Source organism: Mucilaginibacter sp., from assembly GCF_041660805.1.
GTDB lineage: Bacteria > Bacteroidota > Bacteroidia > Sphingobacteriales > Sphingobacteriaceae > Mucilaginibacter.
This window is the reverse complement of record NZ_JBAZVP010000004.1, coordinates 1-57671: the sequence shown is the minus strand read 5'-3', so window position 1 is coordinate 57671 and position 57671 is coordinate 1. Positions and strand designations below refer to the sequence as shown.

At 41.7% G+C, this 57671-nt stretch carries 57 protein-coding genes (1 of these 57 running past the window's edge); 26 read left to right on the top strand and 31 right to left on the bottom strand.

The window, feature by feature from the left end:
* The 4 genes from recN to WC743_RS07450 form a co-directional block, all read left to right on the top strand.
* Positions 1 to 1307 carry the 3' portion of a DNA repair protein RecN gene (recN, locus tag WC743_RS07465; RefSeq protein ID WP_373011266.1) on the top strand. Its footprint begins 349 nt before the window's first position, so 1307 of the gene's 1656 nt are visible here — the last part of the coding sequence; its start codon lies beyond the left edge, outside the window; the stop codon is at positions 1305 to 1307.
* 420 nt (positions 1308 to 1727) lie between these two features.
* A complete protein-coding gene (locus tag WC743_RS07460) occupies positions 1728 to 2540 on the top strand; it encodes an enoyl-ACP reductase (protein WP_373011265.1) in 813 nt (270 codons plus the stop codon).
* 229 nt (positions 2541 to 2769) lie between these two features.
* On the top strand, positions 2770 to 2994 hold the full coding sequence (locus WC743_RS07455) for an MEDS domain-containing protein (RefSeq protein WP_373011264.1): 225 nt from the start codon (positions 2770 to 2772) through the stop codon (positions 2992 to 2994).
* A 144-nt stretch (positions 2995 to 3138) separates the two neighbouring features.
* Positions 3139 to 4530, top strand: coding sequence for an FAD-binding oxidoreductase (locus tag WC743_RS07450; RefSeq protein WP_373011263.1), 1392 nt, complete (start codon positions 3139 to 3141; stop codon positions 4528 to 4530).
* A gap of 216 nt (positions 4531 to 4746) precedes the next feature.
* Here WC743_RS07450 and WC743_RS07445 read toward each other — a convergent pair whose 3' ends face one another.
* Positions 4747 to 5148 carry a hypothetical protein gene (locus tag WC743_RS07445; protein WP_373011262.1) on the bottom strand — a complete coding sequence of 134 codons (402 nt, stop codon included), beginning with the start codon at positions 5146 to 5148 and terminating at the stop codon, positions 4747 to 4749.
* A gap of 332 nt (positions 5149 to 5480) precedes the next feature.
* Here WC743_RS07445 and WC743_RS07440 point away from each other — a divergent pair, with 332 nt between their 5' ends.
* Complete coding sequence (locus WC743_RS07440) at positions 5481 to 6614, top strand: carboxypeptidase-like regulatory domain-containing protein (protein WP_373011261.1); 1134 nt, start codon at positions 5481 to 5483, stop codon at positions 6612 to 6614.
* Positions 6615 to 6680: 66 nt separating this feature from the next.
* Here the strand turns inward: WC743_RS07440 and WC743_RS07435 are convergent, their stop codons facing one another.
* A complete protein-coding gene (locus WC743_RS07435) occupies positions 6681 to 9215 on the bottom strand; it encodes an ATP-dependent Clp protease ATP-binding subunit (protein ID WP_373011260.1) in 2535 nt (844 codons plus the stop codon).
* A gap of 560 nt (positions 9216 to 9775) precedes the next feature.
* Here WC743_RS07435 and ettA point away from each other — a divergent pair.
* Positions 9776 to 11458 (top strand): energy-dependent translational throttle protein EttA, encoded by a 1683-nt coding sequence (gene ettA / locus WC743_RS07430; protein WP_373011259.1) that lies wholly within the window; start codon positions 9776 to 9778, stop codon positions 11456 to 11458.
* Positions 11459 to 11663: 205 nt separating this feature from the next.
* Here the strand turns inward: ettA and WC743_RS07425 are convergent, their stop codons facing one another.
* The 5 genes from WC743_RS07425 to WC743_RS07405 all read right to left on the bottom strand — a co-directional run bounded on the left by WC743_RS07425 (position 11664) and on the right by WC743_RS07405 (position 17345).
* Positions 11664 to 12527, bottom strand: a complete 864-nt coding sequence (locus WC743_RS07425) for a DUF4349 domain-containing protein (RefSeq protein WP_373011258.1) — start codon at positions 12525 to 12527, stop codon at positions 11664 to 11666.
* Between the two features lie 364 nt (positions 12528 to 12891).
* Positions 12892 to 13347, bottom strand: coding sequence for a hypothetical protein (locus WC743_RS07420; RefSeq protein WP_373011257.1), 456 nt, complete (start codon positions 13345 to 13347; stop codon positions 12892 to 12894).
* A 186-nt stretch (positions 13348 to 13533) separates the two neighbouring features.
* Positions 13534 to 14958 carry a chromosomal replication initiator protein DnaA gene (gene dnaA / locus WC743_RS07415; protein WP_373011256.1) on the bottom strand — a complete coding sequence of 475 codons (1425 nt, stop codon included), beginning with the start codon at positions 14956 to 14958 and terminating at the stop codon, positions 13534 to 13536.
* A gap of 309 nt (positions 14959 to 15267) precedes the next feature.
* On the bottom strand, positions 15268 to 16815 hold the full coding sequence (locus tag WC743_RS07410; protein ID WP_373011255.1) for a methylmalonyl-CoA mutase: 1548 nt from the start codon (positions 16813 to 16815) through the stop codon (positions 15268 to 15270).
* Positions 16815 to 17345 carry a hypothetical protein gene (locus WC743_RS07405; protein WP_373011254.1) on the bottom strand — a complete coding sequence of 177 codons (531 nt, stop codon included), beginning with the start codon at positions 17343 to 17345 and terminating at the stop codon, positions 16815 to 16817. The genes WC743_RS07410 and WC743_RS07405 overlap by 1 nt, the downstream gene beginning before the upstream one ends.
* Positions 17346 to 17435: 90 nt before the next feature.
* Between WC743_RS07405 and WC743_RS07400 the strand changes: the two genes are divergently transcribed.
* On the top strand, positions 17436 to 17789 hold the full coding sequence (locus WC743_RS07400) for a HesB/IscA family protein (RefSeq protein ID WP_373011253.1): 354 nt from the start codon (positions 17436 to 17438) through the stop codon (positions 17787 to 17789).
* A gap of 56 nt (positions 17790 to 17845) precedes the next feature.
* Here the strand turns inward: WC743_RS07400 and WC743_RS07395 are convergent, their stop codons facing one another.
* Positions 17846 to 18583 carry a TlpA family protein disulfide reductase gene (locus tag WC743_RS07395; RefSeq protein ID WP_373011252.1) on the bottom strand — a complete coding sequence of 246 codons (738 nt, stop codon included), beginning with the start codon at positions 18581 to 18583 and terminating at the stop codon, positions 17846 to 17848.
* A 104-nt stretch (positions 18584 to 18687) separates the two neighbouring features.
* Between WC743_RS07395 and WC743_RS07390 the strand changes: the two genes are divergently transcribed.
* The gene (locus WC743_RS07390) at positions 18688 to 19968 is read left to right on the top strand and encodes an ABC transporter permease (protein ID WP_373011251.1); all 1281 of its coding nucleotides are present in this window, start codon (positions 18688 to 18690) and stop codon (positions 19966 to 19968) included.
* Positions 19969 to 20152: 184 nt separating this feature from the next.
* On the opposite strand, the gene WC743_RS07385 is transcribed toward WC743_RS07390, so the two are convergent.
* The 5 genes from WC743_RS07385 to WC743_RS07365 all read right to left on the bottom strand — a co-directional run bounded on the left by WC743_RS07385 (position 20153) and on the right by WC743_RS07365 (position 25353).
* The gene (locus WC743_RS07385) at positions 20153 to 20893 is read right to left on the bottom strand and encodes a tyrosine-protein phosphatase (RefSeq protein WP_373011250.1); all 741 of its coding nucleotides are present in this window, start codon (positions 20891 to 20893) and stop codon (positions 20153 to 20155) included.
* 2 nt (positions 20894 to 20895) lie between these two features.
* Positions 20896 to 21948 (bottom strand): dTDP-glucose 4,6-dehydratase, encoded by a 1053-nt coding sequence (gene rfbB, locus WC743_RS07380; protein ID WP_373011565.1) that lies wholly within the window; start codon positions 21946 to 21948, stop codon positions 20896 to 20898.
* Positions 21949 to 21961: 13 nt separating this feature from the next.
* Positions 21962 to 22981: a UDP-glucose 4-epimerase GalE gene (gene galE, locus WC743_RS07375; RefSeq protein WP_373011249.1), complete on the bottom strand. Its 1020-nt coding sequence runs from the start codon at positions 22979 to 22981 to the stop codon at positions 21962 to 21964.
* Between the two features lie 75 nt (positions 22982 to 23056).
* Complete coding sequence (locus WC743_RS07370) at positions 23057 to 24043, bottom strand: UDP-glucuronic acid decarboxylase family protein (protein ID WP_373011248.1); 987 nt, start codon at positions 24041 to 24043, stop codon at positions 23057 to 23059.
* Positions 24043 to 25353: a UDP-glucose/GDP-mannose dehydrogenase family protein gene (locus tag WC743_RS07365; protein WP_373011247.1), complete on the bottom strand. Its 1311-nt coding sequence runs from the start codon at positions 25351 to 25353 to the stop codon at positions 24043 to 24045. The genes WC743_RS07370 and WC743_RS07365 overlap by 1 nt, the downstream gene beginning before the upstream one ends.
* A gap of 67 nt (positions 25354 to 25420) precedes the next feature.
* Here WC743_RS07365 and WC743_RS07360 point away from each other — a divergent pair, with 67 nt between their 5' ends.
* From WC743_RS07360 to hemH, 9 genes are all read left to right on the top strand, one after another.
* The gene (locus WC743_RS07360; RefSeq protein WP_373011246.1) at positions 25421 to 26635 is read left to right on the top strand and encodes a 3-deoxy-D-manno-octulosonic acid transferase; all 1215 of its coding nucleotides are present in this window, start codon (positions 25421 to 25423) and stop codon (positions 26633 to 26635) included.
* Between the two features lie 91 nt (positions 26636 to 26726).
* Entirely contained in the window at positions 26727 to 27545 is an 819-nt protein-coding gene (locus WC743_RS07355; RefSeq protein ID WP_373011245.1) for an alpha/beta fold hydrolase, read from the top strand.
* The gene (locus WC743_RS07350) at positions 27542 to 28165 is read left to right on the top strand and encodes a lysophospholipid acyltransferase family protein (RefSeq protein WP_373011244.1); all 624 of its coding nucleotides are present in this window, start codon (positions 27542 to 27544) and stop codon (positions 28163 to 28165) included. The genes WC743_RS07355 and WC743_RS07350 overlap by 4 nt, the downstream gene beginning before the upstream one ends.
* A gap of 2 nt (positions 28166 to 28167) precedes the next feature.
* Positions 28168 to 28794 carry a lysophospholipid acyltransferase family protein gene (locus tag WC743_RS07345; RefSeq protein ID WP_373011243.1) on the top strand — a complete coding sequence of 209 codons (627 nt, stop codon included), beginning with the start codon at positions 28168 to 28170 and terminating at the stop codon, positions 28792 to 28794.
* Between the two features lie 93 nt (positions 28795 to 28887).
* On the top strand, positions 28888 to 29883 hold the full coding sequence (locus tag WC743_RS07340) for a glycosyltransferase family 2 protein (protein ID WP_373011242.1): 996 nt from the start codon (positions 28888 to 28890) through the stop codon (positions 29881 to 29883).
* Positions 29862 to 30518, top strand: coding sequence for a carotenoid biosynthesis protein (locus WC743_RS07335; protein WP_373011241.1), 657 nt, complete (start codon positions 29862 to 29864; stop codon positions 30516 to 30518). Before WC743_RS07340 ends, WC743_RS07335 begins: the two co-directional genes overlap by 22 nt.
* 475 nt (positions 30519 to 30993) lie before the next feature.
* Positions 30994 to 31845: a 4-hydroxy-3-methylbut-2-enyl diphosphate reductase gene (locus WC743_RS07330; protein ID WP_373011240.1), complete on the top strand. Its 852-nt coding sequence runs from the start codon at positions 30994 to 30996 to the stop codon at positions 31843 to 31845.
* A 28-nt stretch (positions 31846 to 31873) separates the two neighbouring features.
* A complete protein-coding gene (locus WC743_RS07325) occupies positions 31874 to 32569 on the top strand; it encodes a fatty acid desaturase (protein WP_373011238.1) in 696 nt (231 codons plus the stop codon).
* A gap of 89 nt (positions 32570 to 32658) precedes the next feature.
* Complete coding sequence (gene hemH, locus WC743_RS07320) at positions 32659 to 33678, top strand: ferrochelatase (protein WP_373011237.1); 1020 nt, start codon at positions 32659 to 32661, stop codon at positions 33676 to 33678.
* Between the two features lie 113 nt (positions 33679 to 33791).
* Here the strand turns inward: hemH and crtD are convergent, their stop codons facing one another.
* The 4 genes from crtD to WC743_RS07300 all read right to left on the bottom strand — a co-directional run bounded on the left by crtD (position 33792) and on the right by WC743_RS07300 (position 38256).
* Entirely contained in the window at positions 33792 to 35291 is a 1500-nt protein-coding gene (gene crtD, locus WC743_RS07315) for a 1-hydroxycarotenoid 3,4-desaturase CrtD (protein ID WP_373011235.1), read from the bottom strand.
* Positions 35292 to 35485: 194 nt separating this feature from the next.
* Positions 35486 to 36034, bottom strand: coding sequence for a type 1 glutamine amidotransferase domain-containing protein (locus WC743_RS07310; protein ID WP_373011234.1), 549 nt, complete (start codon positions 36032 to 36034; stop codon positions 35486 to 35488).
* An 82-nt stretch (positions 36035 to 36116) separates the two neighbouring features.
* Positions 36117 to 37022 (bottom strand): LysR substrate-binding domain-containing protein, encoded by a 906-nt coding sequence (locus tag WC743_RS07305; RefSeq protein WP_373011233.1) that lies wholly within the window; start codon positions 37020 to 37022, stop codon positions 36117 to 36119.
* 226 nt (positions 37023 to 37248) lie between these two features.
* Positions 37249 to 38256, bottom strand: a complete 1008-nt coding sequence (locus WC743_RS07300) for an aspartate-semialdehyde dehydrogenase (RefSeq protein ID WP_373011231.1) — start codon at positions 38254 to 38256, stop codon at positions 37249 to 37251.
* 245 nt (positions 38257 to 38501) lie between these two features.
* On the opposite strand from WC743_RS07300, the gene WC743_RS07295 reads away from it, so the two are divergent.
* The 8 genes from WC743_RS07295 to WC743_RS07260 all read left to right on the top strand — a co-directional run bounded on the left by WC743_RS07295 (position 38502) and on the right by WC743_RS07260 (position 43179).
* Positions 38502 to 39452: an NAD-dependent epimerase/dehydratase family protein gene (locus WC743_RS07295; RefSeq protein ID WP_373011230.1), complete on the top strand. Its 951-nt coding sequence runs from the start codon at positions 38502 to 38504 to the stop codon at positions 39450 to 39452.
* A gap of 95 nt (positions 39453 to 39547) precedes the next feature.
* Positions 39548 to 40273, top strand: coding sequence for a YebC/PmpR family DNA-binding transcriptional regulator (locus WC743_RS07290; protein WP_373011229.1), 726 nt, complete (start codon positions 39548 to 39550; stop codon positions 40271 to 40273).
* A gap of 266 nt (positions 40274 to 40539) precedes the next feature.
* A complete protein-coding gene (locus tag WC743_RS07285) occupies positions 40540 to 40755 on the top strand; it encodes a DUF2442 domain-containing protein (protein ID WP_373011228.1) in 216 nt (71 codons plus the stop codon).
* A gap of 96 nt (positions 40756 to 40851) precedes the next feature.
* Positions 40852 to 41721, top strand: a complete 870-nt coding sequence (locus WC743_RS07280; protein WP_373011227.1) for a hypothetical protein — start codon at positions 40852 to 40854, stop codon at positions 41719 to 41721.
* Positions 41722 to 41749: 28 nt separating this feature from the next.
* Positions 41750 to 42151, top strand: a complete 402-nt coding sequence (locus WC743_RS07275; RefSeq protein WP_373011226.1) for a hypothetical protein — start codon at positions 41750 to 41752, stop codon at positions 42149 to 42151.
* A gap of 58 nt (positions 42152 to 42209) precedes the next feature.
* Positions 42210 to 42719, top strand: coding sequence for a phosphoribosyltransferase family protein (locus tag WC743_RS07270; protein WP_373011225.1), 510 nt, complete (start codon positions 42210 to 42212; stop codon positions 42717 to 42719).
* An 18-nt stretch (positions 42720 to 42737) separates the two neighbouring features.
* Entirely contained in the window at positions 42738 to 42974 is a 237-nt protein-coding gene (locus tag WC743_RS07265) for a hypothetical protein (protein ID WP_373011224.1), read from the top strand.
* Positions 42967 to 43179, top strand: coding sequence for a hypothetical protein (locus WC743_RS07260; RefSeq protein WP_373011223.1), 213 nt, complete (start codon positions 42967 to 42969; stop codon positions 43177 to 43179). The genes WC743_RS07265 and WC743_RS07260 overlap by 8 nt, the downstream gene beginning before the upstream one ends.
* A 77-nt stretch (positions 43180 to 43256) precedes the next feature.
* Here WC743_RS07260 and WC743_RS07255 read toward each other — a convergent pair whose 3' ends face one another.
* The 3 genes from WC743_RS07255 to WC743_RS07245 are packed head-to-tail and all read right to left on the bottom strand — an operon-like array spanning position 43257 to position 45396.
* Complete coding sequence (locus WC743_RS07255; RefSeq protein WP_373011222.1) at positions 43257 to 43769, bottom strand: shikimate kinase; 513 nt, start codon at positions 43767 to 43769, stop codon at positions 43257 to 43259.
* Positions 43766 to 44917, bottom strand: coding sequence for a BT_3928 family protein (locus WC743_RS07250; protein WP_373011221.1), 1152 nt, complete (start codon positions 44915 to 44917; stop codon positions 43766 to 43768). The genes WC743_RS07255 and WC743_RS07250 overlap by 4 nt, the downstream gene beginning before the upstream one ends.
* Positions 44914 to 45396: a DUF1599 domain-containing protein gene (locus tag WC743_RS07245; protein WP_373011564.1), complete on the bottom strand. Its 483-nt coding sequence runs from the start codon at positions 45394 to 45396 to the stop codon at positions 44914 to 44916. Before WC743_RS07245 ends, WC743_RS07250 begins: the two co-directional genes overlap by 4 nt.
* A gap of 155 nt (positions 45397 to 45551) precedes the next feature.
* Between WC743_RS07245 and folP the strand changes: the two genes are divergently transcribed.
* Complete coding sequence (gene folP, locus WC743_RS07240) at positions 45552 to 46424, top strand: dihydropteroate synthase (RefSeq protein ID WP_373011220.1); 873 nt, start codon at positions 45552 to 45554, stop codon at positions 46422 to 46424.
* Positions 46425 to 46476: 52 nt separating this feature from the next.
* Here the strand turns inward: folP and WC743_RS07235 are convergent, their stop codons facing one another.
* From WC743_RS07235 to WC743_RS07185, 11 genes are all read right to left on the bottom strand, one after another.
* The gene (locus WC743_RS07235; RefSeq protein WP_373011219.1) at positions 46477 to 46875 is read right to left on the bottom strand and encodes a hypothetical protein; all 399 of its coding nucleotides are present in this window, start codon (positions 46873 to 46875) and stop codon (positions 46477 to 46479) included.
* A gap of 243 nt (positions 46876 to 47118) precedes the next feature.
* On the bottom strand, positions 47119 to 47649 hold the full coding sequence (locus tag WC743_RS07230; protein ID WP_373011217.1) for a transposase: 531 nt from the start codon (positions 47647 to 47649) through the stop codon (positions 47119 to 47121).
* Between the two features lie 184 nt (positions 47650 to 47833).
* Entirely contained in the window at positions 47834 to 49354 is a 1521-nt protein-coding gene (locus WC743_RS07225; protein ID WP_373011216.1) for a GH3 auxin-responsive promoter family protein, read from the bottom strand.
* Positions 49355 to 49371: 17 nt separating this feature from the next.
* The gene (gene lptB, locus WC743_RS07220; protein WP_373011215.1) at positions 49372 to 50112 is read right to left on the bottom strand and encodes an LPS export ABC transporter ATP-binding protein; all 741 of its coding nucleotides are present in this window, start codon (positions 50110 to 50112) and stop codon (positions 49372 to 49374) included.
* A 59-nt stretch (positions 50113 to 50171) separates the two neighbouring features.
* Complete coding sequence (recJ, locus tag WC743_RS07215) at positions 50172 to 51881, bottom strand: single-stranded-DNA-specific exonuclease RecJ (RefSeq protein ID WP_373011214.1); 1710 nt, start codon at positions 51879 to 51881, stop codon at positions 50172 to 50174.
* Positions 51882 to 51968: 87 nt separating this feature from the next.
* The gene (locus WC743_RS07210) at positions 51969 to 52814 is read right to left on the bottom strand and encodes a class I SAM-dependent methyltransferase (protein ID WP_373011213.1); all 846 of its coding nucleotides are present in this window, start codon (positions 52812 to 52814) and stop codon (positions 51969 to 51971) included.
* Between the two features lie 99 nt (positions 52815 to 52913).
* On the bottom strand, positions 52914 to 53810 hold the full coding sequence (locus WC743_RS07205) for a DUF4835 family protein (protein WP_373011212.1): 897 nt from the start codon (positions 53808 to 53810) through the stop codon (positions 52914 to 52916).
* On the bottom strand, positions 53807 to 55009 hold the full coding sequence (coaBC, locus tag WC743_RS07200) for a bifunctional phosphopantothenoylcysteine decarboxylase/phosphopantothenate--cysteine ligase CoaBC (RefSeq protein ID WP_373011211.1): 1203 nt from the start codon (positions 55007 to 55009) through the stop codon (positions 53807 to 53809). Before coaBC ends, WC743_RS07205 begins: the two co-directional genes overlap by 4 nt.
* A 140-nt stretch (positions 55010 to 55149) precedes the next feature.
* Complete coding sequence (locus WC743_RS07195) at positions 55150 to 55491, bottom strand: DNA-directed RNA polymerase subunit omega (RefSeq protein WP_373011210.1); 342 nt, start codon at positions 55489 to 55491, stop codon at positions 55150 to 55152.
* A gap of 14 nt (positions 55492 to 55505) precedes the next feature.
* A complete protein-coding gene (locus tag WC743_RS07190; protein ID WP_373011209.1) occupies positions 55506 to 56435 on the bottom strand; it encodes an outer membrane protein assembly factor BamD in 930 nt (309 codons plus the stop codon).
* Between the two features lie 526 nt (positions 56436 to 56961).
* Complete coding sequence (locus WC743_RS07185) at positions 56962 to 57117, bottom strand: hypothetical protein (protein ID WP_373011208.1); 156 nt, start codon at positions 57115 to 57117, stop codon at positions 56962 to 56964.
* Between the last annotated feature and the right edge of the window lie 554 nt (positions 57118 to 57671).

The following is a 57671-nucleotide window of genomic DNA, read 5'->3' as shown; positions in this document are numbered from 1 at the left end:
AAAACTTTGGCGAGCGGTTAATAGATATCCACTCGCAGCATGCTACACAAGAAATTAACGATCCTGATTTTCAATTACTGGTGGTTGATGGTGTGGCAGGGCATCAGGAGTTATTAAGTACTTATCAAACCAGGTTTCGTGTTTACAAAAAATCAGTTACGCAGTTACAGCAATTAATAGAGCAAAACGATAAAGCCAAAACCGACCTGGATTATTACCAGTTCCAGTTTGATGAACTGGAGAAGGCCGGCATAAGCAATGATGAGCAAGAGTTGTTAGAAAAGGAACTGTACACCCTTAACAATGCCGAAGAGATAAAGCGCAATTTGTCCGGTGCTCATTATTTAATGCATGAGGGCGAAACATCGGCCATAATACAGTTACGTGAGGCGGGGCAGCAGTTATCGGCTATAGAGAAATTTAACCCCGTGGTTGAAGAACTGCACGAACGTTTAAAGAGTACACTCATCGAGCTAAAGGATATAGCCTCTGAGCTTGAAATATTAGATCAGAAGACACATACCGATGAAAGCCGCGCCGAAGAGGTGAACACCCGTTTGAGCTTATTGTATAACCTGCAAAAAAAGCATCGGGTTAATAGTAACGAAGAATTGCTGGCTATACAGGATGACCTGTCAGACAAGATGCAACAAGCCGTATTTGGCGATGAGGCTGTGGAGAAATTGCAAAAGCAGATAAGCGCCGATAAGCAGGAGCTGGAAAAGCTGGCAGCAGAACTATCAGCCAACCGCACAAAAGCCATTCCGGTGATACAGGGGAAGGTTTTAGCCACCCTAACCGAAATGGGCATGGGCAATTCGGCATTAGAAATAGAGCAGGCCCAACTGGGCGATTTAACAAAGAACGGTACGGATGCTATCCGCTTTATGTTCTCGGCCAATAAAGGCCATGCATTGGCAGATATGAGCAAGGTAGCGTCGGGCGGCGAGTTAAGCAGGCTGATGTTGAGCATTAAATCTATCATTGCAGAATATACCGCCCTGCCAACTATTATTTTTGATGAGATAGATACCGGTGTAAGCGGTGAGGTGGCCAACAAGGTAGGGCAGGTGATGGAACGCTTGTCGCAAAATTTGCAGGTTATTACCATAACTCATCTGCCGCAAATTGCAGGCAAGGGCAAAAGCCATTATTTTGTTTACAAAGATGATACCGCCGCAACTACCTATACCCGCATTAAAAAGCTGGACAATAACGAACGCGTATTGGAAATTGCCAAAATGCTGAGCGGCGACAAACCGGGCGAAAGCGCATTGCAAAACGCAAGGGAATTGCTTGCCGGGTAAATAATATGTCATTGCTAGTTTAAAAATCCGTTTGGCCTCTGAAGGATAAATGACATATGCCGGGTCATCCTGAGCTTGTCGAAGGACGTGCGCAAAGGCCCACCCCGCAATGCGGTTCGACAAGCTCACCATGACAAGACAAGCTCAGCATGACCCAATAACTAAACATGTCATGGGTAGCGATAGCGTGCAATCTCGTCGCATACAAAGTGATCATGCATTGGCTACGGGATTATTAATGAGTTTGATTTTTCCTTTATAGCATTAATGCGCTCCCTACGGTCGGTTGTCCACATCGCTTCGCTCTTCGTAATTACATGTTGGGAATGAATATATAACATATCCAACCAAACTAAAATCGTAATTCTGAAATCGTAAATAAAAAAAATATAACTTTACCGCAATTATAAAACACAAAAAATGGCTTACAATTTATTAAAAGGTAAAAAAGGAATTATTTTCGGGGCGCTTAATGAGCAATCTATCGCCTGGAAAGTGGCTCAGCGCTGCGTTGAAGAAGGTGCCGAAATAGTTTTAACTAACTCGCCGCTTGCATTACGCATGGGCGAACTAAATAAGCTTGCAGAGGAATGTAATGCCCCTGTTATCCCGGCAGATGTAACCAGCAATGAGGATGTTGCCAACCTGTTCACCAAATCAATGGAGCATTTTGGCGGCGGTGTCGATTTTATACTGCACTCGATAGGTATGAGTGTTAACGTACGTAAAAGTATCCCTTATACCGAAAATAATTACGAATTTACCCACAAGGGACTTGATATATCAGCATTAAGCTTTCACCGGGTATTGCAAACAGCCATGAAAATGGATGCTATAAACGAGTGGGGATCTGTATTGGCCCTTACCTACATTGCATCCCAGCGTGTATTTCCTGATTATAACGACATGGCCGATAACAAAGCCTACCTGGAAAGCATAGCACGTAACTTTGGCTACCAGTATGGTGTTAAAAAACATGTACGTATAAATACGGTATCGCAATCACCAACCCGTACCACTGCCGGTAATGGCGTTAAAGGTTTCGATGGTTTTATAAACTATGCAGAAAAAATGAGTCCGCTGGGTAATGCTGATGCAAACCAATGTGCTGACTATTGCGTAAGCCTGTTTAGCGACCTAACTAAAATGGTTACTATGCAAAACCTGTTTCATGATGGTGGTTTCTCTTTCACCGGGGTTACAGCTGCCGTTATTGAACAAATGGAAAAATAATTGTTCCGGTATTCCGTTCGGCTAAAAGCGGAACAGAGCGGAACAGAAAAATACTTTTAAATTGAAAGACCGCCTCATATTATAAATATGAGGCGGTCTTTTTTGTTAAAACGTCTGTAATGATAAGTTTAGACGTATGTTTTACTAATAAGAAATATATTATATTATTAATCAGGAATAATTTGCAAAATGCGTAACTTGCATTATTGCTGAAAGCCAGCTCCTATTCATGACTCAAGCGCTCAGGCCAACCGGTATTGACGTGATCAGAGATCTTCCCTGGGATACACATTTTTGCCATTTCTACGAAACAAAGCATGATCTGCTACCTGTGCCGGTGCCTTATTTTAAAGCCGGGCTGCAAAATAATGAATATTGCATCTGGATAACATCCGGAATACAACAGTTACGGAAGCGATGGCCGGCTGTGCCAAACCTTGATCAACATTTTTAATGTGGAAGTATTGAAATACTTCTCCAACCGAATTGGTAAGTTGATCGGGCTACAAGAAGAGTAATTATTTGAAGAGCAATAGAAAAGAGAAAGTCACTATTACATGGTTTATATATTTTTTTCATCAACTTAAAGAAAGAAGTTATGGTACCGGAAGACAAACTCACCCAGCTGAAACAAGCCCTGCGCGGGAGGTTGATTCAGCCTCTTGATGACGATTATCATACCGCACGCAAAGTGTATAATGGTATGATAGACAAATGCCCTTTAATGATAGCTAAATGTGTGGATGTAGCAGATGTAATTACGACGGTAAACTTTGCAAGAGAAAATGACCTGCTTACCGCAATAAGAAGTGGTGGCCACAATGGCGGTGGCCTGGGTATTTGCGATAATGGATTGGTAATTGACCTCTCGCAGATGAAGGGTATTAATGTTGACCCTGCTGCTAAAACGGCATGGGTTGAAGCGGGCTGTACTTTGGGCGATGTTGATCATGCTACACATGCATTTGGCCTGGCTACCCCCAGCGGAATTTTTTCTACCACGGGAATAGGGGGTATTACGCTGGGCGGAGGCCTTGGGCACCTTACGCGTCATTATGGCCTTGCCATTGATAACCTGCTTGAGGCAAATGTAGTACTGGCCGACGGCAGCTTTGTAAAGGCTAATGAAACAACCAACCAAGATCTTTTCTGGGCGCTTCGCGGCGGCGGTGGTAACTTTGGGGTTGTTACTTCTTTTTTATTCCGGTTACATTCTCTGAGTACTGTATATGGCGGGCCAATGCTGTGGGAATTGGATGAGGCCGAAGATGTGTTAAAATGGTATCAGGCCCTGATTAAAAATGCTCCTGATGAGCTTAATGGGTTTTTCGCTTTTCTTTGTGTTCCTCCCGGGCCTCCTTTCCCGGAACATTTGCATGCAAAAAATATGTGCGGCATAGTGTGGTGCTATAGTGGTGAGATGGAAAAAGCTGAAAAGGTTTTTGAACCTATCCGTAATTTTAGAAAACCTGCCCTTGATTTTGTGGGCCCTCTTCCCGTTCCGGCGTTAAACAGTATGTTTGATGCACTGATGCCACCGGGACTAAACTGGTATTGGAAGGCTGATTTTGTAAACGATATAGGTGATGAAGCTATTGCTCAACATTTAAAATATGGAAAACAGTTGCCCACATTGCTTTCAACTATGCACCTGTACCCAATTAATGGTGCTGCTTCCCGGGTAAGCAATACGGATACCGCATGGAATTATCGCGGCGCAACATGGGCCATGGTAATTGCAGGGATAGATCCCGATCCGGTTAATAATGATAAGATCACCAAATGGGCAAAGGATTACTGGGAAGCATTGCACCCGTATTCGGCAGGTGGTGCTTATGTAAACTTTATGATGGAGGAAGGCGAAGACCGCGTTAAAGCGACTTATGGGGATAATTATGAAAAATTAGCTTCTATTAAAGCAGAATATGATGCAGCTAACCTGTTTAGGGTAAACCAGAATATTAAACCCCAGGTACATCACGAGGTATAATTTTGAAAATTGAAAGCTTAGGTAGTTGATTTTACGCTAACCGGTGATATCTTTTTCCCGGTGATCACTTACGGACGCTATCATAACGAGCTGGAAGGGGAGACAAGCAAAGGCCTTTTTCCTGCCGGAATTATACATGGATTGATTTAAAAAAAGGCTGATCATAAATTATGACCAGCCTTTTTTTGTTTGAAATTTTAATTAATCGATATAAACTTAGTTAGAGTCTACCAGTACAATTTTTAAATCGGCATTATCAGGGCGGGGAGTTGTTTGCTGCCCATCATAGGTTTGAGCATACAATACCAGTTTACCGGCATTATGGGTATAACTAAAGCTTGTGCCGTTATAAACTTCCGGAACCTGTTCCCAAACGCCATCAGTAAATGACAGGTAAACCAATACACCTGCATGGTCATTGGCATAATCGTCAAGCTCTGGCAGGCTAACTTCTGCCGAGTAAGTTTTGCCATTATCAGATGACACCCAGCTGGATGAATTTACAGTAGTTAAAATGGTTAAGTTGTTGTTGGGTGCAACTACAGTTTCCTTTTTGCATGACGATGCCGTTAATAATACTACTACAGCTACGCATAAAATAGATAGAATTTTTTTCATTGGTGATAATTATTTAAGTTTTAACGTTTTGGATCAGTATTAAATTATGTTCATCCCTTCCACGTTACGTTATTAAGAATAATATTTCATAAAAAGGTTTAACCAACTAATTTTTTAGTTAGTTTTATTTCATGAATAGTAGAATAGCCGAATTACTGCCGGTAGATTTTGAGCCGGGAATTATCAAATAATGTATAATTGAGATGTTTATGATTCTTTACTGCATAACTGTATGATTTACAGTAATTAACAATTATAATTATTGCAAAAATGTTACTAAAAAATACACATTCTATAGATGCATAATTGTAACTTGTGATAACAATACATCTATGAAACACCTAAGCTTATTATTACTGCTACTGCCTTTTGCCTGTTTTGCGCAATTAAGAATAGAAGGACGGGTGGTTAACGCCACTGACGGTAAAAGCATCCCTGATGCCAGTGTATATTTAACCAACACTACTATCGGCCAAAAATCAAACGCTGATGGCACATTTTCACTTAACATTTTACGGGCAGGGCAATATGACCTGATTGTTACCGCGATAGGTTATGAAGGTTACCGCGAAACGGTGATGGTGAATGAAAGTGTAAAATTACCCGATATTAAAATATTGCCCAAAACTACAATGATGAAAGATGTGCGTATTGTGGGTAAAGACCCGAAACGTGCCAGGAAGCTTCGGATATTTAAAGAGCAGTTTTTGGGTTCATCAGCTATAGCTAACCAATGTAAGATCCTTAACCCCGAAATTCTGGATCTGCGCTTCACTAAAGGCGAAAAGCAATTGCTGGCTAAAACCAATGATTTTTTAGAGATAGAAAATGTCGCGTTGGGATATAAGCTCAAATACCTGGTGAGCGAGTTTGTGCTGGATGAGGAGGCCGGGACGGTTGTTTATGAGGGGGCAGTATTATTTGAGGAAAAAGATGGCACACCATCAGAAAAATCACGCCGGGAAAAGAACCGGCTTGAGGTTTACTTTGGCTCATCTACTCATTTTCTGCGGCAGGTATTGGCCAATCAGGCAGATGTAAATTACCTGGTACGCAATTTTTGTATCAAGGGAATAGATCCTCACCTGTCTAACACATTCAAGTACGATACATTGCACCCGAAGGATTATATTCATCCTACCGATAAACGTGGTATTTATGCCATGAGCTATAATGACCAGGTTGATATTTATCATTATCTATCAAACCATACCCGTAGAATGGGTGCCGGACTGGTGGTCACCATTACATTTTTAGAACCGGATATGTTTTTTGACAGTAACGGTATTATCTTAAACCGGAAAAGTGTTTTGTTCAGAAACGCCTGGGGCAAAAGTAGGGTAGCGGAGTTGTTACCGATAGATTTTTGGCCGGAAACAGAGGAGAAATCATTACCGGGTGATGTAGAAAAGAATAATGACGTGCCATATCAACGAATTAGGCCAGCACTGGGCGGACTTAGATAAATTAACAAATACTAAAAAAGCCCGCTTGCATAACAAGCGGGCTTTTAATATCTCCACGAAGAGGAATTATTTCTTTTGTTCTTCTTCAGGTTTTTTGTTCTCGTTCTTTTTGTCGATCACTTTTATCTCGTTGGCTTCCTTATCAAAGTCAACCATCAGGATATCACCCTCGGTTAATTCACCTTTCAGGATCTCTTCGGCAATTGGGTCTTCCAAATATTTCTGGATGGCGCGTTTAAGCGGCCTTGCACCAAACTGCGAGTCGTAACCTTTATCGGCAATAAACTCTTTGGCAGCATCGGTCAGTTCAATTTTGTAACCAAGGCTATTTACACGGCCAAATAAGAAACCTAACTCAATATCAATGATCTTGAAGATCTCGTCTTTACCTAATGAGTTGAACACGATAACATCGTCAATACGGTTCAGGAACTCTGGTGCGAAAGCGCGTTTTAAGGCATTTTCAATAACACCCCTTGAGTGAGCATCGGCCTGAGTGGTTTTAGCGTTTGTGCTAAAGCCTACACCCTGTCCAAAGTCTTTCAACTGGCGTGCGCCAATGTTTGATGTCATGATGATGATGGTATTCCTGAAATCAACCTTGCGGCCTAATGAATCAGTTAACTGTCCTTCATCCAATACCTGCAATAGTATGTTAAATACATCCGGGTGAGCTTTTTCAATCTCATCCAGTAATACCACTGCATATGGTTTACGGCGTACTTTTTCAGTAAGCTGTCCGCCTTCTTCATAACCTACATAGCCCGGAGGCGCGCCCACTAAACGTGATACCGCGAATTTCTCCATGTATTCGCTCATGTCAATTTGTATCAGGGCGTCTTCGGTATCAAACATAAAACGGGCCAGCTCTTTAGCCAGCTCTGTTTTACCAACACCTGTTGGGCCTAAGAATATGAATGAGCCAATTGGTTTTTTAGGATCTTTTAAGCCGGCACGTGTACGTTGTATAGCACGGGTAAGCTTTTTAATAGCCTCTTCCTGGCCTATGATCTTGGTGCCAATAGTTTCTGACATGGCAAGCAGCTTAACGCTATCAGCCTGGCCAACACGCTGTACCGGTATACCGGTCATCATGCTTACTACTTCGGCAACATTATCTTCAGTTACAGTATAACGTTTTGATTTTGTTTCGGCTTCCCAGGTTGTTTTAGCCTGATCAAGCTCTTCTAATAAATGTTTCTCGGTATCGCGCAATTTGGCAGCTTCCTCATATTTCTGGCTGCGTACCACTTTGTTCTTCTCGATCTTGATCAATTCTATCTTCTGCTCAATATCCAAAATTTCCTGTGGAACATGGATGTTGGTTAAATGCACGCGTGAGCCTGATTCATCTAAAGCATCAATAGCCTTGTCTGGCAAAAAGCGGTCGGTAATGTAACGGGTAGTTAAAGCAACGCAAGCATTAATAGCTTCGTCTGTATAAGTTACGCCGTGGTGCTCTTCGTATTTCTCTTTGATACGGTTAAGTATCTCAACAGTTTCTTCAGGAGTAGCAGGCTCAACCATTACTTTTTGGAAACGACGATCTAAAGCGCCATCTTTCTCAATATACTGGCGATATTCATCAAGTGTAGTTGCGCCAATGCATTGTATCTCTCCGCGGGCTAAAGCCGGCTTAAACATATTTGATGCATCTAATGATCCCGAAGCACCACCAGCACCTACAATAGTATGTATCTCATCAATAAATAAAATTACATCAGGAGATTTTTCCAGCTCGTTCATTACGGCTTTCATACGCTCCTCAAACTGTCCGCGGTATTTTGTACCTGCCACCAATGAGGCCAGATCTAAAGTAACAACGCGTTTGTTAAACAATACACGTGATACCTTACGTTGTACAATACGCAGGGCAAGGCCTTCTGCAATGGCAGATTTACCAACACCCGGCTCACCTATTAAAATAGGGTTGTTCTTTTTACGGCGGGAAAGTATTTGCGATACGCGCTCAATTTCTTTTTCGCGCCCAACAATAGGGTCAAGTTTACCTTCTTCGGCAGCTTTGGTTAAATCGCGGCCAAAGTTGTCAAGTACAGGTGTTTTTGATTTTATGTCAGATACTTTTTTAGGCTGGCTGAATGAGTCTTCTTCTTTAAAGTCGTCATCGCCACCAGTTGATGATCCCGGCATTTCGTCGGTAATATCGTTTTTATGTGATTCCACTTCGCTTTTAAATACTTCGTAGTTAACATTAAACTGCATCAATATCTGCGAAGCAATATTATCTTCATCGCGAAGGATAGAAAGCAGCAGGTGCTCCGTACCTATAACATCGCTTTTAAATATTTTTGCCTCCAGGTAAGTTATCTTCAATACTTTCTCGGCTTGTTTGGTTAACGGGATACTGCCTATATGTACATTAGTGCCTATTGTTCCTTTTACAGCATCCTCAACAGCACGGCGTAGTTTAGCGGTATCAACGGTTAGCCCTTTTAATAATTTGATTGCCACACCATCACCATCACGGATGAGGCCCAGCAAAAGATGCTCCGTACCAATATAATCATGACCAAGGCGCAACGCCTCTTCCCTGCTGTATTGTATCACATCCTTAACCCGTGGCGAAAATTTAGCTTCCATATATACCTTTCTGATTATGATCGTCCTAATCTATAAATTTGTTTTTATCTGTCAAGACGATTGTTATAACATTTATCAACAATATTGCCAATTTTTTAGCTTTAGCATAAACAGACAATTTGATGATAGTCGCCTGCTGTAAATAAAATTAACCCAGTTGCAATTTGTTTTAAATCCGCTATAAACTGCCTGATAATTAATATTAAACGATAAAAACTATATTATTTGATAATATATTATTAAAATAGTTTAAAAGAGCTGTAATTATAAAACCCTTTAAGCTAAAACAGGGCAAATAGTCATTGTTTATGACAATACGGCATAAGCGAAAATTTGCCTACTGTATTAATGTACTTGATGACAAACCAAATCATTTACATTGAAAGATACAAATTAAACTATGAAATTGTAATGAAAATTGTGAACAAGTGTTGTTAGTAAACTTTGTTTAATGGGCAAATCATTATTTTTTGTGCTGAAACGAAACAAAATATAACGGTTACCATTGTTATTAATTATTCATTTTAACTGATATTTGCCACACTAATTTTAATTGTTACATGGCTGACGAGAAGATCATATTTTCAATGGCAGGGGTAAGCAAAGTTTATCCGCCTCAAAAAACAGTGTTAAAAAATATTTATCTGTCGTTTTTTTACGGCGCTAAAATTGGCGTTATCGGCCTAAACGGCTCAGGTAAATCGTCACTTTTAAAAATTATTGCCGGTATTGATAAGACAAACATAGGCGAGGTAGTATTTTCACCAGGCTATAGCGTGGGCTACCTGAGCCAGGAACCAGAGCTTGACCCTAACAAAACCGTTAAGGAAATTGTGGAGGAAGGCGTTGCCGAAACTACCGCGTTATTAAAAGAATACGAAGATATTAACGAAAAATTTGGACTGGAAGAGTATTACAGCGATGCCGATAAAATGGATAAGCTAATGGCCCGCCAGGGCGAATTGCAGGACAAAATAGATGCAGTGAACGCCTGGGAGCTTGATGTAAAACTGGAGCGCGCCATGGATGCATTGCGCTGCCCTGAACCGGACACTAAAATTTCGGTACTATCAGGAGGTGAGCGCCGCAGGGTGGCTTTATGCCGCCTGCTTTTACAGGAACCTGATGTATTGTTACTGGATGAGCCTACCAACCACCTGGATGCCGAATCAATAGATTGGCTGGAACAGCACCTTAAGCAATATAAAGGAACCGTAATTGCTGTAACCCACGACAGGTATTTCCTTGATAATGTTGCCGGCTGGATCCTGGAGCTTGACCGTGGCGAAGGTTTACCGTGGAAAGGCAATTACTCTTCATGGTTAGAGCAAAAATCAAAACGCTTAGCACAGGAAGAGAAAACTGAGAGTAAACGACAGAAAACATTAGAGCGCGAGCTGGAATGGGTACGTATGGGGGCGAAGGGCCGCCATGCTAAATCAAAAGCCCGCTTATCAAACTACGATAAATTAGCATCAGAGGAAACAAAGGACAGGGAAGAAAAGCTGGAGCTGTTTATTCCGCCGGGCCCGCGTTTGGGTAATATTGTGATAGAAGCTAACAATGTAACAAAGGCCTATGGCGATAAAGTATTATTCGAGAACCTGAACTTTTCGTTACCGCCTGCTGGTATTGTGGGGATAATTGGCCCCAATGGTGCAGGAAAAACCACATTGTTCCGCTTAATTACAGGGCAGGATCAGCCCGATGCGGGTACTTTCCGAGTGGGCGAAACCGTTGCTTTAGGGTATGTTGACCAGATGCATGATGATCTTGACCAAAACAAATCTGTTTGGGAAAACGTAACTGACGGATTGGATACTATTATGGTTGGTAACCGTCCGCTTAATTCAAGGGCATATGTTTCAAAGTTCAATTTTAATGGTGCCGATCAGCAGAAGAAAGTTGGCGTACTATCTGGCGGTGAGCGTAACCGTGTGCATTTAGCCATCACCTTAAAAAAAGGGTCGAACGTACTGTTGCTGGATGAGCCTACCAATGATATTGACGTAAACACTTTACGTTCATTGGAAGAAGCGCTGGAAAACTTTGGCGGCTGTGCGGTTATAATCAGTCACGACCGTTGGTTCCTTGACCGTGTTTGTACCCACATACTGGCATTTGAAGGAAACTCGCAGGTGTATTTCTTTGAAGGTAACTATAGCGATTACGAAGAGAACCACAAAAAACGCGTAGGTGATGTAACACCGAAAAGGATCAGGTATAAGAAACTGACAGTATAGGTCTGAACCCGAATTTTCTGAATTTAAGAATTTACAGGATAAGAGAAAGGCCCGGTTGTGTAAGCAGCCGGGCTTTCTTGTTTTATTTAATATTTCCACGCGTCATTGCGAGGTACGAAGCAATCTCCCGATGGGCTGTCAGTATGCAAAGTGTTCATGCATAGTCCTGAGATTGCGTCGTACCTCGGAATCACAGTCCGGAGTATTAAAGTTTCAATGCCGGATATTTTCTTTTATACATCTTATACCCTATCCATAAACAAGCGCCGGCTAATAAGAACATCCATATATTGGCCAGGCCTAAAATAATTTCGGCAAACATATACCAGCCATTTGCCAGTGCCAATAACAGGCGACTAAAAAATGGTGGGTGATACGCGGATGGATCGTCATTCGCTATCAGTTGCTTACTAATGGTTTTATCCTGATAAAAGCTTAGGATGATGGTACTGTATCTTACTGCTGCATCCGTTTTTAAATTGTTTACCTGGTCATCAACCATATTGTCTTTTAGGGCCAATATAGCATCGGGGTCTTTTGCCGATTCTTTATCCATAGTTTTAGTTTGGGCAACCCATTCCTTACGGTTCTTAACTTTTAGCTCAGAAGAGGCATAGTCGAAGGTTTTATCTTCAATATCCATTTTGCGGCTTATGGTAAGCACTGCCATACGGCCAACATTGTTCATGAAATCTTCCATTTTGGCAGACGGGATTTTTACTGTCATATCCGCAGTGGTCTTATAAATAGTGACCTGTCTTATAGAGTCATTGCTTACCCGGATGTTCTCAGAGTTTTCTACCTCCGAGCCCATTTGGTGATGTACCACTATGCCATTGTACCGGTTAACTATATTGGATATAGAATCGCCGGTTTGCTGCACGTTCTTCACTTTGAAATTCATGTCGGCTGTTTTTACCAACTTGACTTTGTTGTTGGTTTCCGCACCGGCTGTTAAGCTTGCTGTATCAGCAGAAGAAATATCTCTTTTTTCATCATTATTTGAACTGCTTTTGCAAGCTGCGAATAAGGCTACGCCTGCTATCGCGATAAAGATCTTTGTTTTCATGCTTTAGTTGATTTAATTGGTTTGGTATTAATACCAATCATAAAGCAATGGTGACCCTGTTAAAATTTGATAATCAAAATGTTACAAACAGAGAAGGGAGACAGGATGTCAAGGATCAGGAAACAAGAAAAGCCCGGTCGCGTTTAGCAATCGGGCCTTCTTTTTCCACGCGTTATTGCGTTTTAAAATCCGTTTGGCCTCTGAAGGATAAATGAAATTTGCCGGGGTCATCCTGAACTTGTCGAAGGACGTGCGCAAAGGCCCACCCCGCAATGTGGTTCGACAAGCTCACCATGACAAGACAAGCTCAGCATGACCCAATAACTATCTATGTCATTGCTTCGTCGCTATGACATATTTTTTCTTATTCCGGGCAGTTATCTTTACGGCGGGTATCAACAATGTAAATGATCTTCCAGCCTTCGGCAGTTTTCATCAGTTGGAAAAAATTCACGCCGCAATGGCTAAACTGCTGGCCCAGGTAAAACTTATAGGGTGTCCAAACACTGGCAAGCGGCCCATCAACTTTAATATCTCCATAGGTTATGCGTTCGTCGTAAATTTCTTTATGAGGGGTGCCAACCTGCTTGATAAAACCATCCGGACTTTCGGTATTTAACGCGGTTGTGCCGTCCTTTTTAGTTGCCACACTTTGGAATACCAATCCTTTAGCAAAGGTAGAGCGAAGTGTGGTACTATCACTTTTACGCATAGCGTTAAACATGGTATTGATGGTTTTTTTGATATCGTCCTTATCTGTTTGGCAAAATGCTTTGGCAGATAGGGTAAGAATAAGTGTTAGGATGAATAGCTTTTTCATTGCTGAGGTTATTGGTTGCTGCAATTTAAATAAAAAATTAAACTGTCGTGCTGAATTTATTTCAGCATCCCCCATGCAATGTTTGCTACAGTCCTGTGAGATCCCGAAATAAATTCGGGATGACGGGTAGTGTCGAACAAAAAAGCCCCGCATTGCTGCAGGGCTTTCTGATATTTAACAAGTCGGTTACGACATTTTTAATTTCTTTTGGATATCAGCTACGTAGCCTTTGAATTTTTTATCGGTATCAATTAAATCTTCAACTGTTTGGCAAGCGTAGATAACTGTTGAGTGATCGCGGCCGCCAAAGAAATGACCTATTGATTTTAATGAGCTTTTGGTATGCGCTTTAGCCAGATACATTGATATTTGCCTTGCCTGTACAATTTCGCGTTTGCGGGTTTGCGATTTAACCATTTCAATAGGTACTTCAAAATATTCGCAAACCAGGCTTTGAATGTATTCCATTGAAATTTCTTTGGATGAATTTTTTACAAAATTCTTAAGCATTTGCTTAGCCAGGTTCAGGTCAATCTCTTTACGGTTAAGGGTTGATTGTGCCAGTAATGATACCATTGCACCTTCAAGCTCACGTACATTATTATCAATGTTATGGGCAACGTACTCAACAACATCGTTTGATAATTCAATACCATCCTGATAAATTTTGTTTTTAAGGATAGCCATACGGGTTTCCAGATCAGGGATCTGTAAATCGGCAGAAAGGCCCCATTTGAAACGGGATAGCAAACGCTCTTCTAAACCGGCCAGATCCTTAGGCGCCTTGTCTGATGTAATGATGAGTTGCTTGCCGGATTGGTGCAGGTGGTTAAAGATATGGAAAAAGAAATCCTGTGTTTTTTCTTTGCCGGCAAAATTATGTACATCATCCATGATCAGTACATCAATAGCCTGGTAAAAGTTCACAAAATCGTTTATGTTATTATGTTTTAAGGCATCAACAAATTGCTGTGTAAATTTCTCGCAGCTTACGTAAAGCACCAGCTTATCAGGCAGGGTACGTTTTATTTCGTTACCTATAGCTTGTGCCAGGTGGGTTTTGCCTAAGCCAACACCACCGTAAATCATTAGCGGGTTAAATGAAGTACCACCCGGTTTAGCGGCAACAGCATAACCGGCCGAGCGGGCAAGGCGGTTACAGTCACCTTCAACAAAGTTTTCGAAGGTGTAGTTGCGGTTAAGCTGAGGATCTACATTAAGTTTCTTCAATCCCGGTATTACAAACGGGTTCTTAATGTCCTTATTTATTGAAATTGGTATGGGCATAGACTGATTTTTAGCTTCGGCACCATTTCCGTTAGAAGGCATATTTGTTGTATATGGCTTGCTTGATGATTGTTCAACAACAATGTTGTACTCTAAACGACCTTCGTCGCCTAATTGTTTTTTTATTGTTTTGCGCAGCAGCCCAACATAATGCTCTTCCAGCCATTCATAAAAGAATAAACTTGGTACCTGTATCGTCAGAACGCTTCCTTCCATACGCAATGCTTTAATTGGTTCAAACCAGGTTTTAAAGCTTTGTGCCGGTATGTTGTCTTTTATGATTTGAAGGCAGCTATTCCAAACGTTAGTACAAGTTTTTTCCATAAGGTTATTAGTAATATCTTGATTTACAGTGTCCGAGAGGGCAAGTTTTTCGGCCGTTTCGGAACATCGAATATTCTAAAAAAAAGCGGATAAAAAAATATATTTTAAGAAATATATTTATAAAAATTACACTTGTTTATTGCGGATATTAAAGTTATTAACATTATATTTCGCATGCAGACTGTGTTTTTATGCACCAGTTGTGCTGTATGGCGCTTTTTAAAGTTTAAACATTGTATCGGCCAAAAATGTGGATTAATTCTCAGTGCAAATTAGGGCGAAAAAATTTAACTGTAGCGATATATGTAGTTAATATTCTCCAAAAATATTCCGGAGCGTATCGGCAATTTCTCCCAGTGTGGCATAGCACTCAACGGAGGTTAAAATGTAAGGCATAAGATTATCATTTCCTCTTGCGGCGATTGCTAAATTTTGCAGCGCCCGGCTTACATCATTGTTGTTTCTTTCTTCCTTTAAACGGACAATTTTATCTATTTGTTGTCTTCTTATAGAATCGTCAACCCTGAAAACATTTTGGGCGACTTCTTCCTGTTGAGTAAAACGGTTAACCCCAACCAATACTTTCTCGCCGCTTTCAATCTCGTTTTGGTATTGGTATGCCGATGCCGCAATTTCCTGTTGTATATAGTCCTGTTCAATGGCTTTAACAGAACCGCCCATGGCATCTATCTTATCTATATATAATTGTGCGGCGGCTTCCAGTTCATCGGTTAAAGCTTCAATAAAATATGATCCTGCCAGCGGGTCAACCGTATCTGTAACCCCGCTTTCAAAAGCGATGATCTGTTGGGTGCGCAGCGCTATTTTTGCCGCGGCCTCAGTAGGCAGGGATAAAGCTTCGTCATAACCATTAGTGTGCAATGATTGTGTGCCACCTAGCACGGCCGCCAGGGCTTGCATGCCCACGCGCACTACATTGTTCATGGGTTGCTGCGCGGTGAGCGTAGAGCCCCCCGTTTGGGTGTGAAAACGCAATTTTTGCGCCCCTGCATCTGTAGCGCCCAGGCTTTTTGTAATATGTGCCCACATCCTTCTTGCCGCCCTGAATTTGGCTATCTCTTCAAAGAAATTATTATGGCAATTAAAGAAAAAAGAGAGGCGTTTAGCAAATATGTTTATGTCAAGCCCTTTATCTAAAGCTGCCTTTAAATAAGTTTTACCATTGGCCAGTGTAAAGGCCAGTTCCTGCACCGCGGTTGAGCCGGCTTCGCGAATATGGTAGCCTGATATAGATATAGTATTCCACTTAGGAACCTCCTTGCTGCAATATTCAAAAACATCGGTAATGAGGCGCATAGAGGGGGCGGGCGGATAAATATAAGTGCCCCTTGCAGCATACTCCTTTAATATATCGTTTTGTATGGTGCCCGAGATCTGTTTAAGATCGGCGCCTTGTTTTTTTGCTAACGCGATGTACATAGCCAGCAATATGGCTGCGGTAGCGTTGATGGTCATGGAGGTGGTAATGTTCTTCAGCTCTATGCCGGCAAACAATATTTCAATATCCTTTAATGAATCTATGGCAACACCAACTTTGCCCACTTCGCCTTCGGCTAATTCATGATCGCTGTCATAACCTATCTGGGTAGGCAGGTCAAAAGCGACTGAAAGCCCCATTGTGCCCTGGCTTAGTAAATAATGGTATCGTTTGTTTGATTCTTCGGCAGTTGAAAAACCGGCGTACTGGCGCATGGTCCACGGCTTGCCGCGGTACATATCTTTTTGGATCCCCCGGGTATAAGGGAACTCGCCCGGCAATTCATTCATGCCGGATGGTTCGGTATAAACTTCTTTAACCTCGATGCCCGAAGTAGTGGTGAACTTTTTATCAGCCATTAAAACAGGTCCTCCAGGTCTTTCCTTATCAGGTTAGTAGCAATATCATAAGGGTTATCTTCCAAACGGCTCAAATGGTTCAGGATAATCTTACCCAGGTCAAGCCCGGTTGCAGTTTCAGGCAATGCCTTAACCGCATTATTCACAACGCTCAGGGTATCTTCTTTAACCCGTTTTGTTACTGCCCAGGCGCGGTCGCTCACATAAATTTGCTGTGTTACGTTATGCTGGTATTCATTACGGACCTCGGCAACAATTATACTGTGCAGTTCGGCAGCGGTATATCCGTTACCATTAAGGCGGATCAATAAATTGGCCGGGTTTATTCTATCGGTAAATAATACCAGCCGTTCATAGGCCTGCAGGCGCAATGGCAGGGTTTGGCTGTTTATAGCCTTTTTAAGATCAAGCAGTTGCAGGCTGTTTGATTTATCCAGGTAGGGTTTAAACAGGTAAAATGCGATATATACTACGCCCATACCGGCAATAGTATATTTTAAAATATCTATCAGTAAGTTGTAAAGTATCATTTCCTAAATGTTAGGCAGAGGTCATAAATAATAAGGCAGCTGCAAAAATCCGCATTTTACCTTATATTTGTATAGTTAATTAAAAATAAGATGAGCGCTACTGTTGAAACCTTAACTGCACCGGTTACCTTTACTGAAGGTGCTGTAAAAGAACTTTTTAAATTAAGAGACCAGCAAGAACTGACCGACGATTTTGGCCTGCGTATAGGCGTTGAAGGTGGTGGTTGCTCGGGCATGAGCTATGTTTTGGGCTTTGACCAGAAGAAAGACGGCGACCAGGAGTTTATAATAGATGGTTTGGTTGTTTATATGCACAAAGCACATGGCATGTATTTAGCAGGTATGCAAATAGATTTCCAAAACGGGCTAAATGCACGCGGCTTCACCTTTAACAATCCTAACGCTGCCAGCACCTGCGGTTGCGGAACTTCGTTCTCGGTATAAAATAATTTATATGGATATTTGAAAAGGCTTGCTTCGGCAGGCCTTTTTTGTTGGGTTTAATTTGCAGCTAAACTTTCTTCAATTGTTTTTTTGATCCAGTAAGGGGTATTCATGGTTAAGCCGGATGAGTTAAACTTCACAGCACCGGTTTTATCAAGCACTACATTGGTAGGGAAAAGGTTTACGCCATATCTATCAGCATATTTACTACCTATGGGTACCAGATGGTAATTATATGGTGAAGTTTTAATAAACTTTTTAATGTCGGCTTTATCATCAAGTGCTATAGCAATAAATACCACATCGGGGTTTGAGGCATATTTAGCTACCAGTTCATTCAGTTCGGGAATCTCTTTACGGCAGGGCGGACAATTAATAAACCAAAAATTCAATACAACTACTTTACCTTCCAGCGCTTTCAAATCGAATTTATTATTATCAATATCCCAGGCTTTAAATGTTTCTATTTTTTGCCCGTTGGTGAAAAAGCCGCTTTCGTTAGGCGGTGTCATACGGCTAAGCATCCCCTCTCTTTGTTCCGTAGTTAATCTAACCAACTTAAAAGTGGAATTTGTATCCTGCGGATTCTCTGTTTTTAATACGTAATTAGCCGATGAGAGCATTTTTTGCCACTCTGAATATGGTAGTACCCTCCCTGCAGAATCTTTTACAATACTGCGTTCATCTATTTTACGTGCACGAGTGGTGGTTTCGCGGCGGTTAACAACTGATTGTGCGTTACTCAAAACAACAAAACCAATGGATGTTATAAACAGTAGTAGGAATTTTTTCACGATTTGCCCGGTTAGTTAAGCTGAAATTAGTGTTTGTTTTTTATCTGTACAAATCAACCGCGTTATTTGCAGATATTAATGAACATAGGCTGTAACAAACTGCTATGCTTCATAGTCATACCGTTAAGTTTTTTTATATTTATGGCATGCCGGTAAAAACAACCTATAAAGAGAATATCGCTATAGCACTGCAATCTATAGGCGGTAACAGATTACGCACATCCCTTACCGCATTAATTATTGCTATAGGTATTATGGCACTGGTAGGTATATTAACCGCTATTGAAGGCATAAGGCAATACACTAATGATGCATTTGCCGGCCTGGGTGCAAATTCATTTACTATTCAAAACCGGGGTTCGGGCATTAGCTTTGGCAGGGGCGGTCATCGTAAAATATATCCTGCTATAAGCTACCAGGAGGCCGAGCGTTTTAAAAATACATTTAAACTTCCGGTGCGTACCAGCATAAACCTTACCGTTACAGGTACAGCAATTGCAAAATTTAATAGTATAAAAACCAATCCTAACATACAGGTAATAGGCAGTAACGAAAATTATTTGGCTATAAAAGGCCATAAAATAGCTTTTGGGCGTAATTTTTCAGCATCGGAGTTAGAGCATGGATCAAACGTGGTTATTATTGGGGATGAGTTGAAACAAAAGCTTTTTAAGAATGATGACCCAATAAATAAATCGATATTGTTGGGGAGCAATAAGTTCAGAATAATTGGTGTTTTGGTATCAAAAGGCAGCAATAGCTTTGGCGGAGACAAGTTTTGTATTATACCGGTGCAAAAGGCCAGGCAGCTTGCATCATCATCCAAACCATCATTTACTGTTACCTTACAGGTTGATAACCCCGGCGCGCTGGATGCCAGCATTGGCGAAACCACATCGTTATTCAGAAACATACGCGGCTTGCGCATTGGCCAGCCTGATAATTTTGAGATTTTTAGGAGTGATTCTATACAAGAAGAGCTATCTGGCCAATTGGCCGGTATAACCATAGCCGGTTTTGCAATTGGTATTATTACCTTGCTTGGCGCCGCTATTGGTTTAATGAATATTATGCTGGTATCGGTAACCGAGCGTACCCGTGAGATCGGTTTACGTAAAGCTATAGGTGCAACACCATCAGTAATACGTAAGCAGTTTTTAATTGAAGCAATTGTAATATGCCTTATAGGCGGTTTTGGCGGGATTGTTTTGGGTATGGCGGTTGGTAACTTAATTGCCGTACAAATAAGCGGGACATTTGTAGTGCCATGGGTATGGCTGTTTGCCGCGGTAGGCTTGTGTACACTAATAGGCCTTTCGTCAGGTTTTTATCCGGCTAAAAAAGCATCCAAACTTGACCCGGTTGAAGCCTTAAGATACGAGTAAGGGGCGAGAGGCAGGATATTGAGAGTCAAAAAACAAGAGTCAGGAATCAAGACCGTAAGAGACAAGACAAAAGAAATACAACACAATATGCATAAGCAAAAGGCCCGATCAATTATCGGGCCTTTTGTATTAAATGCTATTCGTCCTGACTCCTGAGTCCTGAATTCCTGCCTCTCTTAAACTTTTACTTAAGCAGTATGTTTTTCAACGGGTAATCAAACATTAGCTTATGCAAATAAGGGAATGTGAGGGCATCTTCTAATGCCTGGGCATGGCGCGGGTGGTGCATATCACTCGATATAAAGTCTATCATTTGATTATCTACCAGTTCCTCGGCCAAAACTTTTGTGGCTTTGCCGTAATATCCTGTTAATGATATGGTGTTTAACTGCAGGTTGCATCCCATCATACGGATCCGCCTTAATTGGTCAACATCCATATAGTTATACCTTTCGGGGTGTGCAAGGATAGGCTTGTAACCCATATCCAGCATTTTTTGTATTATTTGAATAAGGTTTGGCGGCTGGCTTATAAAAGAGATCTCAAAAAGCACGTAGTTACCACCCATAGTAAGCACAAGGCGGTCATCGATACGTTTTTCAAAGCTTTCATCAAAATAGTGCTCGGCGGCGGCGCTAATATCTATATCAATATTCTGGTTCTTTAATTCTTCTTTAAGAATGGCAAGCGCATTGCCTATGCTTTCATGATCATTACGATAATAATCAATCATAACATGCGGGGTGGCAATAATTTTTTTAATGCCCAGCTCCATCATCCTTTTGATCAGGAAAATAGATTCTTCGGGCGTTTGGGCTCCATCATCAATCCCTGGCAAAACATGCGAGTGCATATCAACCATTACGGAACTGTAGTTAAAGTCTACCGTCTTTCTAACTTCCTTTTTCTTAAAAAATCCAAACATTATTAACGATTATTATACTGCTCATTGTAATATTCCTGGTAATGACCTGATGTTACATCTTTCAGCCATTTTTCGTTTTCAAGGTACCAGTCTACAGTTTTTTCAAGTCCTTCTTCAAAAGTAATTGATGGCTCCCAGCCTAATTCATTTTTTAGTTTGGTAGCATCAATAGCATAACGCAGGTCATGGCCTGCGCGGTCAGTAACATAAGTTATCAGTTTTGCCGATTCACCTTCGGCACGGTTAAGCTTTTTATCTAAAATACTGCAAAGCAATTTTATCAGATCAATATTTTTCCACTCGTTATGGCCGCCAATATTATAAGTAGTACCTGAAGCTGCCTTGTGGAATATTACATCAATGGCCCTCGCGTGGTCTTCAACCCATAACCAGTCGCGAACGTTTTCGCCTTTGCCATAAACAGGTACAGCTTTTAACTGCTGAATGTTGTGTATAGCAAGCGGGATCAGTTTTTCGGGAAAGTGGAATGAGCCGTAATTATTAGAGCAATTTGATATTACCGTGTTTAAACCGTAGGTATCATAATACGCCCTAACAAAATGGTCTGAACTTGCTTTTGATGCCGAGTAAGGTGAATGCGGATCATAGGCGGTCTCTTCGGTAAACATATCAGTATCGCCTAAAGTACCATAAACCTCATCTGTTGATACATGGTAAAACCTTTTTTGATCATACTGGCCTTTCCAAAGGTTTTTAGCGGCATTTAATAAGTTAACTGTACCTACCACATTGGTCATTACAAACTCTAAAGGGTTAGTAATGGAGCGGTCAACATGTGATTCTGCAGCCAAATGTATAACTGCATCAGGCTGTTCTTCGTCAAAAAGATTGTTTATAAATTCAAGGTCAACAATATCACCTTTTATAAACCTGTAGTTAGGTTCATTCTCAATATCCTGCAGGTTAGCCAGGTTACCGGCATAAGTTAGTTTATCCAGGTTGATGATAGTATAATCCGGATAGTTCTTTACAAAGCGGCGTACCACGTGTGAGCCAATAAAGCCGGCCCCTCCTGTAATGATTATTTTTTTTATCATATCAATACGCTTACAACGGGTTTTGGGTAATATAGTTTTCCCAATCCCAGGCCGAAGACATCATCGTACTCAGATCAAGCTCGGCTTTCCAGTTTAATTTTTGGGTTGATTTGGTTACATCGCCCCAAACCTGTTCAACGTCGCCCTCGCGCGGAGGGGCTATTTCATATTTTAATTTAATACCTGTTGCTTCTTCAAAGGCTTTTATTACCTCTAATACCGAACTGCCTTTACCGGTGCCGATATTAAAAAAGTCAATCCCCTTAAAGTCTTCTTTCTCCATTAATTTTAATGCGGCAACATGGGCGCGGCCTAAATCTACTACGTGTATATAATCACGTATGCAACTGCCATCAGGTGTATTGTAATTACCACCCCACACCATAAGCTTTTCGCGTTTGCCAATAGCGGTTTGCGTAATAAAAGGCACCAGGTTTTGAGGTACACCTAAAGGTAACTCGCCAATTAGTGCTGATTCATGCGCACCAACCGGGTTAAAATAACGTAACGATATTATTTTGTTGTTACTGCCAGAGGCAATTACATCTGTTAATATCTCTTCTGCTACCTGTTTGGTATTACCATATGGCGAATGTGCCGGTTTTACAGGCGCATCTTCGGTAACAGGCAATTTATCGGGCTGGCCATAAACCGTACAGCTTGATGAAAATACAAGGTTGATACCCTTTCCTTCATAAGCACTAAGAACGTTTATCAGCGAGAAAAAGTTATTCTTATAATATTTTAAAGGCAGTTTTACTGATTCGCCTACAGCTTTAGAGGCGGCAAAATGAATAATGCCCTTAATATCGGGCTCTTTAGCTACAAATTCTTTTACAGCCTGCTCATTGCAAAGGTTAAGCTGGTAAAAAGCGGGCTTGTAACCTATGATCTTAGTAAGCTGATCTAATATCTTAATATCTGAATTAGAAAGATCATCAATAATTATAGGATCATAGCCGGCATTTACCAGTTCAACAACGGTGTGTGAGCCTATAAAACCTAAACCGCCTGTAACTAAAATTTTCATTGCTGTTTATTAAATGGAATAATATATCTAATAAAGAATGCAACAGGTAATTTGTTGCATTCTTATAAAATATTGCTAGTGTTTGTTGTAGTAAGTGAAATCCTTATGCTGGATCTCTGTTTCAGGCAACGATTTAAAATACTCGTAGGTGATCTTTAATCCTTCGCTTCTTGATACCTTTGGCTCCCAGCCTAAAATAGCTTTTGCCTTTGTAATATCAGGGCGGCGTTGTTTAGGATCATCAGTAGGTAATGGCAGGCTAATCAATTTCTGATCAGTACCGGTCAGCTTTATGATCTCTTCGCCAAACTCACGAATGGTGATCTCATCAGGGTTGCCAATGTTCATTGGTTGCGCGTAATCGCTATGCAAAAGGCGATAAATACCTTCTATCAAATCATCTACATAACAAAAAGCACGGGTTTGTGAACCGTCACCAAACATGGTTAAAGGTTCGCCGCGTAATGCCTGGCCAATAAATGCAGGCAAAACACGCCCATCGTTAAGGCGCATCCTTGGGCCGTAAGTATTAAAGATCCTTACAATACGGGTTTCTAAACCATGGAAAGTGTGGTAAGCCATTGTTATAGACTCCTGAAAACGCTTAGCCTCGTCATATACACCACGCGGGCCAACGGTGTTCACATTGCCCCAATATTCTTCGGGCTGCGGGTTAACTGTTGGGTCGCCATATATTTCAGATGTTGATGCAATAAGCATCCTGGCTTTTTTATTGCGTGCTAAACCTAGCAGGTTATGCGTACCTAATGAACCAACCTTTAAGGTTTGGATAGGGATCTTCAGATAATCAATTGGGCTTGCAGGCGATGCAAAGTGAAGGATATAATCCAACTCACCGGGCACATACACAAACTTGGAAACATCGTGGTTATAAAACTCAAAATTTTCCAGTTTAAATAAGTGCTCAATGTTACGCAGGTCACCGGTTATCAAATTATCCATAGCGATAACATGATAATCTTCTTTAATAAACCTGTCGCATAAATGCGAGCCTAAAAAGCCGGCTGCCCCGGTTATTAAAATACGTTTACGATTTGCCATTAGCTAATTATCTTTCTTCCTATACTGTTATAATAATATCCCAGGTCAACCATTTTTTGCAGGTCGTATAAGTTACGTCCGTCAAAAATTACTTTATTTTTAAGCAGGCTTGATACCTGGTCAAAATCAGGTGTTCTAAACAATGACCACTCCGTTACAATAAGTAATGCATCAGCGCCATCTAATACTTCGTAGGGGTTTGTACCGTAAGTAATTTTGTCGCCTATAATTGCTTTTACATTATTCATACCTTCAGGGTCAAACACACTGATGGTAGCACCTTCTTTTAACAATTCGTCTATAATATACAAAGCAGGTGCTTCGCGGATATCATCAGTTTCTGGTTTAAAGGCCAGTCCCCACATGGCAAAATTTTTGCCTTTAAGATCGTTATTGTAATATTTTTTAAGTTTCTGAACCAAAACTTTTTTCTGGATCTCGTTAACTTCCATTACAGAGTTAAGGATCTTGAAATCGTATTTATTTTCTTCGGCAGATTTAGCCAAAGCCTGTACATCTTTAGGGAAGCAGCTACCACCGTAGCCAATACCCGAGAACAGGAAGCGGTTACCTATGCGGTTATCTGCACCAATACCGCGGCGTACCATATCAACATCAGCACCTACCAGTTCGCACAGGTTAGCTACCTCGTTCATGAATGATATTTTAGTAGCAAGGAAAGAGTTGGCTGCATATTTTGTTAATTCAGATGAGCGCTCATCCATAAAAATAACCGGGTTACCCTGGCGTACATATGGTGCATAAAGTTCGGCCATTAATTTGCGGGCCCGTTCATCTAAAGTACCAACAACAACACGGTCTGGCTTCATAAAATCTTCAACTGCCACACCTTCGCGTAAAAACTCAGGGTTTGATACCACTGCGCATTCAATATTGGTATTTGCTTTAATAACAGCGGTAACTTTATCTGCCGTACCAACCGGAACAGTTGATTTAGTTACAATAACTTTATAGTCGGTAACTAACTTGGCTATGTCTTTAGCAGCGCCTAAAACGTAGCTCAGATCTGCCGAGCCGTCACCACCCGGAGGGGTTGGCAATGCTAAAAATATAATTTGTGCATCAGCAATAGCCGAGGCTAAATTATTTGTGAACAATAATCTTTTCTGATCAATGTTTCGATGAAAAAGTAATTCAAGCCCCGGCTCATATATCGGGAGCTTTCCTTCTTGCATCATTTTTACTTTTTGCTCGTTAATATCAACGCAAGTAACCTGGTTACCAGTCTCTGCTAAACATGTGCCTGTTACCAAGCCAACATAACCCGTTCCAACAACAGCTATTTTCATAAATACTTTTTATTGTTTAATGTTATTACTTTTATGCCCGACGAAGATAATAATTACAAATTTAAAAATGCTCCTACTATACAACATTGGCATATTAATATATTATAAATTATTATACATAGCTGCCTTGTTTAATAATAAAGCTAAATTGTGGATAAACGGGCGCAAAAATCAGCAGGTACAGCCATTAATATCAAGCATTTGGTTTCATTTTGCATCCCTTGGCGAGTTTGAGCAGGGGCGCCCCGTTTTAGAAAAGATCAGACTTTTATATCCGGATAATAAAATTGTGTTAACATTTTTTTCACCTTCAGGTTACGAGGTCAGAAAAAACACGCCATTGGCCGATGCTGTATATTATTTACCGCTTGATACCGCCCGCAATGCCCGTGAGTTTATCAAAACAATAAACCCGGTCATGGCCATTTTTACCAAGTACGAATATTGGTATCATTTTTTTGATGAATTGCATCAGCAGCATGTACCGCTTTATATAATATCGGCCATTTTTAGGCCCGGGCAAGTGTTTTTTAAATGGCACGGCGGTTTACACCGCAAAATGCTAAAGCTGGTTACCTGGTTTTTTGTGCAAGACATCCCTTCAAAACATTTATTGCATGACAGGGGCATTACTAATGTAACCATAAGCGGCGATACCCGGTTTGACAGGGTATGGGCAAATGCGCTGCAGCCTAAGCCTATACCGGAGGTGGAAAGGTTTAAGAACGGGCAAAAACTATTTATTGCCGGCAGCACCTGGCCCGCCGATGAGAAACTTATAGCATCATTAATAGCCCTGCACCCCGATTGGAAATTTATTATTGCACCTCATGAAATAGGTGAGGATAGGATAAATGGATTGATTAACCTTTTGCCGGAGCAAACAACTATCACGCATTCCGAAATCTCCTATCTCACACCTTACACCTCAAATCTTATCATTGATAATATTGGCATGCTATCGTCACTATATCAATATGCAGATGTCGTTTACATTGGCGGTGGTTTTGGCGCGGGGATCCATAACATATTGGAAGCAGCGGCTTTTGGTGCACCGGTAATATTTGGCCCTAATTATGAACGCTTTAAAGAAGCCCGCGACCTGGTTGAGTTAAATGCTGGTTTTAGCATTAATAACCAGGAAGAATTATTAAGTACCGCTGGCAGCTTAATGAGTGATGAGCAGTTTCGCCACGGATGCGCGGCCATAGCTAAAAAATATGTAGAAGAGCATATCGGTGCTTCTGATACCATTTTGGATTATATAAAAGCCAAGCATTAATACGTTTAAAACCAACCTTTTATTGGTATACGCCGTGGTTAAATCATAAATGTATCCCAATTAATAGACTAATTTCTTAATATTGCCAGCTATGGGTTTTCTGGATATCCCCGGGTTGGGTAAGGCGCATTATCATGAGTACGGCAGCGGCAAAAAGCCCTTGCTGGCATTTCATGGTTACGGTATGACGGGCAGGCAGTTTCATGTGCTGGAGCGATCCATATTGCAGGAGTTTCATGTTTATGGCTTTGATCATTTTTTTCATGGAGAAAGCCAGTTAACCGGGTGGACGGAGAAGCAAATTGTTGAAGGTATGCCCAAAGCTATGGTTGCCGCCTATGTCGAAGAATGGTTTAAAGTTCATGGCAGGCAGCGTTTCTCTGTAATGGGGTATTCCATTGGTGCCAACATAGCCCTTATATTGGTTGAACTTTTTGCTGATATGATTGATGAGGTGATACTGATGGCACCGGATGGCTTATCGGTATATAAAGGCTTTAATTTTTTAACCCACAAACCGGTTGGCCGCTATTTTTTCAGGCGGGCAACTAAAAGTAAGTGGTTGGCTCCTGCATTGCTAAAAAATCTCAAAAAAGTCCGTTTTATTGATGATAGCCTGTTCCAGATAGCCTATAATGAAATTGATACCGAACAAAAACGCCAGGATGTTTATTATACCTTAAACCTCATCCGTTTGTTAAAACCCGATACTACCAAAATTGCCGAACTAATAAACCGGCATAAAATTAAATGCCGTTTAATATTTGGTAAAGCCGATAGCCTGTTCTCCAGATCTGCTGCACAACCGTTCATTAGTTTGCTGCATGCGCCCGAGGTACATGAAGTAGCATTGGGCCATTGGCTGGTTATAAAAGAATTGGATGAGTATTTAGTAAATTTACAGCAATGATACCCGCCCGCAGAGTAGCCCTTTTTAGTAACTGGTTTGCCATATATATGCGTTACCGTATGCGTAAGGCATTTAAACTGTTGCAGGTAATGCCCTTTACACCAAAACCGGGCCACTCAATTTTACTGCTGTGCAATCACTTTAGCTGGTGGGATGGCCTATGGGGGAATTACCTCGCTTACTGGCACCTTGATCGGAAATTATATATTATGATGCAGGAAGACCACCTGCAAAAACGGATGCTGCTTAACCTGTTTGGCGGCTTTTCTATCAACCGCAATTCGCGCGAAATGATCAAATCCCTGCAATATGCCGCGGGTTTGTTAGATAACCCGGAGAACCTGGTAGTCGTTTTTCCGCAGGGCGAACTTATATCAAACCATACTACTGAGATTAAGGTGGAGAAAGGCATTGAACGGTTAATTAAAAACATAAAGGGCCCCTGCCAAATAGTTTATAGCTGCGCCCTTATAGATTATTTTGAAAGCTTAAAGCCATCGGTATATTTCCATCTGTTTGATTGTGGTATAGCAGGCGAGGTGAATTTTGAAGAGCTGACCGAAAAGATCAATGCTTTTCATAAGCAGGCGTTAATTGACCAGGTAAACGTGGCGCATTAAGTATGTTGTATCCAAAGAAAAACCCGGTTGCAAAATGGATCTTTAAAGTTTATGTAAAGTGGCTTGTTGGCAACGAGTTTCATCAGTTTATTTACAACACCATAGCGGTTGATAAGAGCAGATCGGTATTGCTTATTGCAAACCACTTTAGTTTTTGGGACGGCCTCATTTTATTTTGCCTCAACGATAAATTGTTTAAAAAGAAGTTTCATGTAATGATATTACAGGATACTGCAAAAAAGATAGGTTCGTTACGGTATGGGGGTGCATTCTCAGTAAATAAAGGATCAAGAAGTATGCTGGAATCATTAGATTATGCAGCGCAATTATTGAATGACCCCGGCAACCTGGTTTTAATGTTTCCGCAGGGCAGGTTGTTTCCAAATTTTGTTAACCGGGTAAAATTTGAAAAAGGCATCATAAAACTCATTGAAAAAGCTAAAAATAACTACCAGATAATTTTTGCTGCAACATTTATTCAATACGTTAGGCACAAAAAGCCATCTGTTACCGTTTACTTAAAGAGTGAAGATGAAAGCTATGCCGGCAAAACTATAGATGACCTGCAAAATAGCTATCAGCAACATTACGGGAATTCAAAGCAGCAGCAAACCGAAATTGAAATATAAGTGATTATAGCCCTTTTAATAACCTTTATTTTTTTAATACTGCGCTTTACGGTTACACTGTTCAATTTTTTGTCGAACCCTAAATTGCAGAGGGTGAGTAAGCCTTATCATGACAAAGTATCGATACTGATCCCTGCGCGAGACGAAGCAGAAGATATTCTTACTTTACTGCAATCTATTCATCAGCAGGATTATCAAAATTATGAGGTGATCATTTTAGATGATAACTCTGCCGACGGCACCCTTGCTGTTTGCGAAGCATTTGCTGCGGAGCACCCCAAATTTAAAGTGCTGAAAGGAAAACCGCTGCCTGCAGATTGGCTGGGTAAAAATTATGCCTGCTATCAACTGGCCCAACTGGCAAGCGGTAAGCTTTATTTGTTTTTAGATGCCGATGAAAAGGTGTGCAACGGATTGATCAATAGCGCCATCCATAGAATGTACTTAAGACGGCTGAGCTTACTGAGCCTGTTTACAAACCAGGAAATGCAAACCACCGGCGAGAAAGTAGTGGTGCCATTAATGCATTATATATTGCTTAATCTGTTGCCTATTAGGTTGGTTTATTTAATTAAAAGCGCGGCCGTTGCAGCAGCAAGCGGTCAGTTTATGCTGTTTGATGCAGAACAATACAAAGAATACCAATGGCACCGGCTGGCAAAAAATAAAGTGGTTGAAGATGTAGAGATAATGAAGCTGGTGAAAGCAGCCAAACAAAACGGGGAAGCATTATTAGCGAACGGTATGATAAGCTGCCGCATGTATAAGGGATATAACCAGGCAATAAACGGTTTTGGTAAGAACTTTTTGGCTGCTTTTAATTATAACATATTTGGTTTTATGATATACCTGATACTAATTATTGGCGGCCCCATCCTTGTTATTATGACCATGAATTTGAATTTTATTTTTATGATGATAGGGCTCATCGTTCTTACCCGTATCATGATATCTTTATCGGCAGGGCAAAGCGCCTCGCGAAATATTATATTACATCCCTGGCAAATGCTAAGCCTGTTACTCATTGGCATTACATCAATACAACAGCACTTCACTAAAACCACCGTATGGAAAGGCCGAAAGATATAAGCATTGATCCGCCTGTGGCCATTGTAATTATAATACTATTTCATTTGGTGGGCCTTACCGGGTTTGCTGTGCCTTCACTAAGGCCATTATTTGTTCAAATTGTGCCCTGGCACCTTTTGCTGATGCTGATAGTAATTATTTTAGGTCACCAAAAATTTAGCAATAAATTCATGCTTTTTATGCTGATCATATTCCTTTCCGGCTTTGGCCTGGAGTGGCTTGGCGTGCATAAATATTGGTTGTTTGGTGATTATAACTACGGCAAAACCCTTGGGCTAAAACTGTTTGATATTCCCTTAATGATTGGCATAAACTGGTTCCTGCTCATATACGCCACAGGGGTAACCATGCAGCGGAGCAGACTTAAAAGCGCTTTTTTCAGAGTAATAACGGGTGCCTTGATATTAGTAGCGCTGGATATTTTGATAGAGCCCGTTGCCATTGAGTTTGATTACTGGCATTGGGACAATAACATTATTCCCCTGAAAAACTACATCTGCTGGTTTTTTGTAAGCGCTGCAATGCTGTACGTATTTGAGCTGTTTAGTTTTAAAAAGCAAAGCATTGCCGCCCCGACATTACTTGCAACGGAGTTTGTATTTTTTGGTGGGCTGAATTTGGTGGTGTTATTGTAGAAATAACAATGCTTTTTTACTCAAATGATGATGTTATTTCTTGCGTTAGGGAGAGAAGCGGATACCGGCCATGTGGCTAATGCCCAATGTCATTATTTAAGGGATCTCTACCCCAGAGGGGTTAAAGCTTTGTAGACTAAAATCGAAATTATCTAATCCGTGCCATAGGTACGGAACCTTTGCGTTGCGTACCTACGGCACGCTAAAAGCGCAATTTATATTTCCTACAAAGCTTTTACTCCTAACGGAGTATTTTGCCTATCCTTAAATAATGACATTGGAATAAGGCCTGTGCAGTATAAGCGGATAGCCCGGGCCGCAGGCAACGCCCTTATTGGACAAAGAATAAAGAGATAAAAGATGCTATTACAGGTACACCGAAACTCTCCTCCATTCGTCTTTATAATTTCAAATTTTAATCTTTCAATCTTAACCTTTTTCCTTTCAGCTTTTTAATGCGTATTTTTGTAACACAATGGGCGATTTAAATTTACAAGTAACTATTGATCAGGATTCGGGCTTTTGCTTTGGGGTGGTTTACGCCATTGATATGGCCGAAGAGATACTGGCTGAGGATGGATATTTGTATTGCCTTGGCGATATTGTACATAATGATGAAGAGGTTGATCGTTTAAAAGCACAAGGCCTCCGCATAATTGAACACGCCGAACTGGCAAACCTGCATAATGAAAAAGTACTGATCCGTGCTCACGGCGAAGCACCGGAAACCTATAAGATTGCCTTAGAGAATAATATTACACTGATTGATGCCTCTTGCCCGGTGGTTTTAAAACTGCAAAACCGTATTAAAACCTCCTATGATGCCAACGAGAAGATCTTAATATTTGGTAAACACGGCCATGCCGAAGTAATTGGTTTAGAAGGCCAAACGAACGGTGACGCCCTTGTTTTTCAGGATATTGCAGAACTGGACAATGCCGACCTGCCTGCCAGCTTTACGCTTTATACGCAAACTACCAAGAGTATGGAAAAGTTTTACAGTATTAAAGAAGAGCTGCTATCTCGCGGGTACGAAGTGAAAGCTAATGATACCATATGTCGCCAGGTATCAAATCGTGATAAGGACCTGCCTGCTTTCGTGACCAAATTTAATAAGATCGTTTTTGTATCGGGCCGTAAATCATCAAACGGAAAGGTTTTATACGAGGTATGCCGCAAACATAACCCCGACACATATTTCATTTCGGCTACCAGTGAGCTGGACAGCTCCATGTTTGCCCCCGGCGATAAAATAGGTATTGCAGGCGCTACTTCAACCCCAATGTGGCTGATGCAACAAGTAAAAGCCAAGCTGGAAACCTATTAACAGCACGCTATTTGCTGTATAAAATTGCTTGAAAAAAATACCTTCATATACCGGTTTATTTATTGCCCTGCTGGTTATTGGCAGTTGGGTAGCCTCAACCGTTTTGCTGATGCAATGGCAGGTTAATTTTTCAAATCCGCTGCTTTACGTGTTTATTTTAGTGCAAATGCATTTGTACACCGGCTTGTTCATTACTGCACATGATGCTATGCACGGTACCGTAGCGCCCAATAAAAACATTAACAACCTTATTGGTTTTATTTGCACTTTTTTGTACGCATCATTTTGGTATCCAAAGCTTTATACCAAGCATCACCAACACCATAATCATGTACATACCGCTGATGACCCCGATTATCACGATGGATCATTTATTAGGTGGTACATTCAATTCATCCGTAATTACCTGTCCATCTGGCAAATTGTGGTTATGGCGGCATTATTTAATGTTTTCAAGATCTGGATCCCGCAGCCCAACTTAATCTTGTTTTGGGTGGTGCCCTCGTTGCTAAGCACATTGCAGTTATTTTACTTCGGTACTTACCTGCCGCACAAAGGCGAGCATGATAACAAACACCAATCCCGCAGCTTACCGCGAAACCATTTTTTAGCTTTTTTTAGCTGTTATTTTTTCGGTTACCACTACGAACACCATGATGCACCCTGGGTGCCCTGGTGGAAATTATGGGCAACCCCCCAGCCCCCTGAAGGGGGAGCCAAATAAGCATAACGAATGGTATCATCATTTTGCAATAATGACGAGCGTCACAATTGGTTAGGGCGTTTTTTATTACATTTGCACCTCTTATAATTATGGCAAAAAAGGGAGTTTTACTGGTAAACTTAGGTACGCCGGATAGTCCGTCGACAGCGGATGTACGTAAATATTTGGATGAATTTTTAATGGATCCCAGGGTTATTGATGTTAACCCGGTATTGCGCACATTTTTGGTGAAAACCATTATTGTACCTTTCAGGGCGCCAAAATCGGCTAAGCTTTACCGGGCCATTTGGGATGATACAACGGGCTCGCCCTTAATGTATTATAGCATTTTACAACAGAAGGCCTTACAGCAGCGCCTTGGCGATGGTTATATGGTTGAACTGGCTATGCGCTACCAAAGCCCATCTATTGAATCGGCATTAAAGAAATTAAAAGATGCCCTGGTGAGCGAAATACAGGTAATTGCCCTGTTCCCGCAATATGCCTCTGCAAGTACAGGTTCGGTGCATGAAAAGGTAATGACCCTGGTTAAGGAATGGCAAACTGTACCCAATATTACTTTTACTAACTCATTTCACAACAATGAGTTAATGATTGAAACGTTTGCAGATAATGCTGCTAAATATCAGCCGGAGACTTATGACCATATCCTGTTCAGCTTTCACGGCCTGCCACAACGCCAGCTAAAAAAATGCGACCATACACACAGCTATTGCCTGCAGGTTGATGGCTGTTGTAACACCCTGAACGATACTAACAAATTTTGTTACTCGGCACAATCACATGATACGGCGCGCCTGATTGCCGCCAAAATGGGCCTGGCGAGAGAGAATTACACTGTTTGCTTCCAATCCCGCCTGGGCAACGACCCATGGGTACAGCCTTATACTAGCGAAATAATAGCCCAAATGGCCAAAGAAGGTAAAAAACGACTATTGGTATTTTGCCCGGCTTTTGTGGCCGACTGCCTGGAAACCGTTTACGAAGTTACCACCGAATATGGCGACGAATTTAAAGCCTTAGGCGGCGAACATGTTCAATTAGTGGAGAGTTTAAACGACTCGCCAAAATGGATTGAGGCTTTGGAGAAAATGGTTAGAGAAAGCTAAAAAGATACCGAAATAAGTGACTTTTTCTGGTAAATTTTTAGTGAAAATTAGAGATTTTTAGAGGAGATTGGAGCGTTAACGTCAGCTCAACTGACAAGGCGCCGTACCGGTTCCTATTTTTCTGCGAAAAATGGGGGCGGGGTTGGGGTAAGGTCGGCGACTATTTTTGCCGATAATAAACACAACGGAATCCCACCTCCCGGATGTACACTGCCTCCGCAAAAATACAAACCCTCAACTTTTGATGATCTGTTGGCATGCCTTAAAAAAGCGGCGAACTGGTTGTTGGAACTGGTGCCGTAAATAGACCCTTTATAAGATGAGGTTTTAGTTTCAATGCTTCGCGGATCAAGGATGGTTTCGCAGGCAATTAGCGGGGTAATGTCCCCTCCTAAAATCCCGGAAAGTTTTTGCTGAATGTTCTTGCGGGCACCGGCAATTAGCTTATCCCAATCCTGCCCGTTGTTGGCAGGTACATTTATCATCACAAACCAATTTTCGCAACCGGCAGGGGCATCGTCCTGTTTGTATTTGGAGCTGATATTTATATAAACGGTTGGGTCGTGGTAAATACCGTGCTGTTGCCAGATATGATCGAACTCGGATTTATAATCTGCGCTAAAAAATATATTGTGCAGATCAAGCTGATGGAAATTCTTTTTTATTCCCCAATAAAATATTAATGCCGAACTGCTGCGTTCCTGGCCCAAGGTTTTCTGCGGGTGCAGTTGCGGGTGATTTTTTAGTAATTTCTTATATGTGAACCAGATATCCATATTGGGAATTACAATATCAGCTGCTATGAGTTCAGCTTTTGTCTTTATTCCCTTCACCTTTATTCCTTCTAAAACTATTTCATCTACGTTGGTATTGTAGTGGAATTTTACGCCCAGCTCTTCGGCAAGTTTTACAAGTGATTGCGTAACGCTGTACATCCCACCCTTGGGAAAGTAGGCGCCAAAATGATGCTCCAGATGTGGTATCACATTTAAGGTTGCAGGTGCCTGGTACGGGTTTGAACCGTTATAGGTAGCATAGCGGTCAAAAAGTTGCACCACCCGCTTATCTTTAAAGCTTTTGCTGTTGGCCTTGTGCATGGTTCGGAAGGGGTCTATCTGCGGAAACCTGAAGATAGACCTCAGTGTATCCCACCGCATATAGGTTTGCAGGCGATGCAGCGAGCGTTCTAAAAAAACATGATTGGTAATACTGTATATATCCCTGCTGTTGGCCAGGTAGTTTACAACTGATGCAGCCGGTTCGCCGGTTTGTGTATTAATTTCTTCGGCAAACTTTTTGGTATCGGCATAAGCATTCAGTTTTGTGCCATCGGGATAAAAGTATTTGCAAACCACATCCAGCTTTTGGTATTTAAAATAATTTGCCGGGATTTTACCTGCCAGCGTAAAAAGCTCATCAATGTATTGTGGCATAGTAAGCAGGCTTGGCCCGGCATCAAAGCGGTAGCCGTTCAGTTCAATTTCAGACAGTTTACCACCGGGGTAGCTGTTAGCTTCAAATACCTCAACCGAATAACCCTTCACCGCCAAACGGATAGCCGCAGCGATCCCCGCGATTCCCGCGCCAATAATTACAGCTTTTTGTTGAGGCATGGGGGTAAAGATAAAAAGCAGAACCGGTTTTCGGTTCTGCTTTTTATCTAATTAGTTGCTACAGTCGCTCGGCTCATGCCGAGTGACGACTATTCAACGGCCTCTGGCCGGCGAGATCATTAATTAGCTGCGGCCGGAGGCCTTATAATACAGGTCACTCGGCAGGAGCCGAGCGACGGCGTAAGATTATATCATTACGCATGCACACCCTCGCCAATTTCCTCAATTACTTTACGGTTAAAGGCGTCAAGGTCTGCAGGGGTACGGCTTGTTACCAGGCCGTTATCAACAACTACTTCCTGGTTTACCCAATTGGCACCGGCATTTTTTAAATCGGTTTGTAATGATGGATAAGATGTTAAAGTCCGGCTGTTTATCATGCCGGTCTCAATTAGCATTTGCGGCCCATGACAAATAGCGCCCACGGGTTTGCCTTCATCTAAAAATGCAGATACAAATGCAACCGCGTCCTTATTTTGGCGAAGCTTATCGGGGTTGAGTACGCCACCCGGTAATACCAAGGCATCATAATCATCCGGACTAACATCACTTAGTTGTTTATCCACATCAATTTCAATACCCCAGTCGGTGTGGTCCCATGCTTTTATTTTGCCGCTCTTGGGCGATATTACATGTACTGTTGCACCCGAAGCTTCTAATGCTTCTTTAGGGCTGGTTAATTCTACCTGCTCAAATCCTTCTTCGGTTAGTATTGCTACCTTCTTATTACTTAAATTAGCCATAACAATTGTTTTTATAGTTAATATAATTACAAATGAAATATGGGGTAGTTTTAGAAAATTGAAATTGCTTACATTAAAATGATCATTTAACAGGTACTACGTGCTGTAAGGCATAGCTCACAAAATTCCCGGTTAAACCATAATCTTCAGTTCCTTTTCTGCGGATAAAAAAGAAATCGCGGGTTATTGTTAAGCCTTCTATGGGTACTTCTACCAGATCGCCTTCGGCCAGTTCGCGTACAATGGAAGGGCGCGGCATAAAGCCCAGGCATTGATCGGCCAGCAGGAAGTTTTTTAGGGCCTCGGTACCGCCTAAGCGGATTTTAACTGCCAGGTCTGCCGGCTTTATATTTAATGCGGATAAAGCTTTTAACAGTGCGGTTAATGTGCCCGACCCACGCTCGCGCACAGCCAATGGGGTTTTAACAAACTGTTTCAGCGTTAATGACTTACCAGCCAGCGGACTTTTAGCCGAGCATACCGGTATCACTTCGTCGCTCATAAAAGGTTTGTAGCTCACGGTGGTTAGCTTGCTGTCGGCTTCAATAATACCCAGGTCAACCTCGTGGTTAAGCAGGGCGTTCAAAATATATTCGGAGTTGCGGTTAACCAGTTGCACGCCCACGCTGGCATACTCCCGCTGAAAACCGGAGAGGATTGAGGGCAAAATATATAGCGCGATAGTGGTACTGGCGCCCAGGCGCAAATGCCCGGCCGCGTTTGATGCATTGCTTAAAATGGATAGGTCATAATCTATCTTCCGCTCAATTTCGGTCGCCTGTAAAAGATATTCGTTGAGCTTAACGCCCGCTTCGGTGAGTAAAATACTGTTGCCCTTGCGTTCAAACAAAGCTACCTTGTATTGGTCTTCTAAGGCTTTTACATGCTTGCTAATGGCAGGCTGGGTTACAAACAGCACCTGCGCCGCCTTTGAAAAACTCAGGTTAGCGGCAACTTCCATAAAAACACGGTGAGCGAAAGAGATCATAGTAGTTTAAAAAAGTAAAGACAATCTAAAAGATTGTCTTTACAAATATATCACATTAAGATGTCATTGCGAGGAGCGTAGCGACGTGGCAATCTCGTCGCTTGTATTAAGTGTTAATGCATTGGCTACGAGATTATTACTGATTTTGATTTCTCTTTATGGAATTAATGAGCTCCCTACGGTCGGTTGTCCACGCTATCGCTCGTAATGACACTGGTTTTGTTTACTACGCCTCTACAGCTTGCCCAATTAAATGATTAGCCAGCAAATATTCTGCAATCTGTACCGCATTGGTTGCCGCGCCTTTACGCAGGTTATCGGCTACAATCCAGCAGTTAAGGGTTTTGTCCTGGCTTTCATCACGGCGGATACGGCCTACAAATACTTCGTCCTTATCATGCGCATCAAGTGGCATAGGGTATTTTAAGTTAGCAACATCATCAACCACAACAATACCCGGCGAATTAGCTAATAGCTCCCTTACTTCGGCAATGTCAAAATCGTGCAAAAACTCAATATTTACAGATTCCGAGTGGCCGCCAATAACCGGGATCCGTACAGTGGTTGCCGTAACACGGATACTGTCATCGCCCATTATCTTATTGGTTTCTTTAACCATTTTCATTTCCTCCTTGGTGTAACCGTTTTCGGTAAATACGTCAATATGAGGCAAAACGTTCAGGTCAATGGCATATGGGTATGCTTTTGGCCCGTCAATGCCCTTACGCTCGTTGTAAAGCTGGTCTACCGCCTTTACGCCAGTACCTGTTACCGATTGATAGGTTGATACTACAACGCGTTTAATTTTATATTTATCGTGCAATGGTTTTAAAGCCACTACCATTTGTATGGTTGAGCAATTTGGATTGGCAATGATCTTGTCATCGGCGGTAAGCACATCAGCATTTACTTCGGGCACTATCAATTTCTTGGTAGGGTCCATACGCCAGGCCGATGAATTATCAATTACCGTTGTACCGGCTTCGGCAAACAGGGGGGCCTGCTCTAAAGAAGCGCTGCCACCGGCAGAGAACAAGGCAACATCTGGTTTTTGTTTAATCGCATCCTCAACAGAAACCACCTTATACTGCTTACCCTTATAAGTAATTTCTTTACCAATACTTTTTGCGGAAGCTACGGGGATCAATTCTGTAACGGGGAAGTTGCGTTCTGCGAGAACCTGCAACATTTTAGTGCCTACCAAACCTGTGGCACCAACAACTGCGACTTTCATTTTATGATTAATTTTATGTTAATAAACTTCAAATATGCAATTTTTTTGCGAAATGACTACCAATTTAGTATGCAAAATTTACCTAAACCTGAATTTTTTTAATTTTCGTAATTTTAAGAATCGGCTGACTTGCTGAATTATTGTTGATATAAAATTCAGTAAATTCTTTAATTCTGTCAATTCAGGTTCAGACAAAATTCGGGTTCAGACAAAAAAATTTACCTTTGTAGCCAAACTGTGATTGCATGAGCGAAAAGATTTTAGTGATTGGTGCTAATGGCCAAATTGGTACAGAATTGGTAACTGCTTTAAGAGAAATAAACGGAATAGAAAACGTAATAGCATCTGACATTAATAACCCCAACTACGCTTTGCGTAACAGCGGTCCCTTTGAGTTTGCTAACGTATTAGATAAAGATAATTTACATCATTTATTTGATAAATACCGCCCTACACAGGTGTACCTGCTTGCAGCCATATTATCTGCCGTAGGCGAACAAAAACCTAAAATGGCCTGGGACCTCAACATGACCGGCCTGATACATGTACTTGATTTTGCGGTAGAGTTTAAAACCGCCAAAGTGTTCTGGCCGAGCTCAATAGCCGTATTTGGCCCGCATTCGCCGCAATATAATACACCACAGTATTGCGTAATGGACCCTAACACGGTTTACGGTTTCAGCAAGCTGGCCGGCGAACGCTGGTGCGAGTACTACCATGCAAAATATGGGGTAGATGTACGCAGCATCCGTTATCCGGGCTTAATTGGCTGGCGCGCCTCACCTGGTGGCGGCACTACAGATTATGCCGTGCATATATTTCATGAGGCGTTAAAGAATGGTAAGTATGAAAGTTTTCTTTCTGCGGATACAGCCTTGCCAATGATGTATATGGACGATGCCATCCGTGCTACAATTAGTTTGATGGATGCACCGGCAGAGAATTTAACTATCCGGTCCAGCTATAATTTGGCAGGCATTAGCTTTACGCCAACACAACTGGCAGAGCAGATAAAACAAACCCTGCCCGATTTTGAAATAAGCTACGCAGATAACGACCCGCGGCAGGCCATTGCCGATAGCTGGCCAAAATCAATTGATGATAGCCGGGCACAACAGGACTGGGGCTGGAAACTGGAATATGATTTGCCTGCAATGACAAATGATATGCTAAGTAATTTAAAAAACGTAATTTAGAACCCCCTAACCCCCTGAAGGGGGAACAATTGGGTTAATGTATAACAATATAAAAATCAATTCCCGGCTCCCCCTTTAGGGGGCTGGGGGCTACTATGGGAAGAGCATTTGAATTCCGTAAAGAAAGAAAATTTAAGCGCTGGGCTAAAATGGCCGTGCAGTTTACCCGTTTAGGTAAAGAAATTGTAATGGCGGTAAAAGCCGGGGGTGGCGATCCAAACTCAAATTCGCGCCTGCGTACGGCTATCCAAAACTCTAAGGCGGTAAACATGCCTAAAGACAGGGTAGAGGCGGCTATAAAAAGAGCGACCAGCAGGGATGAAAAAGATTACGAAGAACTGGTTTATGAAGGGTACGCGCAGCATGGCGTAGCTATATTGGTAGAAACTGCTACAGACAACATTAACCGTACGGTTGCTAACGTGCGCAGCTATTTTACAAAGTATGGCGGTACTTTAGGTAAAACCGGATCGTTAGACTTTATATTTACCCGTAAATCGGTTTTTACATTTGACCCGGGCGACCGCGATCTGGAAGAGCTGGAATTTGAATTGATAGATGCCGGACTGGAAGACCTTTTTGTGGAGGCCGACGAGGAAGGAAACGATGTTGCTGTTTTACATACTGCCTTTGAAGATTTTGGCAAGATGCAAAAGGCACTGGAAGAAATTGGTATAGAAACCAAATCTGCCAAGCTGGAGCGTGTAGCACAGTCATTTGTTACAGTAACTGAAGAAGAAGCTGTTGATGTACTGAAAGTTATTGACCGTTTAGAGGAAGATGACGACGTACAGGCAGTTTATCATAATATGGCGGAGTAATTTGATTTCGGATTTGTTATGCTGAGTTATAAATCCGATGCCTCTGAAGGAGAAATGGCATTTGCCGGGGTCATCCTGAGCTTGTCGAAGGACGTGTGCAAAGGCCCGCCCGCAATGCTTCGACAAGCTCAGCAGGACCCATATAACTAAATATGTCATTGCGAGGAGCGTAGCGACGCGGCAATCTCGTCGCTGTTGCATAAAAGCTTAGCATGCGACGAGATTGCTTCGCTATCGCTCGCAATGACATATAAAAATTAAACATCATGCCTTTATTCACATCGCGTAAGCAGGAAAAAAAAGTTAAGGTAACTTTTGCCAATGGTTTACTTTTTGTAGAGAAAGCTGATGGTAAGCAGCAGGCATTCCCGTTGGAGTGGTTCCCTAAATTGCTGAATGCCACAGACGAGGAACGTGAAGACTGGCAACAAACCGAAAAAGGCATCCGGTTTAATAAGCTGGATGTGGATGTATCGCTATAAGAGATTTGAGAACAGAGATAGGAGATTTGAGATGAAGGGGACAAGCTGTCTTACATCTAAAATCTCATATCTCAAATCTAAATAATAAATAACAGCATGACTTTCGAGGAGTTTTTTAATAAGAAAAGAATTGACCTTGTTGCTTTACAAAGCGGCGAGCCGGCATTGTTTTCGGAATTTAAAAAGCACTTTGAGCAAATGGGCGAAAAAAGCTTCGACCATACCAAAAAATACTGGTTTAATAAGCTGAGGCTACAGTATCACCTGGCACCGGAATTAAAACCGGAGAAGATGCATATTGAAAACAAATTGGCCGAACAAACTATCACCGAAGCTTTATCAGAAGAAAAAATACCCGCCCCGTCGGTTGGCTTTAAGCCGAGGTTTAAACCCGGTATGGGCAGTAAACCAGTTGCAAGCACAAGCGATATAAAAGACCAGGCCCCTGAAAGTAGCGCCACTGCTACGCCCGAAGTTAATGAGGCCGCTGCAACTAAAGAGCAGCACCCGCCCTTTGAGCAGGAAAAAGAAGCGATGCAGGCCAAAGCCGATGCAATGCCTCGAACTACTGATAACGAAGCGGCAGCAAAACCACCGGAAAACCCTGCAGCAAAACCGGCAGGCTTTAAGCCAAGGTTTAATATGAAAATGGCCGCTCCTAAAACTGAGCAGGCAGCAACTCCTGAAGCAAAGCCAGAGGAAACGCAGAATACGACCGAGCCGGAGGCAAACCCGGCTGAAACCGCGGCACCGAAACCCGCAGGTTTTAAACCCAGGTTTAACATGAAAATGGTTGCACCAAAACCAGTGGAAAGCGAAGAGCCTAAAGCAGAAGCGGAGCAACCGGCAGAACCGGAGGCAAAAACTCCGGAGCCTGCAGCACCGGAAGAGATTACACCACCAAAACCGGCGTATAAACCCAAGTTTAATATGAAAAATATTAAACCCAAACCGCCCGAAGAATAAATTGTAGTACTTAGTAAAGTAAAAATATATGGATCCCGAAGAACTGCTGAATGAAAGAAGCGGAGAACAAGATAAAGCTAAAAAAGAGAGTCCGCTGCTAAGTTTAGAACGCGATCTTAAATTCTTTAATGAATCCATCCGCGAGGTAGCTACCGAAATTATGCTGGAGGGAATTTCATCATATCCTATATTTCTGGCACATCAGCATGAATTAAAATTAGGTGAACTGATCCTTGACAGGAACGAACTAAATACCGACTGGAGCGTACATGCATCAACCATCGAAGAATTTGTTGAGCGTGGCATTATTAAAGCCGAGCTAAAAGAACGCTTTGTTAACAGCTACAAAAACCCAAATGAGTTTATGTGCGTTTTTGTGGTTACCCCCGAGGGCGCTAACTTTGTGTATTATCCTTACGTAAAGAAGTAGCTTGAAAATTGGAATGTTGAAACGTTCCTTTATATTTACCTGTCAAAATTATTGAGCCATGTCCGATAAAAAACTCCTGATATTAAACAGTAAGCAGATACAGCAGAAGATAGATCGTATAGCTTACCAGGTGCTGGAAGATAATTTTGATGAAAAAGAGATCCTGATTGCCGGTATTTTACCCCGCGGCAACCAACTTGCCGTAAGGTTAAAAGCCGTGCTTGATAAAATAGCGCCGTTCACGAGCAAACTATTAACCATTGAGTTGGAGAAACAAAGCAGTAGCCTGCATGCCAAAACAAATTTTGATGTTAACGATTGCAGCGGCAAAGTGATAGTACTGGTTGATGATGTACTGAACAGTGGCAAAACTTTAGCCTATGGCTTCGGTGTTTTCCTTGATGTGCCGTTAAAAAAGCTGCGCACCGTAGTACTGGTAGACCGCAATCACAAAAACTTTCCAGTAACTACAGATTATGCCGGTATTGCCCTCTCAACCGTTATAAAAGAACACGTTGATGTTATTTTAGATGTTGTAGGTGAAGAAGATGCGGTTTATTTGAGGTAGAATAGTTAAATTTGTTATATGTCAGTAGAAGAGATAAAGCAAACCAAATCAAATTTGATAGGGTGGATTGAACAGCTATCTGATACAAGTATGCTTTCTTTCCTGGAAAGTTTAAAAGATTCTAAAACAGATAACGATTGGTGGGATAGTTTGAGCGAGTCTCAGATTGAACGAATCAATGAAGGTTTGGCTGATGCTGAAAACGGCCGGGTAGTATCATCTAATGATTTTTGGAAGAAACTGAAGAATGCCTGATAAGCTTCATCAGGTTGAATACGCTGATAGGGCGATCAATGACTCCATTTCAATTAAGTATTATATTCTACATTACTTTACGCAAAAAGAAGTAAACAATTTTTACAGCCTACTGGAAAGCTTTGAGAAAGTTGTAGCAGTATTTCCTTTATTGTATCCTGTAAGCATCAAAAACAAAAAAAGTACATCGCGCGGTATTGAGTAAACAATTATCTGTTTTTTATACCATTTCAAAGGATGTGATAATAATTGTTTCGATGTTTGATAACCGGATGGATTATACTAAGTGGCCTTAAGCCCAATTACCTCCGCCAACTTCTCTACCGATAGATCTATCCCGTTTATAGTGTGGGTTGCCTGCAAATAATAATCTTCCCGTTCGGCTAATTTGTGTTCAATAAAAGCTACCAGTTCGTCGCCTGTTTTGCCTTGCAATACGGGGCGCGCTGTTTTAGGATTTTCTAAACGACTGGCTAATGCTTTTGGAGAAAGCTGAATGTATAAGGTTTGCCCGTGACTGTTCATCCACTCCATATGGTCAAAAAAGCAGGGAAGCCCGCCACCTGTAGATACTATTGCATTCTCAGGGTATTCGGTTGTTTTCAGAATTTCTGATTCCAGCTTGCGGAACTCTTCTTCGCCGTGGGCAGAGAAATATTCGGGAATAGTCATGCCTGCGTGGGCTTCCAGCACGTGGTCGAGGTCAATAAAATCATAACCTAAACCCGAGGCTAGTTTTTTGCCCCATGATGTTTTACCGCAGCCCATAAAACCAATTAAAAATATCCGGTTCATTGCTTGCTTAAGTAGTTTTTAACCAGATCTTCATATTTAGGCATGTTATGATAGTGCCATTTGTTGATCACAGTTCCGTTTTTTAGTAATATAATCCCGGGATTTGAGCGCACCATCGTTTTCAGCGGAACGCCATCGGCATAAAATAATTCGCCTACCAATTTATGTTGTTTAGCAAAAACCTCAGCATTAGCCGGGGCATTTGAGGTAAGCAGTATAACGCGGGTGTTAAAGTTTTGGATCAAATTGGCCGATAAAGCGTTAATGCGGTTCAGGGCATTAGTATTGGTGCCTTCCAGATTATATGCCACAATCACCAGACTATAAAAAGGGTTTGATAACAATTCCTGGTTGTAATTATTCCCCTGCGCGTCCTGTATGTTCAAATCGCGGATCTTAGGCTCGAAGCCCTTTTTTACTAAACGACTTTCGGGGTTACCTTTTATTTCCCAATTAGTATCTTTCCAGATGGCAGTTTTAAGGTATTCCTTATCGCTCATCACCTTGGTTTCTTTGGTTTTTTTATTTGTAAGGTGATAGGTAACCTCAAATTCATCCGCCTTGGCGCCGGGAGGCGTTTTCATTTCCTCCAGAATGTTAGCGCCTATTTTATAAGGCAAAAAATCTACTATGGGCAAAAAATTGTAAGTGTACAGGCCAAAGCCTACAAAAACTACAGTAGCCCCAATAAGCAGCTTATCGCCTGTTTTTTTGCTGAATACCGATTTAATGCTTGTACGGTTCACAAATAGTACCAACACCAGCAGCAGCAAAACCATGTCTTTGCTGAATGACTGCCACGGTGTTAATGGAATAGCATCGCCAAAGCAGCCGCAGGTTTGCACCACTTTAAAAAATGCCGAATAAAATGTAAGGAACCCGAAAAAGATTATCAGCAGTAATAATCCCCAAACTACCTGTACCGCGCGGGTACCTATGAGCAGGGCAAAACCTAATATCATTTCGAGTGCGCATAAAATAATAGCCAGGCTTAGAGCCAAGCCGTTAAGTGATGTTAAATGAAATACCTCAAAATATTCTTCGAGCTTGTAGGAAAAACCCAGTGGGTCATTCGCTTTTATCAGTCCCGAAAAAATAAAAAGCAGCCCAACTGCTATGCGGCAAAACCATACCAAGCTGTTCTTCATTTTACTCCCAGTTTTATCAATGCGAACACCGCGTAATTCAGCATATCCTGATAATTGGCTTTTACACCTTCAGATGCCAGTGTTTGCCCCTTGTTATCTTCAATTTGTTTAACACGCAGTAGTTTCATCAGTATCAGATCGGTTAACGAACTGATGCGCATGTCACGCCAGGCCTCGCCATAATCATGGTTCTTGGCAAACATCAGCTCTTTGGTTTCGTGGGCTTTTTCGTCGAATTGTTTTTCAACAAATGCGGCTTCCAGCTCAAAAGGAGTTTGGGGTGTGCTATCCAATTGCATCATGGCAATAAGGCAATAGTTTACAATGCCAATATATTCGCCGGTAATATCTTCATCTATTTTAGATACCTTTTTTTCTTCGAGGGTGCGGATGCGCTGGGCTTTTATAAAGATCTGGTCGGTGATTGATTCCGGCCTGAGTACGCGCCATGCGGTGCCATAGTCGCGGGTCTTTTTCATGAAAAGGCCTTTGCAAATATTTATTACCGCTTCGTATTCTGCTGCTGTATTGCTCACGTTAAGTTGTAAAGTTATAATTGTTATAAAGGTTGTAGATGTTGTAAAAGATGGTCATTTTTAACCATTACAACACTTTAAACGTTTTTAACCAAAAGATGGCTAAAGATACATTTTTTCAGAAAAAAGCAACCCTTAATACGGGGGGCAAATTGATAGACCTTAGCAGGCCAAAAGTGATGGGGATTATCAACATAACGCCCGATTCTTTTTATGCGGAAAGCAGAAAGACCGGTATAGATTCCATTTTAACACAAGCCGAAAAGATGCTTGCAGATGGCGCCACATTTTTGGATCTTGGCGCTTACTCATCCCGCCCCGGAGCGGTTGATATTTCTATAGAAGAAGAAACCGACCGCTTATTGCCTGCTGTTGAAGCTATTACCGCCCGCTTCCCGGATGCTGTGATCTCCGTTGATACCTTTCGTTCCGGCGTTGCCGAAGCTGCTGTTAATGCCGGTGCGCATATTATAAATGATATTTCGGGAGGGGAACTTGATGAGGCTATGTTTGCGACGGTTGCCCGTTTACAAGTGCCATACATTTTAATGCACATGCGGGGTACGCCTCAAAACATGGTACAGCAGGCCCATTATGAGGATGTATTTAGTGAAGTGTTTGATTATTTTGTGAAAAAGGTACATCAGCTAAAGCAATTGGGCGTGCACGACATTATCCTTGATCCCGGCTTTGGCTTTGCAAAAGAGGCTGAGCATAGTTATACACTAATGAACCGCTTGCAGGAATTTGACAGGTTGCAATTGCCTGTACTCGCGGGGATCTCACGTAAAAGAATGATCTATGGGTTGTTAGGCACCACTGCCCAAGAAGCGCTAAACGGTACAACGGTATTAAATACTATAGCACTGATGAAAGGCGCGAGCATATTAAGGGTACATGATGTGAAGGAAGCGGTAGAGGCGGTAAAAATTTTGGAGGCGTGCGGTGAGAGGCGGCCGGAGGCCTGCTAATAGCCGTCACTCGCCAGGAGGCGAGCGACTAAAAAGGTCCGTTAGCAGGCCATTACTTGATCTTAATATACTGATAGCTTGGCCCATCGGCGGCTGTGCTGCCTATATAAATAGTATCTGCTTTAATGCTAAACGCGTCTTTATAATCCGGATTGGTAAGGGTGATAAGACCGTATTTAAATCCATTGTCTTCTCCAACGTAGGTTATATTGAAAGCGCCTTGTTTTTCGATCTTGGCATCTTTGATCTTCACGTAGGTATCGCCCATGTTGAATTGATACTTTTCTCCCTTGCCGGGGGCTATAATTTCCGTATGTCCCCAACCACCAATTATACTTCTTAATTCCCACGTACCATACAAACCGGGACTAACGGGTGTGACTTTTTTTTCTTTTTTGCAGGCTGTAAACGCAAAAAGGGCAATTAGTGTGATAAGCAGGTACTTTTTCATGATTAGGTTTTTATTGTATTACGCAAGCGGATAATTAAATGCAACAGATGTAATACAATATATTCTGTTATAGATCTTTCGTTTGGTGACGGCCGGAGGCCTTATAATAGCCGTCACTCGCCAGGAGGCGAGCGACTAAAAAGCATGTACTCGCTCGGCTCCTGCCGAGTGAGTACTATTAGCAGACCTCCGGCCGCCCCATACTTTTATTGATCAGAAAGCCAGATCTCCGGCCGCATGCAATTAACTTTCGTCAACGAGCAAGGGCGAATCAGGATTAGCACTGCTGTACACATAGCATGTTTCATCATTCACCACCATTGCTTTCACAGGATTTTGATGGGTATAATTCACCTTTTGATCAAATATTTCTGCGGTGATCAGTTCAACCGGAAAACTGGTCTTTTGCCAAAATTGGTACTCACTGTTTTGACCAGAGTTATTGGCAAAAAACTTAAACAGGTAAATTAACCACTCTTTGCGACTTTCCTGCGGATGGTTTTCTACTAATTCGATAAGCCGTTTTGCCGTATAGCTTTTAAAATCACGGATAATATCAGGTAGTTTCCCATTGTTATGAGAAACAATCATATGTACGTGGCTGCTCATGATACAATAAGCATAAACCTTTAACCCTTTGTTCTTTCTGCAATATTCAAGGTTGCGGATAAACTCTTCGCAATAATCATTTCTGGTAAATACATCAATCCAGCCAACAACAGGCAGTGTTATAAAAAATGGCCGGTCGGTATTGGCTTTTCTAAATTCTGACATATTATCTAATATAGTAATTTATTGTTGAGGCGGCTGGAGGCCTGCTAATAGCCGTCACTCGCCAGGAGGCGAGCGACTAAAAAAATCCGTACTCGCCAGGAGGCGACTAAAAAGCATGTACTCGCTCGGCTCCAGCCGAGTGAGCACTATTATAAGGCCTCCGGCCGCAGCTTGTTTTATACGACTACCCAACCAACTGCAGCATCTTCAAAATGCTATCAATATACTCGCGGTTATTAGCAAGGCGTGGAACCTTATGCTGACCGCCAAGTTTACCTTTTTCTTTCATCCAGTTAAAGAAAGTGCCTTCGGCAACTTTGCGGACTATCGGGCGGCGCAAAGCCATATCTTTAAAACGCTTGGCATCATAATCAGAGTTTACACGACGAAGGGTTTCATCCAAAATATCTATAAAGCGCTCAAATTCGGGTGGTTTTTTCTCAAATTCAATCAGCCATTCATGGGCGCCGCATTCATTGCCGGTAAAATAAACAGGGGCGGCGGTATAATCGCGTATAATGGCACCGGTTTGTGAGCAGGCCTCGGCCAGTGCACGTTCGGCATTGTCTATGATCAATTCTTCGCCAAAGGCGTTAATATAATGTTTGGTGCGGCCTGTTATCTGAATCCGGTAAGGAGATAAGGAGCTGAAACGGATGGTATCGCCTATCATATACCGCCATAAACCGGCATTGGTACTAATGATAAGGGCATAGTTTTTATTTAGTTCCACCTCATCAAGCGTGAGCGTTTTTGGATTATCGTCGTTAAGGTTTTCGAGCGGAAGAAATTCATAAAAAATGCCGTAATCGAGCATCAGCAACAAATCGCCGGGTTCGTCCTGATCCTGTATGCCAAAAAAACCTTCAGATGCATTGTAGGTTTCCAGGTAGTACATCTCATCGTTCGGGATCAGTTTTTTAAATTGCTCCCGATATGGGGTAAAATTAACCGCGCCATGAAAATACAATTCCAGATTTGGCCAAACTTCAAGCAAATTATTTTTACCGGTTATTTCCAGGATGCGCTTAAACAGGAGGATATTCCAGGTAGGTACACCACTAATGCTGGTTACATTTACATCTTTAGTGGCATAAGCCATCTTCTCTATTTTTTCTTCAAAATTCTCTATCAGGGCAATATCAAGGTGCGGGGTACGATAAAATTCGGCCCATAGAGGAAGGTTCTTCATCAATACGGCCGAGAGATCGCCAAAAGAGGTGTCGGAATTTAGCTGATCAATTTGATGACTGCCGCCAAGTGTTAAGCTTTTACCGGTAAAAACACGGGCATTTGGCCGGTTATTAAAGTAAATGGTAAGCATATCTTTACCACCTTTGAAATGGCATTCCTCTAACGACTCCTCACTTACCGGGATAAATTTGCTGCGATCGCTTGTGGTGCCTGATGATTTGGCAAACCAGCGGATCTCTGAAGGCCAAAGCACATTTTGTTCGCCTTTTAGCATCCGCTCAATGTAGGGTTTTAGCGTATCGTAATTTTGTATGGGTACGCGCTCTTTAAAATGCAAAAGGTTTTCAATGCTTTTATAGTGATGCTTTTTGCCCCATTCAGTATTCTCTGCACCGGCAACCAATTGCTCAAACCACTCCTCCTGTACTTCGTTAGGGTATTTCATAAAAAGCTCTATCTGGTGGATACGCTTTTTCATAAACCAGGTAAATACGGAGTTAATGATGGTCATAGAACTTTATATTGGTATTATTGAGCGAAGGTCTTTCTTTTTAGTACAAAATTTGCTCCAAGATATACTTTTCTTACCATTTCATTTGCGGCCAACACCTCCGGAACGCCTGATTCTAATAGCTTGCCTTCAAACAGCAAATATGCACGATCTGTAATAGACAAAGTTTCCTGCACGTTGTGGTCGGTAATAAGGATGCCAATATTGCGGTGCTTTAATTTAGCTACCATTGCCTGGATCTCTTCCACAGCAATTGGGTCAACCCCGGCAAAGGGCTCATCCAGTAAAACAAAGTTTGGCTCGGCTGCAAGGGCGCGGGCTATTTCGGTACGGCGGCGCTCACCGCCTGATAATAAGTCGCCCCGGTTTTTGCGCACCTTATGCAAACTAAACTCGTCTATCAGTTCTTCCAATTTATCGCGCTGTTTATCCTTGCTCATTTTACCCATTTCCAACACGGCTTTAATATTATCCTCAACAGAAAGCTTGCGGAATACAGATGCTTCCTGCGCAAGGTAACCAATGCCTTTTTGTGCACGGCGATACATTGGGTCGCCGGTTATATTTTCATCATCTAAAAATATTTTGCCTTCGTTAGGTTTTATCAAACCTACTATCATGTAAAATGATGTGGTTTTCCCGGCACCGTTTGGCCCCAGCAAGCCCACAATTTCGCCCTGAGCCACGTTAAACGTTACATCATTAACAACGGTACGCTGTTTATATTTCTTTACTAAATTTTCTGCTCTGAGGATCATATCTGAACCGTTGATTTTAATGATTTACCTGATTACGTTGATTTCCCATTCTCCACTCACTATTCTCCATTCAACAACCTAATCCCCTTTATATTTAATTGTATTGTGCGTTGTTCGCGCCAAATGTTTTCTTCAATTGCATAGCAAACATCAAAGGGTACATTATTTTTAAGTAATGGCAGGTATTCGGCGTGGTTAAAGGCTATACAACTAAATGCTGCAGAGCCCGGTTGCATAATGGCCATCTTAATATGATTGCCGCCAACCAAACCTGCATTGCCGCTAACATACACATTTTTAGTGAGGAAAATTGGCGCCATATTCTCCGGTCCAAACGGCGCAAACTGTGTTAATATCCTGTAAAACTTTGATTCAATGTCCTTTAGCTCCAGCTCCGCATCAATACGGATCTGCTGTATCAGCTGTTCATCGGTAATGGTGGCACTTACTACTTCTTCAAATTTTTCAATAAACGCAGGCACATTTTCGGGCTCCATGGTTAAGCCTGCAGCATATTTATGCCCGCCAAATTGCAGCAACAGATCGCTGCATCCGCAAAGCGCCTCGTAAAGGTCATACCCAAAAACCGACCGGGCAGAGCCTGCCACGTGCCCGTTAGAACGGGTTAATACTACGGTAGGGCGGTAATACTTTTCAGTTAAACGCGATGCCACAATCCCGATAACGCCTTTGTGCCAGTTCTCGTTAAAAACCACTGTAGATTTTCGGGCTATAAGTGCCTCATCATTATCTATCATACTCAAAGCCTCATCCGTAATTTGAAGGTCGTGCCCCTTGCGTTCGGTATTGCGGATGTTTATCATATCGCCTTTTTCTTTGGCGGCATCCACGTGGCAGGCAATAAGCAGTTCAACCGCATGTTTGGCATCATCAATACGGCCTGCAGCGTTTATACGCGGGCCAAGCAGGAACACCACATCAGATATGGTATATTCCTTTGTTTTGCCTGCAACTTCCATCAGCATTTTTACGCCGATGCATGGGTTTTCATTGATCTTTTGCAGCCCCAAATATGCCAGCACACGGTTTTCGCCGGTAATGTGCACAATATCGCATGCAATACTGATGGCTGCCAGGTCAAGATATTCAGTTACTTCCTCAAAAGGAAGGTCATGTTTTTCAGCATAAGCCTGTATCAGTTTAAACCCTATGCCACAGCCCGAGAGTTCTTTATACGGGTATTCGCAATCTGACCGTTTTGGATCGAGAATAGCAACGGCAGCAGGCAATTCATCGCCGGGTAAGTGGTGATCACAAATAATAAAATCAACATCTAAAGTATTTGCGTAAGCAATCTTATCGACTGACTTTATACCGCAATCTAAAGCGATAATGAGCTTAAAACCATTGGCGGCGGCATAATCAATACCCGCGGTAGAAATTCCGTAGCCTTCTTTATAACGGTCAGGAATATAATACTCTAAATTATTGTACCGCTTTTTAAAGAAACTGTACACCAGTGCAACGGCTGTTGTGCCATCCACATCATAATCGCCGTAAATTAAAACTTTTTCATTTTTGGCGATGGCTTGTTCAATGCGTTCAATGGCTTTCTCCATATCCTGCATCAAAAAAGGATCATGCAGATGCAGGTGGCTTGGACGAAAAAAGTACCGGGCATCCTCAAAAGTGGTGATGCCCCGGTGAACCAACAAGCTGCTTAAAACCGGGTTTATGTTAAGTGCTGCCGATAATTCCTGTATAATACTATCATCTGCCGCATCTTTTAAAACCCACCGTTTGTTCATAAATATATATCGCTTAAAAAGAGTAAAGATAGTTCATCAAAGATAATCCTTATATAAGCATTTGAATTTTATATTTGGTTCAATAAACTACTTTTCGCCATAAATAACCAAAGCGCTTGAGTCAATTATAACGTTTCCATCAGGAAATTTTTGATTCACTATTTCAAAAACTTCTTTTTTTATTTTTTCTTTCATCGCATCATCGGCCTTACTTAACGCGGCAACAATAGGGGCACCTATATCTAACATCATATTCCAATAACCATCGGTTGTTTTGGCGTTGAGCTGCCCTGTAATTTCTCTTTGCGATATATTTTTTAAACCTGCCCGTAAAAACAGATCTGTTATAAGATCTTCCTTAGCGCAGCGAAACATTCCGGGTGCGCCTGGCGGGGGTGCCGGCAGATCCATGTTTTTGTTAATGGTTCCCATAATGGCTGTTACCCAGAAATTTTTTTCAGGAGCGCTCCAAACCGAAGTGGCAATTTTTCCGCCGGGTTTTAAAACACGAACCATTTCTTTAGCGGCCAATTCCATATCAGGGAAAAACATGAAGCCAAAACGGCAGCTTATCGCATCAAAAGTATTATCAGGAAACGGAAGCTCACAAACATCACAGGCACGTGTTTCAATATTTTTTATTCCTCTTTCTTCGGCTTTTTCGCGGGCTATTGCCAGCATATCTTCAGAAAGATCAGTAATTACTACTTTCCCTCCCTTTAACATTGATGCAATGGTTAATCCCGGTTCGCCGGTACCCGCTGCAATATCCAGTACCACATCGGTGTTTTGGGGATAGATCTTCCGGATAATTTCATGGCCCATTGGTTCCAGGAAATCCATAACCAGGTCATCCCATTTTTTCCAGCCAGAAGAAAACCTGTTCCATGATTCCTTTTGCTGTTCACGAATTTGTTCAAGTTGTTGTTCCATGATCTTATTTGATTAAATAATTTATTACCATAGTATAACACGTGTTACTTATTCATTGGGCAGGTTAAAATGAAATGCATATCCGGGATCTATCTCTTATTACTTTCCCTGCAGTGTTTGGTATTTACCCCCGTTTGATGGATCGGCCTGAACCAATATATTCATGGCCTGCATTTTTTCTTGCGGGGAAGCATTGCTAAAAATGGATACAAACTCATCATCTTTAGCCGTATAAAATGCCAGCGGAAAGTAAGAGCCAAGTCGCTTACGGTCTACCTGTTGCAATACCGGCAACAGGGCAGCGATAGCTTTACGGCCTTTGGCGGCGTTATCAGCCATAACATCCAGCCCGTTGCGGTGATAATCATACATAAAGCCGCGCAGGTTAAGGTATAATTTATTGTTCAGGTTTTCTGCCAGCCAGTAGCGGTTAAGGTTGCTGTCAAAAGCTTTCCAGCCCCTAAATGATGATGTTTGCGCGTTAATGGCCACGTTTTGCGCGTTTGCAAAATAAGGTGAGCCACCATAGCGGGAAAACGAATCGTAATCCATCCCCACAATAATATAAGCGTAAAATGCCATTACCGAGCTCAGGTTACTTTGAAAGCTTTGGTCGGTATAGTCAATAGTTTGGCCTTCTGTATAGGTAAAATCAACATCCTTATCATTAATATTTAACAAGGTTGATGTATAGGTTGAATTAAAAACCGGCCTTGACGATTGCACCTGCAGCTCGCCGCTAAAGTTACTGCCGCCATCCCAGCTGGTAACATTGTACACAAAGTTGCAGGCTATACGTTCATTAGGCGCAATAGCATCAGCAGCCCATTTGCGGCCATTCAAAAAATCTTTCATAGCGGTTTCCAGCGTTTGGAGTATCCGCTTATTGGTTATTTGTATTTTAGGAGCAACAACTTTTACACGCGCGTTCAGGTCCTGCGCTTTAGCAAAGCAACAGGCAGCAATTAGCAGGGTAAAAATTAAAGCTCTTTTCATTTTTTTATCAGTTCAATAACCCTGGCGCAAATATCACGGGCAACCTCGGTTTTGCTTTTCAGTTCATAAACCGTTTTATTCAAATTTTTATCTATCAAAGTTACTTTATTAGTATCATTTTTAAATCCGGCGCCGGCATCATTTAACGAATTTAGTACAATAAGATCGAGATTTTTTTTCTGCAGCTTCTCAACAGCATATTGTTCCTCGTTTTGGGTTTCTAAAGCAAAGCCCACCAAAACCTGACCGGCACGTTTTTGGGCGCCAAGGGTCTTCAATATATCGGTGGTTTTTTTCAGGTCGATGTTTAGTCCGTCATCCTGTTTCTTTAGTTTTTGGTCGGCTACTGTTACCGGTGTATAATCTGCAACGGCGGCGCACATAACGCAGGCCTTAACGGCATCAAAATGCAAAAGGCAGGCATCCAGCATTTCTGCGGCGCTTATCACATTTATACGTTTTATGCTTTTTTGTTTACTTATTTGAGCTGTAGGGCCGGCAATTAAAATAACATCGGCGCCTAAGGCTGCCAATTCATCAGCCAAGGCAAAGCCCATCTTACCCGATGAATGGTTGCCAATAAAACGTACAGGATCAATAGCTTCATAGGTAGGCCCGGCGGTAACCAGTACGGGTACATTGGCTAAGGGCAGTTTCTTTTTAATATCATCGGTCAGGAAGGCAACAATCTCTTCCGGCTCGGCCATTCGACCCTCGCCATGTAAACCGCTTGCCAGTTCGCCGTTACCGGGGGGGATGAGTATGTTGCCAAAGCCTTGCAGCTTATCAATATTGTCCTGGGTAGATTCATGCTTCCACATATCCAAATCCATAGCAGGGGCAAAATATACCGGGCTCTTGGCCGATAGGTATACCGCTGTAAGTAAATTATCGCAATGCCCGCCTGCCATTTTAGCCATGGTGTTGGCACTTGCAGGGGCAATAATAATGGCATCGGCCCAAAGGCCTAAGTCAACATGGTTGTTCCATTCGCCGGTATCAGGCTTAAAATATTCTGAATATACAGGGCGCTTTGATAAGGTTGATAGTGTTAAAGGCGTAATAAAATTGGTAGCGTCGGGTGTCATTACTACCTGTACATTTGCGCCCGCCTTTATTAGTAAACGTACCAGCGTAGCCGCTTTATAAGCAGCAATGCTGCCGCAAATACCTAAAATTATGTTTTTATTTTCCAGCATTGAGTTCTACCCCCTAACCCCCTGAAGGGGGAATGACAATCAAATATATAAATAACAAACTATATCAAACAAACAAGCCCCTGTCAATAATGAGAGGGGCTTGTTATAAGCTTTTGCTCCCCCTTCAGGGGGGCGGGGGGTTACAATTCTTTAGCTTCTTTAGCCGGGTTGCGGTAGTAAATTTTGTTATCCAAAAATTCCTGTATCGCAATTAAAGTAGGCTTAGGTAATCTTTCGTAATGTTTTGATATCTCAATTTGCTCGCGGTTCTCAAAAACTTCTTCCAGGTTATCATTTGCTGATGCAAATTCAGAAAGTTTCTGATGTAATTCTTCCTTTATATTGTTTGATATCTGGTTTGCCCTTTTTGACATAATTACAAGCGACTCATAGATATTGTCGGTTTTCACATCCAGTTCGCGCAAATCACGGGTTACTGTGCTGCTTGCTACAGCTGGTTTGTTTGTGTTGGTAACGTTCATGTCTTTTTTATTTATTAATATGGTATTTTCTGATTATCTCTGCCTTTAACTGATGGTGGCTGTGTAGATGTAGTATCCTTTTTAGCCATTTTGGCCGCCAGTCTTGGGTTTAAGTTAGCCTCTGCTAACATTCTTTTAGCACCTATTATACCGTGCTCACTATCGCCTTTTAAGTTGGCCACCGCTTTAAGGTATTTACTTCCTTCGTATTTTTCAGTAAACTGATCTGCGTAAGTAATTGCCTGGTTAAAGCGTTCTTCCTGTTTGCGCTCGTTACTCACCCTGGCATATTCATATTGGCCTTTAACAATTAAATACTCCAGTTCTTCGGCGTATTTAGTATCAGGGTAATCCCGCAGCATATTATTAAACGCTATAACTGATGATTGAAAATCGCCAATAGTTAAATACAACTTAGCGTTAGCATAAGCTTTCTCCTCCAGTTTATCGCGCAGGTTTTGTATCAGCTTGCTTGCTTCGGTAACACGGTCACTCTTTGGGTACAAGTTAATAAATAACTGTAACGATTCAATAGCTTTCAGCGTGTTCTCCTGATCAAGCGAAAAAACCGGCGAATCCAGATAAAAACAATAAGCAGCTATAAAACGGCACTCTTCGGCCCTTGGGCTCGATGGGTAAGTATCTGCAAATGTTTTAAAATGGTAACGGGCAGCAGTATAATCTTTCAGCTTATAGTTGGTATAAGCATAGTAATAATACAGGTCTTCATAACCGGTACGGCCACGGTAACGTGCAACCAAATCTTCAAACAAACCCAGGGCTTTACTATAATCCTTTTTATTATAAAGCTTTACGGCTTCCTGGTATTTTTTTGCGTTATCGTTACTTGCTTTTAACTTTTCGTATTTGCTTTTACAACCGGCAAGCGTAATAATTAACAGGAGCATTACGCTTGAAAATATGAGTAGTTGTTTTTTAAACATTTTGCAAAGATAGTTGAATATTATAAATCAGTCAATTATTTATTTAGTGGACGAATATATAACGCCAAAACTGCACCTTATATATATGGTGTAAGTATTTAACATCTTTTAACGTATGGAGTGGGCGGGGTTGGTTTGGGGAGTGAGGAGAGTGGCGGGTATAATAAGTAGGTGTAGTAATATAGTGTGTAGTATATATGGTATAGTATATATATAAAAGCCCGTCATGCTGAACTTGTTTCAGCACTTCTCGGGCTAAGTAATGAACTACGCGATAGCCATGCTATAATAATGTAGTATATAGTATATATAAAAGCCCGTCATGCTGAACTTGTTTCAGCACCTCTCGGGCTAAGTAATGAACTACGCAATAGCCATGCTATAATAATGTAGTGTATATATAGTATTATATAAAAAGCCTGTCATGTTGAATTTGTTTCAGCATTTCACAAGCCGATAACAAATATACAATGCCCCCAATGACCAAATAACACAATTGGGCGTTCCCTGCGGGCGGGCTTTCCGCTCATACTACACATGGCCTTAACCACGGGCCGGTATCCGCTGCAATCCCTAACGCGGCAGGTATATATGTTGGGTAGCTGTCTGCCGGAGACGCAAAATATTGCGTCTCTACATTAAAGGTTCTGTTAAGGCGTAATACTTTTCGGCTTAATTGCATTTGTGATCCGTTTTTTTGCCTGTAAATAAACGGGCATTGGTTAAACAAACAATGTATAATTGCCATTTTTATCTGCCAATATATATTATATATAGGCTTTCGTTAGTTTTTTTGAGCTTCGCAAGCTTTCAATTCAGTATTCCGTGTATATATACTATGGCTTACAAAAAACATTTTTGCAGATAATTATTACCCCCATTGCGACTAAAAGCGGTTGTCAGCTACTTTTGCTATCAGGAATTTCAAATTTTTCTGCCTTATTTTCAGCGTGTTAAAAATACACTATCAATAAAACCACAAAACCATTTGCACATTTAAAAAAGCTGTGTACCTTTGCAGCCCGCAAACGAAATAGCGGGACGTTCTCTGAAAGTAAAAAGCAACTAAATATTTAAAATTAAAGTTTGCAAAATTCAAAAAGGTTCATACCTTTGCAGCCCGCAAAAGAGGAAACGAAAATGCGGTTGTGAATTGAAAAAGCGGCTTTAAAATAATAAAAAATAAAGTTTGCAAATTCAGAAAAGGTTTCTACCTTTGCAATCCCAAAACGAGGG

What these genes read in the sequence shown, in the direction of transcription:
- WC743_RS07460 (WP_373011265.1), top strand. Translation starts at nt 1,728, where the DNA reads ATGGCTTACAATTTATTAAAAGGTAAAAAAGGAATTATTTTCGGGGCG.
- WC743_RS07455 (WP_373011264.1), top strand. Translation starts at nt 2,770, where the DNA reads ATGACTCAAGCGCTCAGGCCAACCGGTATTGACGTGATCAGAGATCTT.
- WC743_RS07450 (WP_373011263.1), top strand. Translation starts at nt 3,139, where the DNA reads ATGGTACCGGAAGACAAACTCACCCAGCTGAAACAAGCCCTGCGCGGG.
- WC743_RS07445 (WP_373011262.1), bottom strand. Translation starts at nt 5,148, where the DNA reads ATGAAAAAAATTCTATCTATTTTATGCGTAGCTGTAGTAGTATTATTA.
- WC743_RS07440 (WP_373011261.1), top strand. Translation starts at nt 5,481, where the DNA reads ATGAAACACCTAAGCTTATTATTACTGCTACTGCCTTTTGCCTGTTTT.
- WC743_RS07435 (WP_373011260.1), bottom strand. Translation starts at nt 9,215, where the DNA reads ATGGAAGCTAAATTTTCGCCACGGGTTAAGGATGTGATACAATACAGC.
- ettA (WP_373011259.1), top strand. Translation starts at nt 9,776, where the DNA reads ATGGCTGACGAGAAGATCATATTTTCAATGGCAGGGGTAAGCAAAGTT.
- WC743_RS07425 (WP_373011258.1), bottom strand. Translation starts at nt 12,527, where the DNA reads ATGAAAACAAAGATCTTTATCGCGATAGCAGGCGTAGCCTTATTCGCA.
- WC743_RS07420 (WP_373011257.1), bottom strand. Translation starts at nt 13,347, where the DNA reads ATGAAAAAGCTATTCATCCTAACACTTATTCTTACCCTATCTGCCAAA.
- dnaA (WP_373011256.1), bottom strand. Translation starts at nt 14,958, where the DNA reads ATGGAAAAAACTTGTACTAACGTTTGGAATAGCTGCCTTCAAATCATA.
- WC743_RS07410 (WP_373011255.1), bottom strand. Translation starts at nt 16,815, where the DNA reads ATGGCTGATAAAAAGTTCACCACTACTTCGGGCATCGAGGTTAAAGAA.
- WC743_RS07405 (WP_373011254.1), bottom strand. Translation starts at nt 17,345, where the DNA reads ATGATACTTTACAACTTACTGATAGATATTTTAAAATATACTATTGCC.
- WC743_RS07400 (WP_373011253.1), top strand. Translation starts at nt 17,436, where the DNA reads ATGAGCGCTACTGTTGAAACCTTAACTGCACCGGTTACCTTTACTGAA.
- WC743_RS07390 (WP_373011251.1), top strand. Translation starts at nt 18,688, where the DNA reads ATGCTTCATAGTCATACCGTTAAGTTTTTTTATATTTATGGCATGCCG.
- WC743_RS07385 (WP_373011250.1), bottom strand. Translation starts at nt 20,893, where the DNA reads ATGTTTGGATTTTTTAAGAAAAAGGAAGTTAGAAAGACGGTAGACTTT.
- galE (WP_373011249.1), bottom strand. Translation starts at nt 22,981, where the DNA reads ATGAAAATTTTAGTTACAGGCGGTTTAGGTTTTATAGGCTCACACACC.
- WC743_RS07370 (WP_373011248.1), bottom strand. Translation starts at nt 24,043, where the DNA reads ATGGCAAATCGTAAACGTATTTTAATAACCGGGGCAGCCGGCTTTTTA.
- WC743_RS07365 (WP_373011247.1), bottom strand. Translation starts at nt 25,353, where the DNA reads ATGAAAATAGCTGTTGTTGGAACGGGTTATGTTGGCTTGGTAACAGGC.
- WC743_RS07360 (WP_373011246.1), top strand. Translation starts at nt 25,421, where the DNA reads ATGCTCCTACTATACAACATTGGCATATTAATATATTATAAATTATTA.
- WC743_RS07355 (WP_373011245.1), top strand. Translation starts at nt 26,727, where the DNA reads ATGGGTTTTCTGGATATCCCCGGGTTGGGTAAGGCGCATTATCATGAG.
- WC743_RS07350 (WP_373011244.1), top strand. Translation starts at nt 27,542, where the DNA reads ATGATACCCGCCCGCAGAGTAGCCCTTTTTAGTAACTGGTTTGCCATA.
- WC743_RS07345 (WP_373011243.1), top strand. Translation starts at nt 28,168, where the DNA reads ATGTTGTATCCAAAGAAAAACCCGGTTGCAAAATGGATCTTTAAAGTT.
- WC743_RS07335 (WP_373011241.1), top strand. Translation starts at nt 29,862, where the DNA reads ATGGAAAGGCCGAAAGATATAAGCATTGATCCGCCTGTGGCCATTGTA.
- WC743_RS07330 (WP_373011240.1), top strand. Translation starts at nt 30,994, where the DNA reads ATGGGCGATTTAAATTTACAAGTAACTATTGATCAGGATTCGGGCTTT.
- hemH (WP_373011237.1), top strand. Translation starts at nt 32,659, where the DNA reads ATGGCAAAAAAGGGAGTTTTACTGGTAAACTTAGGTACGCCGGATAGT.
- crtD (WP_373011235.1), bottom strand. Translation starts at nt 35,291, where the DNA reads ATGCCTCAACAAAAAGCTGTAATTATTGGCGCGGGAATCGCGGGGATC.
- WC743_RS07310 (WP_373011234.1), bottom strand. Translation starts at nt 36,034, where the DNA reads ATGGCTAATTTAAGTAATAAGAAGGTAGCAATACTAACCGAAGAAGGA.
- WC743_RS07305 (WP_373011233.1), bottom strand. Translation starts at nt 37,022, where the DNA reads ATGATCTCTTTCGCTCACCGTGTTTTTATGGAAGTTGCCGCTAACCTG.
- WC743_RS07300 (WP_373011231.1), bottom strand. Translation starts at nt 38,256, where the DNA reads ATGAAAGTCGCAGTTGTTGGTGCCACAGGTTTGGTAGGCACTAAAATG.
- WC743_RS07295 (WP_373011230.1), top strand. Translation starts at nt 38,502, where the DNA reads ATGAGCGAAAAGATTTTAGTGATTGGTGCTAATGGCCAAATTGGTACA.
- WC743_RS07290 (WP_373011229.1), top strand. Translation starts at nt 39,548, where the DNA reads ATGGGAAGAGCATTTGAATTCCGTAAAGAAAGAAAATTTAAGCGCTGG.
- WC743_RS07285 (WP_373011228.1), top strand. Translation starts at nt 40,540, where the DNA reads ATGCCTTTATTCACATCGCGTAAGCAGGAAAAAAAAGTTAAGGTAACT.
- WC743_RS07280 (WP_373011227.1), top strand. Translation starts at nt 40,852, where the DNA reads ATGACTTTCGAGGAGTTTTTTAATAAGAAAAGAATTGACCTTGTTGCT.
- WC743_RS07275 (WP_373011226.1), top strand. Translation starts at nt 41,750, where the DNA reads ATGGATCCCGAAGAACTGCTGAATGAAAGAAGCGGAGAACAAGATAAA.
- WC743_RS07270 (WP_373011225.1), top strand. Translation starts at nt 42,210, where the DNA reads ATGTCCGATAAAAAACTCCTGATATTAAACAGTAAGCAGATACAGCAG.
- WC743_RS07265 (WP_373011224.1), top strand. Translation starts at nt 42,738, where the DNA reads ATGTCAGTAGAAGAGATAAAGCAAACCAAATCAAATTTGATAGGGTGG.
- WC743_RS07260 (WP_373011223.1), top strand. Translation starts at nt 42,967, where the DNA reads ATGCCTGATAAGCTTCATCAGGTTGAATACGCTGATAGGGCGATCAAT.
- WC743_RS07255 (WP_373011222.1), bottom strand. Translation starts at nt 43,769, where the DNA reads ATGAACCGGATATTTTTAATTGGTTTTATGGGCTGCGGTAAAACATCA.
- WC743_RS07250 (WP_373011221.1), bottom strand. Translation starts at nt 44,917, where the DNA reads ATGAAGAACAGCTTGGTATGGTTTTGCCGCATAGCAGTTGGGCTGCTT.
- WC743_RS07245 (WP_373011564.1), bottom strand. Translation starts at nt 45,396, where the DNA reads ATGAAAAAGACCCGCGACTATGGCACCGCATGGCGCGTACTCAGGCCG.
- folP (WP_373011220.1), top strand. Translation starts at nt 45,552, where the DNA reads ATGGCTAAAGATACATTTTTTCAGAAAAAAGCAACCCTTAATACGGGG.
- WC743_RS07235 (WP_373011219.1), bottom strand. Translation starts at nt 46,875, where the DNA reads ATGAAAAAGTACCTGCTTATCACACTAATTGCCCTTTTTGCGTTTACA.
- WC743_RS07230 (WP_373011217.1), bottom strand. Translation starts at nt 47,649, where the DNA reads ATGTCAGAATTTAGAAAAGCCAATACCGACCGGCCATTTTTTATAACA.
- WC743_RS07225 (WP_373011216.1), bottom strand. Translation starts at nt 49,354, where the DNA reads ATGACCATCATTAACTCCGTATTTACCTGGTTTATGAAAAAGCGTATC.
- lptB (WP_373011215.1), bottom strand. Translation starts at nt 50,112, where the DNA reads ATGATCCTCAGAGCAGAAAATTTAGTAAAGAAATATAAACAGCGTACC.
- recJ (WP_373011214.1), bottom strand. Translation starts at nt 51,881, where the DNA reads ATGAACAAACGGTGGGTTTTAAAAGATGCGGCAGATGATAGTATTATA.
- WC743_RS07210 (WP_373011213.1), bottom strand. Translation starts at nt 52,814, where the DNA reads ATGGAACAACAACTTGAACAAATTCGTGAACAGCAAAAGGAATCATGG.
- WC743_RS07205 (WP_373011212.1), bottom strand. Translation starts at nt 53,810, where the DNA reads ATGAAAAGAGCTTTAATTTTTACCCTGCTAATTGCTGCCTGTTGCTTT.
- coaBC (WP_373011211.1), bottom strand. Translation starts at nt 55,009, where the DNA reads ATGCTGGAAAATAAAAACATAATTTTAGGTATTTGCGGCAGCATTGCT.
- WC743_RS07195 (WP_373011210.1), bottom strand. Translation starts at nt 55,491, where the DNA reads ATGAACGTTACCAACACAAACAAACCAGCTGTAGCAAGCAGCACAGTA.
- WC743_RS07190 (WP_373011209.1), bottom strand. Translation starts at nt 56,435, where the DNA reads ATGTTTAAAAAACAACTACTCATATTTTCAAGCGTAATGCTCCTGTTA.
- WC743_RS07185 (WP_373011208.1), bottom strand. Translation starts at nt 57,117, where the DNA reads ATGCAATTAAGCCGAAAAGTATTACGCCTTAACAGAACCTTTAATGTA.